General features: G+C 74.1%; 48 protein-coding genes and 1 pseudogene (1 of these 49 cut by a window edge). 20 read left to right on the plus strand and 29 right to left on the minus strand.

Annotated features, from left to right (window positions below; genetic code table 11):
- Nucleotides 1-168 precede the first annotated feature (168 nt).
- The gene (locus tag ACFVTF_RS12485; protein WP_387812719.1) at nucleotides 169-1,062 is read right to left on the minus strand and encodes an IclR family transcriptional regulator; all 894 of its coding nucleotides are present in this window, start codon (nucleotides 1,060-1,062) and stop codon (nucleotides 169-171) included.
- A gap of 438 nt (nucleotides 1,063-1,500) precedes the next feature.
- Here ACFVTF_RS12485 and ACFVTF_RS12490 point away from each other — a divergent pair, with 438 nt between their 5' ends.
- From ACFVTF_RS12490 to ACFVTF_RS12510, 5 genes are all read left to right on the plus strand, one after another.
- Entirely contained in the window at nucleotides 1,501-2,811 is a 1,311-nt protein-coding gene (locus ACFVTF_RS12490) for an extracellular solute-binding protein (protein ID WP_387812722.1), read from the plus strand.
- Between the two features lie 94 nt (nucleotides 2,812-2,905).
- On the plus strand, nucleotides 2,906-3,886 hold the full coding sequence (locus ACFVTF_RS12495) for a carbohydrate ABC transporter permease (protein WP_063350256.1): 981 nt from the start codon (nucleotides 2,906-2,908) through the stop codon (nucleotides 3,884-3,886).
- A 5-nt stretch (nucleotides 3,887-3,891) separates the two neighbouring features.
- Complete coding sequence (locus ACFVTF_RS12500; protein WP_371522973.1) at nucleotides 3,892-4,806, plus strand: carbohydrate ABC transporter permease; 915 nt, start codon at nucleotides 3,892-3,894, stop codon at nucleotides 4,804-4,806.
- A 284-nt stretch (nucleotides 4,807-5,090) separates the two neighbouring features.
- Entirely contained in the window at nucleotides 5,091-7,484 is a 2,394-nt protein-coding gene (locus ACFVTF_RS12505; RefSeq protein ID WP_387812726.1) for an ATP-binding cassette domain-containing protein, read from the plus strand.
- A gap of 81 nt (nucleotides 7,485-7,565) precedes the next feature.
- Entirely contained in the window at nucleotides 7,566-8,153 is a 588-nt protein-coding gene (locus tag ACFVTF_RS12510) for a hypothetical protein (RefSeq protein ID WP_387812729.1), read from the plus strand.
- On the opposite strand, the gene ACFVTF_RS12515 is transcribed toward ACFVTF_RS12510, so the two are convergent.
- From ACFVTF_RS12515 to ACFVTF_RS12575, 13 genes and pseudogenes are all read right to left on the minus strand, one after another.
- Entirely contained in the window at nucleotides 8,150-9,787 is a 1,638-nt protein-coding gene (locus tag ACFVTF_RS12515; protein WP_387812732.1) for an amidohydrolase, read from the minus strand. The genes ACFVTF_RS12510 and ACFVTF_RS12515 overlap by 4 nt on opposite strands.
- A complete protein-coding gene (locus ACFVTF_RS12520) occupies nucleotides 9,784-10,638 on the minus strand; it encodes a PaaX family transcriptional regulator C-terminal domain-containing protein (protein WP_387812735.1) in 855 nt (284 codons plus the stop codon). The genes ACFVTF_RS12515 and ACFVTF_RS12520 overlap by 4 nt, the downstream gene beginning before the upstream one ends.
- A gap of 53 nt (nucleotides 10,639-10,691) precedes the next feature.
- Nucleotides 10,692-11,450, minus strand: a complete 759-nt coding sequence (locus ACFVTF_RS12525; RefSeq protein WP_387812738.1) for an Asp/Glu racemase — start codon at nucleotides 11,448-11,450, stop codon at nucleotides 10,692-10,694.
- 48 nt (nucleotides 11,451-11,498) lie between these two features.
- Nucleotides 11,499-12,401, minus strand: coding sequence for a fumarylacetoacetate hydrolase family protein (locus ACFVTF_RS12530; RefSeq protein ID WP_387812740.1), 903 nt, complete (start codon nucleotides 12,399-12,401; stop codon nucleotides 11,499-11,501).
- Nucleotides 12,402-12,456: 55 nt separating this feature from the next.
- Nucleotides 12,457-13,638: a cupin domain-containing protein gene (locus ACFVTF_RS12535; protein ID WP_387812742.1), complete on the minus strand. Its 1,182-nt coding sequence runs from the start codon at nucleotides 13,636-13,638 to the stop codon at nucleotides 12,457-12,459.
- A complete protein-coding gene (locus ACFVTF_RS12540) occupies nucleotides 13,635-14,606 on the minus strand; it encodes a carbon-nitrogen hydrolase family protein (protein ID WP_350879099.1) in 972 nt (323 codons plus the stop codon). The genes ACFVTF_RS12535 and ACFVTF_RS12540 overlap by 4 nt, the downstream gene beginning before the upstream one ends.
- A gap of 17 nt (nucleotides 14,607-14,623) precedes the next feature.
- On the minus strand, nucleotides 14,624-17,056 hold the full coding sequence (locus tag ACFVTF_RS12545; RefSeq protein WP_387812744.1) for an FAD-dependent monooxygenase: 2,433 nt from the start codon (nucleotides 17,054-17,056) through the stop codon (nucleotides 14,624-14,626).
- On the minus strand, nucleotides 17,053-17,454 hold the full coding sequence (locus tag ACFVTF_RS12550; protein ID WP_371522975.1) for an acyl-CoA thioesterase: 402 nt from the start codon (nucleotides 17,452-17,454) through the stop codon (nucleotides 17,053-17,055). Before ACFVTF_RS12550 ends, ACFVTF_RS12545 begins: the two co-directional genes overlap by 4 nt.
- A pseudogene (locus tag ACFVTF_RS12555) lies at nucleotides 17,455-19,080 on the minus strand (AMP-binding protein); the annotation flags it as partial.
- Between the two features lie 212 nt (nucleotides 19,081-19,292).
- The gene (locus ACFVTF_RS12560) at nucleotides 19,293-20,282 is read right to left on the minus strand and encodes a hypothetical protein (protein WP_387812747.1); all 990 of its coding nucleotides are present in this window, start codon (nucleotides 20,280-20,282) and stop codon (nucleotides 19,293-19,295) included.
- A gap of 274 nt (nucleotides 20,283-20,556) precedes the next feature.
- Nucleotides 20,557-21,570 (minus strand): alcohol dehydrogenase AdhP, encoded by a 1,014-nt coding sequence (gene adhP / locus ACFVTF_RS12565; protein ID WP_371521417.1) that lies wholly within the window; start codon nucleotides 21,568-21,570, stop codon nucleotides 20,557-20,559.
- Nucleotides 21,571-21,695: 125 nt separating this feature from the next.
- Nucleotides 21,696-22,199, minus strand: a complete 504-nt coding sequence (locus tag ACFVTF_RS12570; RefSeq protein WP_387812750.1) for a GNAT family N-acetyltransferase — start codon at nucleotides 22,197-22,199, stop codon at nucleotides 21,696-21,698.
- On the minus strand, nucleotides 22,196-23,521 hold the full coding sequence (locus ACFVTF_RS12575) for a DUF6271 family protein (protein WP_387812752.1): 1,326 nt from the start codon (nucleotides 23,519-23,521) through the stop codon (nucleotides 22,196-22,198). The genes ACFVTF_RS12570 and ACFVTF_RS12575 overlap by 4 nt, the downstream gene beginning before the upstream one ends.
- Before the next feature lie 373 nt (nucleotides 23,522-23,894).
- Between ACFVTF_RS12575 and ACFVTF_RS12580 the strand changes: the two genes are divergently transcribed.
- The gene (locus ACFVTF_RS12580; protein WP_387812755.1) at nucleotides 23,895-25,094 is read left to right on the plus strand and encodes a peptidoglycan-binding protein; all 1,200 of its coding nucleotides are present in this window, start codon (nucleotides 23,895-23,897) and stop codon (nucleotides 25,092-25,094) included.
- 89 nt (nucleotides 25,095-25,183) lie between these two features.
- On the plus strand, nucleotides 25,184-26,191 hold the full coding sequence (locus tag ACFVTF_RS12585) for an MsnO8 family LLM class oxidoreductase (protein WP_371521425.1): 1,008 nt from the start codon (nucleotides 25,184-25,186) through the stop codon (nucleotides 26,189-26,191).
- A 46-nt stretch (nucleotides 26,192-26,237) separates the two neighbouring features.
- Here ACFVTF_RS12585 and ACFVTF_RS12590 read toward each other — a convergent pair whose 3' ends face one another.
- On the minus strand, nucleotides 26,238-27,800 hold the full coding sequence (locus tag ACFVTF_RS12590; RefSeq protein WP_387812758.1) for an APC family permease: 1,563 nt from the start codon (nucleotides 27,798-27,800) through the stop codon (nucleotides 26,238-26,240).
- Between the two features lie 147 nt (nucleotides 27,801-27,947).
- Nucleotides 27,948-29,558 carry an amidohydrolase gene (locus ACFVTF_RS12595; protein ID WP_387812760.1) on the minus strand — a complete coding sequence of 537 codons (1,611 nt, stop codon included), beginning with the start codon at nucleotides 29,556-29,558 and terminating at the stop codon, nucleotides 27,948-27,950.
- Nucleotides 29,559-29,769: 211 nt separating this feature from the next.
- On the opposite strand from ACFVTF_RS12595, the gene ACFVTF_RS12600 reads away from it, so the two are divergent.
- The 5 genes from ACFVTF_RS12600 (at nucleotide 29,770) to ACFVTF_RS12620 (ending at nucleotide 33,541) form a co-directional block, all read left to right on the plus strand.
- Nucleotides 29,770-30,378, plus strand: coding sequence for a TetR/AcrR family transcriptional regulator C-terminal domain-containing protein (locus ACFVTF_RS12600; protein WP_387812762.1), 609 nt, complete (start codon nucleotides 29,770-29,772; stop codon nucleotides 30,376-30,378).
- 678 nt (nucleotides 30,379-31,056) lie between these two features.
- Nucleotides 31,057-31,440, plus strand: coding sequence for a hypothetical protein (locus ACFVTF_RS12605; protein ID WP_063350270.1), 384 nt, complete (start codon nucleotides 31,057-31,059; stop codon nucleotides 31,438-31,440).
- 88 nt (nucleotides 31,441-31,528) lie between these two features.
- Entirely contained in the window at nucleotides 31,529-32,596 is a 1,068-nt protein-coding gene (locus ACFVTF_RS12610) for a hypothetical protein (protein ID WP_387812766.1), read from the plus strand.
- An 82-nt stretch (nucleotides 32,597-32,678) separates the two neighbouring features.
- Nucleotides 32,679-33,074 carry a roadblock/LC7 domain-containing protein gene (locus tag ACFVTF_RS12615; RefSeq protein ID WP_350879110.1) on the plus strand — a complete coding sequence of 132 codons (396 nt, stop codon included), beginning with the start codon at nucleotides 32,679-32,681 and terminating at the stop codon, nucleotides 33,072-33,074.
- A gap of 92 nt (nucleotides 33,075-33,166) precedes the next feature.
- Nucleotides 33,167-33,541, plus strand: coding sequence for a hypothetical protein (locus ACFVTF_RS12620; protein WP_350879111.1), 375 nt, complete (start codon nucleotides 33,167-33,169; stop codon nucleotides 33,539-33,541).
- Between the two features lie 72 nt (nucleotides 33,542-33,613).
- Here ACFVTF_RS12620 and ACFVTF_RS12625 read toward each other — a convergent pair whose 3' ends face one another.
- The 7 genes from ACFVTF_RS12625 to ACFVTF_RS12655 all read right to left on the minus strand — a co-directional run bounded on the left by ACFVTF_RS12625 (nucleotide 33,614) and on the right by ACFVTF_RS12655 (nucleotide 40,895).
- Nucleotides 33,614-34,030: a DUF6188 family protein gene (locus ACFVTF_RS12625; protein WP_371521434.1), complete on the minus strand. Its 417-nt coding sequence runs from the start codon at nucleotides 34,028-34,030 to the stop codon at nucleotides 33,614-33,616.
- A gap of 123 nt (nucleotides 34,031-34,153) precedes the next feature.
- Nucleotides 34,154-35,281: an NUDIX domain-containing protein gene (locus ACFVTF_RS12630; RefSeq protein WP_387812770.1), complete on the minus strand. Its 1,128-nt coding sequence runs from the start codon at nucleotides 35,279-35,281 to the stop codon at nucleotides 34,154-34,156.
- Nucleotides 35,282-35,389: 108 nt separating this feature from the next.
- Nucleotides 35,390-36,271 (minus strand): SGNH/GDSL hydrolase family protein, encoded by an 882-nt coding sequence (locus tag ACFVTF_RS12635; RefSeq protein WP_387812773.1) that lies wholly within the window; start codon nucleotides 36,269-36,271, stop codon nucleotides 35,390-35,392.
- The gene (locus ACFVTF_RS12640) at nucleotides 36,246-37,457 is read right to left on the minus strand and encodes a glycosyltransferase (RefSeq protein ID WP_387812776.1); all 1,212 of its coding nucleotides are present in this window, start codon (nucleotides 37,455-37,457) and stop codon (nucleotides 36,246-36,248) included. Before ACFVTF_RS12640 ends, ACFVTF_RS12635 begins: the two co-directional genes overlap by 26 nt.
- Nucleotides 37,454-38,671 carry a glycosyltransferase family 4 protein gene (locus tag ACFVTF_RS12645; RefSeq protein ID WP_387812778.1) on the minus strand — a complete coding sequence of 406 codons (1,218 nt, stop codon included), beginning with the start codon at nucleotides 38,669-38,671 and terminating at the stop codon, nucleotides 37,454-37,456. The genes ACFVTF_RS12640 and ACFVTF_RS12645 overlap by 4 nt, the downstream gene beginning before the upstream one ends.
- A gap of 108 nt (nucleotides 38,672-38,779) precedes the next feature.
- Nucleotides 38,780-38,968, minus strand: a complete 189-nt coding sequence (locus tag ACFVTF_RS12650) for a DUF1508 domain-containing protein (protein WP_063350276.1) — start codon at nucleotides 38,966-38,968, stop codon at nucleotides 38,780-38,782.
- A 205-nt stretch (nucleotides 38,969-39,173) separates the two neighbouring features.
- A complete protein-coding gene (locus tag ACFVTF_RS12655) occupies nucleotides 39,174-40,895 on the minus strand; it encodes a protein kinase (protein WP_387812781.1) in 1,722 nt (573 codons plus the stop codon).
- Nucleotides 40,896-41,036: 141 nt separating this feature from the next.
- On the opposite strand from ACFVTF_RS12655, the gene ACFVTF_RS12660 reads away from it, so the two are divergent.
- Nucleotides 41,037-41,831 (plus strand): FHA domain-containing protein, encoded by a 795-nt coding sequence (locus ACFVTF_RS12660; protein WP_387812783.1) that lies wholly within the window; start codon nucleotides 41,037-41,039, stop codon nucleotides 41,829-41,831.
- Between the two features lie 8 nt (nucleotides 41,832-41,839).
- On the opposite strand, the gene ACFVTF_RS12665 is transcribed toward ACFVTF_RS12660, so the two are convergent.
- The 3 genes from ACFVTF_RS12665 to ACFVTF_RS12675 form a co-directional block, all read right to left on the minus strand.
- On the minus strand, nucleotides 41,840-42,073 hold the full coding sequence (locus ACFVTF_RS12665) for a hypothetical protein (protein WP_387812786.1): 234 nt from the start codon (nucleotides 42,071-42,073) through the stop codon (nucleotides 41,840-41,842).
- 32 nt (nucleotides 42,074-42,105) lie between these two features.
- The gene (locus tag ACFVTF_RS12670; protein WP_387812789.1) at nucleotides 42,106-44,679 is read right to left on the minus strand and encodes a hypothetical protein; all 2,574 of its coding nucleotides are present in this window, start codon (nucleotides 44,677-44,679) and stop codon (nucleotides 42,106-42,108) included.
- Between the two features lie 81 nt (nucleotides 44,680-44,760).
- Nucleotides 44,761-45,495 carry a Crp/Fnr family transcriptional regulator gene (locus ACFVTF_RS12675; protein WP_387812792.1) on the minus strand — a complete coding sequence of 245 codons (735 nt, stop codon included), beginning with the start codon at nucleotides 45,493-45,495 and terminating at the stop codon, nucleotides 44,761-44,763.
- A gap of 173 nt (nucleotides 45,496-45,668) precedes the next feature.
- On the opposite strand from ACFVTF_RS12675, the gene ACFVTF_RS12680 reads away from it, so the two are divergent.
- From ACFVTF_RS12680 to ACFVTF_RS12705, 6 genes are all read left to right on the plus strand, one after another.
- Nucleotides 45,669-46,412: a hypothetical protein gene (locus ACFVTF_RS12680; RefSeq protein ID WP_387812794.1), complete on the plus strand. Its 744-nt coding sequence runs from the start codon at nucleotides 45,669-45,671 to the stop codon at nucleotides 46,410-46,412.
- A gap of 7 nt (nucleotides 46,413-46,419) precedes the next feature.
- On the plus strand, nucleotides 46,420-46,836 hold the full coding sequence (locus tag ACFVTF_RS12685; protein WP_387812796.1) for a hypothetical protein: 417 nt from the start codon (nucleotides 46,420-46,422) through the stop codon (nucleotides 46,834-46,836).
- Entirely contained in the window at nucleotides 46,833-48,035 is a 1,203-nt protein-coding gene (locus ACFVTF_RS12690) for a protein phosphatase 2C domain-containing protein (protein WP_387812798.1), read from the plus strand. Before ACFVTF_RS12685 ends, ACFVTF_RS12690 begins: the two co-directional genes overlap by 4 nt.
- On the plus strand, nucleotides 48,032-49,174 hold the full coding sequence (locus ACFVTF_RS12695) for a hypothetical protein (RefSeq protein ID WP_387812801.1): 1,143 nt from the start codon (nucleotides 48,032-48,034) through the stop codon (nucleotides 49,172-49,174). The genes ACFVTF_RS12690 and ACFVTF_RS12695 overlap by 4 nt, the downstream gene beginning before the upstream one ends.
- A gap of 16 nt (nucleotides 49,175-49,190) precedes the next feature.
- A complete protein-coding gene (locus ACFVTF_RS12700) occupies nucleotides 49,191-49,841 on the plus strand; it encodes a VWA domain-containing protein (RefSeq protein WP_387812804.1) in 651 nt (216 codons plus the stop codon).
- Between the two features lie 1,424 nt (nucleotides 49,842-51,265).
- Nucleotides 51,266-53,098 carry an ABC transporter ATP-binding protein gene (locus ACFVTF_RS12705; RefSeq protein ID WP_387812806.1) on the plus strand — a complete coding sequence of 611 codons (1,833 nt, stop codon included), beginning with the start codon at nucleotides 51,266-51,268 and terminating at the stop codon, nucleotides 53,096-53,098.
- A 67-nt stretch (nucleotides 53,099-53,165) separates the two neighbouring features.
- On the opposite strand, the gene ACFVTF_RS12710 is transcribed toward ACFVTF_RS12705, so the two are convergent.
- The gene (locus ACFVTF_RS12710) at nucleotides 53,166-53,585 is read right to left on the minus strand and encodes a hypothetical protein (RefSeq protein ID WP_387812809.1); all 420 of its coding nucleotides are present in this window, start codon (nucleotides 53,583-53,585) and stop codon (nucleotides 53,166-53,168) included.
- 241 nt (nucleotides 53,586-53,826) lie between these two features.
- Nucleotides 53,827-55,209 (minus strand): amino acid permease, encoded by a 1,383-nt coding sequence (locus ACFVTF_RS12715; protein WP_387813189.1) that lies wholly within the window; start codon nucleotides 55,207-55,209, stop codon nucleotides 53,827-53,829.
- A 398-nt stretch (nucleotides 55,210-55,607) separates the two neighbouring features.
- On the opposite strand from ACFVTF_RS12715, the gene ACFVTF_RS12720 reads away from it, so the two are divergent.
- Nucleotides 55,608-55,832 carry a hypothetical protein gene (locus ACFVTF_RS12720; protein ID WP_387812812.1) on the plus strand — a complete coding sequence of 75 codons (225 nt, stop codon included), beginning with the start codon at nucleotides 55,608-55,610 and terminating at the stop codon, nucleotides 55,830-55,832.
- Between the two features lie 83 nt (nucleotides 55,833-55,915).
- Here ACFVTF_RS12720 and ACFVTF_RS12725 read toward each other — a convergent pair whose 3' ends face one another.
- Nucleotides 55,916-56,556, minus strand: the 3' portion of a protein-coding gene (locus ACFVTF_RS12725; RefSeq protein WP_371521470.1) for a deoxyribonuclease IV. It continues 310 nt past the right edge of the window; the window shows 641 of its 951 coding nt (coding positions 311-951); its start codon lies off the right edge, out of view — the gene reads right to left on this strand; the stop codon is at nucleotides 55,916-55,918.

Below are 56,556 nucleotides of genomic sequence, written 5' to 3' on the forward strand. Positions count from 1 at the left end.
GGGAGATGATTCCTCGTCAGGCGTCAGTGGTGCTACCAGAGCACGTCCTACTTTCAGTAGGAAGAGTCCGTGCGACCCGGGCCTGGCGCTCCAATAGTCGGATGAGGTCCGGCGCCTTTCAAAAGGTGCCGGACCTCATTCGCTTTTCCGGGCTGTTTCGGTGCGCGGTCAGGACGGCTGGCGGTCGGAACCGAGTTCGCGGGAGATCCGCAGTCCGGCCTGGGCGACGACGGGGCCGAGGGCGCGGACGCGGGCGGCGGTCATGCGGGAGGTCAGGCCGGAGACCGACAGGGCGGCGGTGACCTCGCCGGCGTGGTCGAAGATCGGTGCGGCGACGCAGCGGACCTCGGGTTCGTTCTCGCGGTCGTCGATGGAGTAGCCGCGGGCGCGGATCCGGGCGAGGTCGGCGCGCAGCCGGGTCTCATCGGAGATGGTCCAGGCGGTGACCGGGCGCAGGCCCGCGGCGACGACCTCGGTGACGGCCTCGTCGGGCAGCCAGGCGAGGATGGCCTTTCCGGTGGCGGTGCAGTAGGCGGGGGCCCGGCTGCCGACGCGGGAGGCCATGCGGACGTTGGTCTCGTCCTCGACCTTGTCCAGGTAGACGATTCCGGGGGCCTGCCAGACGGTCAGGTGGACGGTCTCGCCGGCCTCGCGCTGGAGCCGGCGAAGGTGTTCGGCGGCGACGCTGCGCAGGTCGAGGGTGGAGAGGTAGGCCTGGCCGAGTCGCAGTGAGCCGTGGCCGAGCCGGAACCAGCCGGTCTCGCGGTCGCGGTCGAGGAGGTGCTCGTCGAGCAGCGGGCCCGCGAGCCGCAGCACGGTGCTCTTGTTGAGGTCGAGCGCTTCGGCGAGTTGGGCGAGCGGGACGCCGCGCCCGTCGCTGTGGTCGCGGACGTGGCCGAGGACGGCGAGCGCGCGGCGCAGCGAGGACGACTGGTTGCGTTCGGTCGCGGGTTTGCGCCCGGCGGCCGCGCCCGTGGGGCGTTCGGCCGCCGCGCCGGTGGGTCTGTCGGCCGCCGTGCCCGCGGGTCGCTCGGTCTCCGCGTCGGGCCCCGTCTCCGTCATGGGTGGTCCGTCCCTGTCTCGTTCCGCTGTCGAGTGCTACTGCTGCGTGCTGCTGCCGTGTACTGCTGTCGCGTGCTGCGGCCGCGTTCTGCCGGTGTTCCCCCCGCTCGACGGCGGCGGTTGTCAGAAGGTACCCGTTCGCGTCCGCAACGCCGCTTCTTCGACACAACGTTGTGCAGTGCAAAACTTCCCGAACCCCCTCTTGTTGGCGCCGATCGCCCGCGCTTAACGTCCCTGCCATCGAGCAGGCGACGCCGCCCCACCCGAACGGTCCGCTCTGCCGCACCCCCGTACCGGCCTGCCCGGGACGCCCCCAACGCGTCCGGGCCGTCCTCCACCCACACCCACCATCGGCCCCGGTCAGGGCCTGCTTCGACGTACCCGTCCCCAGCGGCGCACGTCTCGGCGGCAACTGTCGGGAGGGGAGGTTCTCCACCCATGCGACTCATCAGACGGACTGCCGCGGCTGCCGTGCTCGCCGCCAGCTGCCTCGCCGCGACCGCCTGCGCGCCGGGCACCGCCGCGCCGGCCGGCGACAAGGCCGCCGACGACCGGACCGGCACCCTCCAGGTCTGGCTGTACAACGAGGCGGGCAACGCGGCCAAGGAGGCCGTGGTCGGCAAGGCGGTGAGCGAGTTCCAGGCCTCCCACCAGGGCGTCACCGTCAAGGTCAGCTACATCGACACCGACGCCTCCGCCCGCGCGGCCAAGATGAAGGGCGCCTTCAACGACCCGAGCAGCGCCCCGGACCTGGTCGAGTTCGGCAACACCGACCTCCCCGGCTACGTCGCGGCCGGCGGCCTCGCCGAGATCGGCGCCGACCTCGACAAGTGGCAGGACAAGGGCGACCTCGACCCGGCGATCGTCAAGACCGCCGTGGTGGACGGCAAGACGTACGGCCTGCCCTGGTGGGTCGCCGTGCGCGCGCTCTACTACCGCAGCGACCTGTTCACCGAGGCCGGGCTGACCCCGCCGACCTCGTACGCCGAACTGGTCACCGCCACCCAGAAGATCCACGCGGCGAACCCCGACACCTTCGGCATCGCCGTCGGCGGCAAGTACACCTTCGGGGCGCTGCCGTTCGTCTGGGACGCGGGCGGCGACATCGCCGCCAAGGACGGTTCCGCGTACAAGGCGGCCATCAACTCGCCCGCCTCGCAGGCCGGGATCAAGCGCTACACCGATCTCTTCGGCGCCGACGGCTGCCCCGCCCAGCAGTGCGCCGACCTCACCGGCGGCAAGACCGTCGACCTGTTCGCGGCCGGCAAGTCGGCGATGGCGATCCTGCCCAACTCCAGCCGCAGCAAGGTCGACGGGGGCCCGGTGAAGGGCAAGTACGGCGTGGTGCCGCTGCCCGGGGAGAAGGCCGGCTCGATCGCCCCGGCGTTCGCGGGCGGCAACAACCTCGGCGTGATGAGGGCGGCCAAGCACCGCACGCTCGCCCTCGAATTCGCCGAACTGCTGGCGGGCCCGGCGTACCAGGAGCAGATGTACGACGCGATGGGCAACCTGCCGACGCTCAAGTCCGTCAGCGGCAAGGTCGCCGCCAAGGACGCCTTCCTGAAGCCGTTCACCGACACCATCGCGGCCGGCACCAGGTTCGTCCCGCTCGACCAGGCGTGGGCGCAGATCGACGCCCAGGCGGTGATCCCGACCATGCTGCAGCAGGTGGTCACCGGCAAGGCGGACGTGGCGAAGGCCTCGGGCGACGCCGCGAACCAGATCACCTCGGCCTTCGCCGCGCACTGACGGCGGCCGCGCACCCACCTTCAACCCCTGGTCCCGTACCACCTCCTGGTCCCGCACCGACCTCCTGGTCCGCGGAAGAGAGCAGGTCCCGCACGTGTCCGCATCCACCACGACCGCCCCGACGGCGCCGCCTTCCCCGCGCGGGCGCCGTGGGGGCACGGCGCCGGCCGCACCCTCGGGCGGCCGGCGCCGCCGGCCCCCGCTGCTGCTGCTCCTGCCGGCCGCGGTCATCCTGATCCCGCTGGTCGCCTACCCGATCTACCAGCTGGGCCTGCTGTCCGTGCTGGACTTCGGGCAGGCCCAGGCCTCCGGGGGCGCCCCGACCTCCTTCGTCGGCTTCGGCAACTACTCGAAGATCCTGAGCGACGGCCAGTTCTGGTCGGTGCTGCTGCAGACGGTCGGCTTCGCCGCGTTCTGCGTGGTCGCCACCCTGGCCGTCGGCGCGACCCTCGCCGTCCTGCTGACCAAGGTCGGGCGGTGGCCCCGGCTGGTGCTGACCACCGCCGCGATGGCGGCCTGGGCGGCGCCGGCGATGACCGGTTCGACGGTGTGGAGCTTCCTGTTCGACACCAACCTCGGCCTGGTCAACCACACGCTGGTGAAGCTCGGGCTCACCGGCTTCCACGAGTTCAACTGGTTCTACGACAAGTGGACGGCGTTCCTGATCGTCGGCGCCGTCGTGGTGTGGCACTCCTTCCCCTTCGTGATGGTCACCCTCTACGCGGGGATCCGGGCGATCCCGGAGGAGATCATGGAGGCCGCCGCCCTGGACGGCGCCAACACCTGGACGACCTTCCGCCGGATCACCGCGCCGATGCTGCGGCCGATCCTGACCATCGTGGTGATCCAGTCGGTGATCTGGGACTTCAAGGTCTTCACCCAGATCTACGTGATGACCGAGGGCGGCGGCATCGCCGGCCAGAACCTGGTGCTCAACGTGTACGCGTACCAGAAGGCGTTCGCCTCCTCGCAGTACGGGCTCGGCGCGGCGATCGGCGTGATCATGCTGCTGATCCTGGTGATCCCGACGGTCCTCTACATCCGCACCCTGCGACGGACGGGGAACGAACTGTGAGCGTCCTGAACCCCGTCCGGGACTCCCGGACCGGCACCGGCGGAACCGGCACCCCCCGGAGCCGCACCACCCGCAACACCCGAGGCCGTTGGCGGTTCGCCGCCAACACCGGCGCGATCGTGCTGGCCGTGGTCACCGCCTTCCCGATCTTCTGGATGGTGCTGTCCGCGTTCAAGCCCAAGGGCGAGGTGCGGTCGCTGGACCCGAAGCCGTGGACGGCCCACCCCACGCTGGAGAGCTTCCGCCAGGTGCTCAGCGTGGACGGCTTCGGCCGGTACTTCGTGAACAGCCTGGTGATCGCGGTGTCGGTGGTGGTGCTCTCGGCCGTCGTGGTGTTCCTGGCGGCGGTGGCCGTGACCAGGTTCCGGTTCAGGTTCCGCACCACCATCATGGTGATGTTCCTGATCGCCCAGATGATCCCGGTCGAGGCGCTCACCATCCCGCTGTTCTTCATGTTCCGCGACGCCGGCCGGTTCGCGCCGGGCATCGGGCTGAACACCCTCGCCTCGCTGATCCTGGTGCAGCTGGCGTTCTCGCTGCCGTTCGGCATCTGGATGATGCGCGGCTTCGTCGCGGCCGTCCCGGTGTCGATCGAGGAGGCCGCGCAGATCGACGGCGCCAGCCGCACCCGCATCCTGTGGCGGATCCTGCTGCCGCTGGTGGCACCGGGCCTCGCCGCGACCAGCGTGTTCTCCTTCATCGCCGCGTGGAACGACTTCGTCTTCGCGAAGACCTTCATCATCAGCGCCACCCAGAACCAGACCCTGCCGTCCGCGCTGCTGGTCTTCTTCAAGCCGGACGAGAACGACTGGGGCGGCATCATGGCGGCGTCGACGCTGATGACGGTGCCGGTGCTGATCTTCTTCATCGCGGTCCAGCGCAAGCTGGTGTCCGGGCTGGCGGGCGCGGTGAAGGACTGACGCCGACCGGGGCGGTGAGGACTGCCGACCGGCGCGGTGAAGGACTGATGCCGACCGGGGCGGTCGGGCGGGCTCCCCCCGTCCGGCCGCCCCGGCGGTCGTGCCACGCCGTGCGGCCGGTACCGGACGCCGGGCCGCAGGCCCACCGGCCGGGCCGTCCCGGGGACGGCGGTTAGGCTTCCGCCATGTCTGGCCGGCACCGGTGGACGGGGCTCCGCTCCCCGGTGCGGCGGCCGGCGATCAGCCACCGCGACGGCGGTTCCGCCGCACAGATGGGGAAGACGATGAGCAAGCCCACGAGGACGGCCGCGCAGCCGCCGGCGGTACCCGGTGCCGACAGCCACGACCTGATCCGCGTGCACGGCGCGCGCGAGAACAACCTCAAGGACGTCAGCGTCGAGCTCCCGAAGCGGCGGCTGACGGTGTTCACCGGCGTCTCCGGCTCCGGCAAGAGCTCCCTGGTGTTCGACACGATCGCCGCCGAGTCGCAGCGGCTGATCAACGAGACCTACAGCGCCTTCGTCCAGGGCTTCATGCCGACCCAGGCACGGCCCGAGGTCGACGTGCTGGAGGGGCTGACCACCGCGATCATCGTCGACCAGCAGCGGATGGGCGCGGACCCCCGCTCCACGGTCGGCACCGCCACCGACGCCAACGCGATGCTGCGGATCCTCTTCAGCCGGCTCGGGCAGCCCCACATCGGCTCGCCCAAGGCGTTCTCCTTCAACGTCCCCTCGATCAGCGGGGCGGGCGCCGTCACCGTCGAACGCGGCGGGAAGACCGTCAAGGAGCGGCGCAGCTTCAGCATCACCGGCGGCATGTGCCCGCCTTGCGAGGGCCGCGGCAGCGTCTCCGACATCGACCTCACCCAGCTCTTCGACGACACCAAGTCGATCTCCGAGGGCGCGATCACCATCCCCGGCTGGAAGACCGACAGCTGGTGGACGGTGGGGATCTACGCGAACTCGGGCTTCCTCGACCCGGACAAGCCGATCCGCAGGTACACCAAGAAGGAGATGCAGGACTTCCTCCACCGCGAGCCGACCAAGGTCAAGGTCAACGGGGTCAACCTCACCTACGAGGGGCTGATCCCGAAGATCCAGAAGTCGATGCTCAGCAAGGACCGGGACGCGCTGCAGCCGCACATCCGGGCGTTCGTCGACCGGGCGGTCACCTTCACCGCGTGCCCCGACTGCGGGGGCACCCGGCTCAGCGAGGCGGCCCGGTCGTCGCTGATCGGCGGGACCAGCATCGCCGACGCCTGCGCGATGCAGATCAGCGACCTGGCCGCCTGGGTCCGCGACCTCGACGAGCCGGCCGTGGCGCCGCTGCTCGGGACCCTGCGGCACACCCTCGACTCGTTCGTGGAGATCGGGCTGGGCTACCTCTCGCTCGACCGGCCCTCCGGCACGCTGTCCGGCGGCGAGGCGCAGCGGGTCAAGATGATCCGGCACCTCGGCTCGGCGCTCACCGACGTCACGTACGTCTTCGACGAGCCCACCACCGGCCTGCACCCGCACGACATCCAGCGGATGAACGAACTCCTGCTGCGGCTGCGGGACAAGGGCAACACGGTGCTGGTCGTGGAGCACAAGCCGGAGACCATCGCGATCGCCGACCACGTCGTCGACCTCGGCCCCGGCGCCGGGACGGCGGGCGGCTCGGTCTGCTTCGAGGGCACCGTCGAGGGGCTGCGGTCCAGCGGCACCGTCACCGGCCGCCACTTCGACGACCGGGCCGCCGTCCGAAAGGCGGTGCGCGAGCCGAACGGCACCCTGGAGATCCGCGGCGCGACGGCGAACAACCTGCGCGACGTCGACGTCGACATCCCGCTCGGGGTGCTGACCGTGATCACCGGCGTGGCCGGCTCCGGGAAGAGCTCGCTGGTGCACGGCTCGATCCCCAAGGGCGCGGGCGTGGTGTCCGTCGACCAGGGCGCCATCCGAGGCTCCCGGCGCAGCAACCCGGCGACGTACACCGGGCTGCTGGAGCCGATCCGCAAGGCCTTCGCGAAGGCCAACGGCGTCAAGCCGGCCCTGTTCAGCGCCAACTCCGAGGGCGCCTGCCCCAACTGCAACGGCGCCGGGGTGGTCTTCACCGATCTGGCGATGATGGCCGGCGTGGCCAGCACCTGCGAGGAGTGCGAGGGCAAGCGCTACCAGGCCTCGGTGCTGGAGTACCACCTCGGCGGCCGCGACATCAGCGAGGTGCTCGCGATGCCGGTGACCGAGGCGGAGGAGTTCTTCGGCACCGGCGAGGCCCGCATCCCGGCCGCGCACCGCATCCTCGCCAACCTCGCCGACGTCGGGCTCGGCTACCTCAGCCTCGGCCAGCCGCTCACCACGCTGTCCGGCGGCGAGCGGCAGCGGCTCAAGCTGGCCACCCACATGGCCGAGAAGGGCGGCGTCTACGTCCTCGACGAGCCGACCACCGGCCTGCACCTCGCCGACGTCGAGCAGTTGCTCGGGCTGCTCGACCGGCTGGTGGACTCCGGCAAGTCGGTCATCGTCATCGAGCACCACCAGGCCGTGATGGCGCACGCCGACTGGATCATCGACCTCGGTCCGGGCGCCGGCCACGACGGCGGCCGGATCGTCTTCGAGGGCACGCCCGCCGACCTGATCGCCGCCCGCTCCACCCTCACCGGCGAGCACCTCGCGGCCTACGTCGGGGGCTGACGGCCCCGGCGGTCGAACTGTTCGGCGGTCGAACGCTTCGGCGGCAGGGTGGTGCCACGCCCCGGGCACTACCCTGCTGCCATGGCGATCCACGGCTTCGGGGCCACCGAGTTCCAGCTCGTGCTGCTGCGCCGGATGGCCGACTTCAACCCGGAACTGGTCGAGCAGGCCGTGCGGCGGCTCGGCGCGACCCGGGCCACCATGCGGGAGGCGAACAAGCGCTGGCAGGCGATGGTCCGCTCGCCCCGGTTCCCGCGCGGCGCCGACCGCTGCGCCGCCGTCCTCGGCCCGCCGCAGGCGGTGGTGCCGCGCCGGATCGGGGACCTCGCCTGCACCGCGCGGCAGTGGGCGCTGCCGCTCTGGCCGGAGCTGCGTTTCGAGAGCCTGCTCGGTCCGGCGCAGGCCGGGCGGCCGCTGCTGAACGAGTGGCTGGTGCGCGGCCCGGACGCCCCGGCGCCCGGGCTGCGCACCCTCGCCGACCTCGCGCCGTGGAGCTGCGTGGTCGCCGACCTGGGCGCCGCGTTCCCGCCCGCCCGGCCGCGCGAGGGCAGCGCGCCGACCCGCTTCCAGCTGGACTTCACCGCCCCGGACGCCGACGGGAGGGCGCGCCCGTGCACCGCCGACTTCACCTGGGGGCTGCTCCAGGAGGTCCGGCCGGACGGTCCTTAGGGCTGGGCCTGGGCCTGGGCCGGGTGGACGGTCCGCCCGCCGACGACCGTGCGCTCGGGCCGCAGCTCGCACAGCACGTCGACCGGGCAGCTCAGCGGGTCGACCGGCCACACCGTCAGATCGGCGAGCGCCCCCGGCCGCAGGCTGCCGCGTTCGGCGCTCTCGCCCATCAGCCGGGCCGCGTGGACGGTGTGCAGCGCGACCGCCTCGGCCCGGTCGACGGCGTGCTCGGGCCCCACCACCCCGGCGGTGGTCCGGCGGGTCGTCATGCCCCACACCGACACCATCGCGCCGTACGGGCCGACCGGGAAGTCCGAGCCGGCGGCCAGCAGCGCGCCCTCGTCGAGCCATTCGCGCAGCGGGAAGATCCCGGCGGTCCGCTCCTCGCCCCAGGCCCGCTGCTGGGCGAGCGCCCCGTCGTGCAGCAGCGGGTGCTGCACGGTGACGGGGATGCCGAGCGCGATCGCCCGGGCCCGCTGGTCGGCCCGGGCCAGCCCGCCGTGCTCGACCACCAGCGTGCCGGGCGGCAGGTCGGGGCGCCGGCCGAGCACCTCCTCGAAGACGTCCAGCAGGGTGCGCAGGCCGCGGTCGCCCCAGGCGTGCACGCCGACCCGCCAGCCGCGCCCGACCACCCGGTCGACGGCCGCGACCAGCTCCTTCGGCTCCCAGAGCAGCCGGCCGTGGTAGCAGGGCCGGTCCTGGTACGGCTCCTCCAGCGCGCCGGCCTCGAAGCCGCCGTCGATGCCGAACTTCACCCCCCACAGCCGCAGCAGGTCGTCGTCCTCGCCGGCGGCGCGCCAGGCGTCCATCCGGTCCAGCAGCTCGTCGACCTGCTCGGGGGTGCGGGCGGCGAAGCCGGAGACCAGCGCCCGGACCCGGACGGCGAGCGCGCCGACGGCCCGGGTGGCGAGCAGCACGTCGAGGTCCTCGACCGGGACGAGGCAGTCGCGGACGGTGCCGATGCCGGTGGCGGCGTAGTCGGCGGAGGCGGCGCGCAGGCCGGCCACCCGTTCGGCGAGCGCGGGGCGCGGCAGCACCCGCTCGACCAGTTCGACCGCCTTGTTGACCAGCCGCCCGGTGAGCCGCCCCCGGTCGTCGCGTTCGAGCAGGCCGCCGGGCGGGTCGGGGGTGTCGTCGGTGATGCCGGCGAGGCGCAGCGCGGCCGAGTTGAGCACCATGTTGTAGGCGCCGCGGCGGACCAGGACGGGGTGGTCGACGGTGGCCTCGTCCAGTTCCGCGGTGGTGGGCAGCCGCTGCTCGGCGAGCAGCACCTCCTGCCAGTTGACGGTGGTGTGGATCCACTGGCCGGGCGGGGTGCGGGCGGCGCGTTCGCGGATCAGGCCGAGGAAGGCGGCGAGGTCGCGGGCCCGGTGGACGGGGACGCCGTGGACGCTGTGGCCGGCCAGGATCAGGTGGGTGTGGGTGTCGTCGAAGGCGGGCAGCACCGTCGCGGCGGGGGCGTCCAGGACCTCGGTGGCCGGTCCGATCAGGTCGTCCAGGCCGTGCGGGTCGGGGGACAGGGCGGTGATCCGTGCCCCGGTGACGGCGATCGCCCGCTGCGGCGGCCGGCCGGGGACGAGGGTGTGGACGGCGGCGGCGCGGACGAGGAGGTCGGCGGGGGCGGGGTCGGTCATCGCGGCTCCTGGTGGGGTGGGGCGTCGGCCGGCAGGCCGGTGACCTTCTCGACGTGCCGCAGGCTGGGCTCGGCGAGCAGCGCGTGCAGCTCGGTGAAGACGGCCCGCGCGGCGACGGCGTTCCAGTCGGCGGGCAGCAGCGGCTCGGGCAGGCCCGGGTCCAGGTAGGGCAGCCGGCGCCACTGGGTGAGCATCGGGACGTAGTCGCGGAACGCCTCGACCGGGTCGACCCGCGGCCGGCCGCGCAGTTCGGCGGCGACCGGGCGCCAGGCGTCGTCGAAGGCCGCGTACTGCGCCTCGATCGCCGGGAAGTCCCACCAGCCGGCCACCGCGGTGCGCAGTTCGGCGAAGCCCGCGTACTCGGCGGACAGGAACAGGTGCACGTAGGCGCTCAGCCCGAGGCGCTCCAGCAGCCGCCGGGCGTCCGGCAGCAGCCGGGCGGGCGCCAGCCAGACGCCGGGGGCGGCGTTGCCGAAGCCGAGCCAGCTCAGTCGGGAGCGCAGCTGGTGGCGGTGGGCGCGCTCCGACTCGGGCACCGAGAAGACCGCGACCACCCAGCCGTCGGCGAGTTCGGCGGGCTCCAGGCTGTGGAAGATCCGGCGGTCGCCCTCCTCGAACACCGGGTCCATCGCCGGGGCGAGCCGGTAGCCGGTGCCGTCGCGGCGCTCCTGGAACAGGGTGCCGGCCTTCTTCAGCCGGGAGATGGCCGAGCGCACGGCCGGGCCGTCGACGTCGAGTTCGGCCATCAGCGCGATCAGGTCGGCGATCGAGATCCAGCCGCCGAGGCGGCGCACGAACTCGCCGTACACGGTGTGGATGAGGGAGCTGGGCCGGGTCGTGCTCTCCGACATGGTGCGCCTCCTCCCCGGCAGCTCGTGGTGATCATAGCGGTGGGGGCCCGGCGTCAGGCGTCCGCGTAGGCGCCGGAGAGCAGGTGCCCGGCGCCGGGGGCGACGGCCGGCAGGCCGAGGGCGCGCAGCAGTTGGTGGGTGGTGCAGATCGCCGCCGAGACGACCGGCTTGCCGAGCTGCTGTTCGGCTTCCTCGACGGCGGACAGCGAGGGCAGCTGCACGCAGGCCGAGAGCACCACGGCGTCGGCCTCGGCGTGGGCGAGGCGCCGGGCGATGGCGGGGAGCCGTGCCGGGTCGTGGGCGGCCACGTCGAGGTTGTCGGGGATCTCCAGGGCCGCGTAGTCGAGCACCTCGATGCCCTCGTGGGCCAGGTAGTCGACCACGGTCCTGGCCAGCGGCCGCAGGTACGGGGTGACGAGGGCGACCTTCTCGGCGCCGAGCGTGTGCAGGCCGGTCACCAGGGCGCCCGCGCTGGTGACCACGGGGGCGGGGGCGCCGTTCTCGGCGGTGCGCCGGTGCAGGCGCTGTTCGGCCTCGCGGTGGTAGCCGGGGCCGGTGGCCATCACGGCGACCAGGCAGGCGTAGCCGAGCACGTCGACCCGGGCGTCGGAGAGTTCGGCCGCGCAGCGGTCGGACTCGGCGTCCATGGCGCGCAGTTGCTCGGGGGTGACCCTGGTCATCCGCATCCGGCTGGAGTGGAAGGTGAACCGCTCGGGCGCGACCGCCTCGCGGGCCCGCAGCAGGGCGGGGACCTCGGTCTCCATGGTGACGTTGGAGCTGGGGACGATCTGGCCGATCCGGTAGGTGGTCATGGGGTGCTGGGGCTCCTCTCGGGAGCTGGCCGGGGTTGGGTGCTCCGCTCAGCGGGCGTCGACCACCGGGTTGGCGAGGGTGCCGATCCGCTCGATGGTGGCCTCGACCAGGTCGCCGGGCTGGAGGAACTGCGGCGGCACCAGGCCGGCGCCGACGCCGGACGGGGAGCCGGTGGCGATCACGTCGCCCGGTTCGAGGGTGACGCCGGAGGAGATGTCGGCGATCAGGCGGGCGATGCCGAACAGCATGTGGCGGGTGTTGGAGTCCTGCCGCAGCTCGCCGTTGACCCTGAGCGAGAGGTCGAGGTCCTGCGGGTCGGGGATCTCGTCGGCGGTGACCACGACCGGGCCGAACGGCGCGTAGCTGTCCTGCCCCTTGGAGAAGAACCACTGCCCGGAGCGGCGCTGGTCGCGGGCGCTGACGTCGTTGACGATGCTGTAGCCGAAGACGTGCCGCCAGGCGTCCCGCTCGGCCACCCGGAAGGCCGGTTCGCCGATCACCACGGCGAGTTCGCACTCCCAGTCGAGCTGCTTGGTGAGGTCGGCGTTGTGCCGGATGGGCTGGCCCGGGCCGGTGACGGCGGTCGAGGGTTTGCTGAACAGCACGGGCCGGTCGGGCAGTTCGCGCTCGGTGTCCAGGGTGCGGTGCGATTCGGCGACGTGCTCCACGTAGTTGAGGCCGACGCCGACGATCTTGCCGGGCCGCAGGGGCGCGCGCAGCGACACCTCGGCGAGCGGGCGGACGGCGGGGTGGCCGGGGCCGGCGTGGGCCAGCAGCGCGCGGGCGGTGGTCAGCGCGGCCTCGCCGGCCCGGACCAGGCCGAGCAGGTCGTCGGGCAGCCGGGTGCCGGCGGCGGTGGCGAGGGCGGTCAGGTCGGCGACCCGGTCGCCGAGCCGGGCGCCGAGGCGCGGGGTCTCGTCGCCGTCCGCGCAGTAGGTCAACAGGTGCATGGTCGGGGCTCCTTGGGGGTGCCGGGCGGTGGTGGGCCGGGGCTTTTCCTGCGGGTCAGGCCGGGCCCTGGTGCCCGTCGTGTGCCGGGTGGGCCTCCTCGCGGTAGAGGCCGAGCGAGTGCATCACCGGGAAGTCGTTGAAGGAGAACAGGCAGGCGTCCTCGCCGGGGTCGAGGTTCGCGTGCTCGTGCCAGGCCCAGGACGGGACGACGAAGACGTCGCCCTGCTGCCACGCGAAGCGCCGTCCGGCGATCACCGAGACACCCCGCCCCTTGGCCGCCGTGTAGACCACCGAGCCGGTGTGGCGGTGGGCGCGGGTGGCCTGGCCGGGGCGCAGCAGTTGCAGGTGGGCGGCCATGGTCGGCATCACCGGGCCGCCGGTGACCGGGTTGGTGTACTCCATGATGACGCCGTCGTACGGCGATCCCCCGGTGGCGCGGGCGAGTTGGCACAGCGCGTGGTAGCTGGGCTCCCAGGGCCAGCCGAGCAGGGGGGAGTAGGGCCTGCTCCAGGTCTCGACGCCGTACGGGAGGAGGTTGCCGCCGTAGCTCAGCAGGGAGGAGTTCACCACCGGGCCGGGCCGCTGGTACAGCTCCGGGTGGACCTCGTAGAAGTTCGCGTCGAGCATGTTGACCAGCGGGATGTCCAGGCCGTCCTGCCAGATCACCGGGGCGTCGTCGGACTCGTTCCCGTGCTCGTGCCAGGAGTTGTTGGGCGTGATGGCGAAGTCGCGCGGGCCGACCCTGAGCTTCTGGCCGTCCACGACCGTCCAGGCGCCGGTGCCCTCGTGGACGAAGCGCAGGGCGGCGGCCTGGTGGCGGTGCGCGGTCATCGCCTCGCCGGGGCCCATGATCTGGAGGCCGGTGTACAGCAGACCGACGGCGGCGCTCAGTTCGCGGCGCCCGGGGTTGACCAGCATCACCACCCGGCGGCCGGCGTCGTCGGCCTTGACCAGCGGCAGTGCCTTGCGGACCAGCGGGCGCAGGTCGGCGTAGCGCCAGAGCACCGGCACCGACCTGGGCTGCGGGTACCAGGGCTCGATCTCGTTCGCCACCGTCCACAGGGCGCCGGCCTCGTGCTCGGCCAGTTCCTCGTAGTAGGCGGTGAGTTCGGGGCTGTCGGTGACCCTGGCGCGGCCGATCCGGTCGTCGTCGTGGTCGGCCGCGCGCCCCTGGTCGGCGCTGCCGTGGGGGTCGGTGGTGCCGTGGCGGTCGGTCGTGCCGTCGTGGCTGGTCATGCCTGCTCCTCCGGGAACACCAGCGGCCGCAGCGGGCGGTTGTCCACGTGCAGCCGGAAGACGTCGAAGCGGTTGTAGTGGCCGACGATGTCGTGCATCTGCTTGGGCTGGATGCACCGGCCGAGGTCGATCTCGGCGTAGACGATGCCCTCCTCGTCCACCAGCGGCTCGCCCACCGGGCGTCCGTCGGGGCCGAAGACGCCGGACAACGCGCTGCGCGGGCGGGCGAGTTGCTTGCGCACCTGGTGGTCGTCGCCGGCGATCAGGTCCACCATCTCGGGCGAGATGGTGGAGCAGGAGACCACGGTGAACAGCTTGCCCTCGAAGCAGTGCGCGGCGGCGCGCAGCGCGATCGCCTCCGCCATGTCGTAGTCCTCGGGGGCCACCGGCAGGGCGATGTAGCTGGCGGCGTGGACGAGTTCGCCCTGGGCCAGCAGGGTGAAGCGGGCCAGGGTGTTGGTGTTCTCGCCGCAGGCGAGCGCGCCGAGCGGGCCGACGGCCGTGCGGTGCACCCGCAGGGAGCTGCCGTCGCCGGGCGTCCAGGTCAGCTTCTCGGCCCAGGTCGGCACCAACTTGCGGTGCACGTCGAGGAGTTCTCCGTCCGCTCCGATGATCAGCAGGGTGTTGTAGAGCACCCCGAGGCTGTGCCGGCCGCGTTCGTTGACGCCGATCACCAGCACCACGCCGGCCTGCCGGGCGGCGGCGCGCAGCGTGTCGACGTACGGGCCGGGGACGTCGACGGCGGCGCGGTAGAGGCGCTCGTACCAGGGCGAGCCCTGCACCGGGTTCATCGTCCAGTTCCAGTACGGGTAGCCGGGGACGAAGACCTCGGGGAAGACCACCAGGGCGGCGCCGTGGCCGGCCGCCTCGTGGATCAGGGCGACGGCCTTGTCGACGGTGGCGGCCGGGTCCAGGTAGACGGGGGCGGCCTGGACGGCCGCGGCGGTGAAGCGGGGCAGGTCCGGCATGGTTCCTCCTCGGCTGCTCAGTGCGGTTCGGGGGCGGGCGGGGGCCAGCGGCGGTGCACCGGCGCGGCGGGCTCGGTCAGCAGGTGCAGGCGCGGTGCGACCCGGTCGGCGTTCGGGCCCGGTGGTCTGCGGCTGCCCGCCGACCAGGGGCCGGGCCAGTGCGCGCCCGGCCCGGTGTAGCCCTGCTCGGCGGCGGCGTGCAGCGTCCAGAGCGGGTCGTACAGCTGGGCCCGCCCGATCGCGACCAGGTCGGCCCGCCCGGCCAGCAGGACGGAGTTGGCGTCGTCGTGCCCGGAGATCGCGCCGACCGCGATGGTCGGCAGGCCGGTGGCAGCACGGATCAGCTCGGCGAACGGGGTCTGGTAGCCGCGTCCGTACGGCGGCCGCTGGTGGGCGACCACCTCGCCGGTGGACACGTCCACCGCGTCCGCCCCGCCGTCGGCCAGCGCGCGGCCGATCGTGACGGCCTCCGGTGCGGTGGTGCCGCCGGGCGCCCAGTCGCAGGCCGAGATCCGCACCAGCAGCGGCCGCCCGGCCGGCCAGGCCGCGCGGACGGCCGCCAGCACCTCCAGCGGCAGCCGCAGCCGGTGCGCGAGCCGGCCGCCGTAGCGGTCGGTGCGGTGGTTGGTGAGCGGTGAGAGGAAGCCGGAGAGCAGGTGGCCGTGGCCGAACTGCAGCTCCAGCGCGTCGAAGCCGGCCCGTGCCGCGCGTTCCGCCGCCTCGGCGAAGTCCGCGACCACAGTGGCGAGTTGGGCGGCGGTGGCCGCGTGCGGGGCGGGGCTGTCCGGGCCCCAGGGGAGCGGGGAGGCGGCGAGCAGCGGCCAGCCGTCGGCGAGCGGGCGCCCGATCCCGTCCGGGCCGGGCGCGGCGGTGGCGCCCCGGCGGCCGGCGTGGGTCAGCTGGAGGCCGACCGCGGTGTCGCTCACCGCGCGGACGGCGTCGACGAGTTCGCGCCAGGCCGCCTCCTGGCGGTCGTTCCACAGCCCCGGGCAGCGGTCGGTGGCCCGGCCCCCGGGGCTGACGGCGGCCATCCCGGCGAGGACCAGCCCGGCGCCGCCGAGCGCGTGCCCGGTCAGCTGGGCCCGGTCGAAGCCGCTGGGCAGGGTGTCGGCGGAGGTGAAGGTGGCGAGCGGGGGCACCACGACGCGGTTGCGCAGCTCCAGGGTGCCGAGCTTGAGCGGGCGGAACATCGGCGGCACGCCGGGCGGGCCGCCGGCGGCGGCGTCCACCGCGTCGACGAAGCCGGGGTCGCGCGCCCGCAGGTTGCCGTAGGTGACCCGGCGGCTGCGGGTGAGCAGGTTGAACGCGAACCGGTCGGCGCCCTGCCCGGTGCGCCGCTCCACCGTCTCGAACCACTCCAGGCTCGCCTGCGCGGCCCGCTGGGTGGACTCCACCACCGGGCGCCGCTCCGCCTCGTAGGCGGCCAACGCCTGCTCCAGCGACGGTTGTTCGTGCAGGCTCGCGGCGAGCGCGAGGGCGTCCTCCAGTGCGAGCTTGGTGCCCGAGCCGATCGAGAAGTGCGCGGAGTGCGCCGCGTCGCCGAGCAGCACCACGTTGCGGTGGCGCCAGCGGGCGTTGCGCACGGTGGTGAAGCGGATCCAGCGGGAGGCGTTCGGGATCAGCCGGTGGCCGTCCAGGTGGCCGGCGAGCAGGTCCGCGCAGCGGCGCACGCTGGCCTCGTCGCTCTCGCCGCGGGACGGCTCCCGGGCGGCGAGGGCGGCGAGGGCGTCGAACCCGGCGCGGCGCCAGGCGTCTTCGGCGATCTCCACGATGAAGGTGGAACGGGTCGCGCTGTACGGGTAGGCGTGCACCTGGAGGGTGCCGAAGTCGAACCGCTCGACGATGAAGGTGAAGGCCTCGAAGACCTTGTCGGTGGCGAGCCAGATGTAGCGGCAGTGCCGCTCGTCCAGGTCGGGCCGGAAGGTGTCGGCGTAGGCCGCGCGGGTGCCCGAGTGGATGCCGTCGGCGGCGACCACCAGGTCGTACTCGGCGGCGAGCCGATCGGCCGCCGGGGCGGGGGTGCGGTAGCGCACGTCCACCGCGAGCTGCTCGCAGCGCCGTTGCAGGATCGCGCGCAGCCGGTTGCGGTCGAGTGCCGCGAAGCCGTGCCCGCCGCAGGTGCGGACCTCGCCCGCGTAGCGCACGTCGATGTCGCTCCAGCGGGCGAACTCGGCGCCGATCGCGGCGAAGACCTCCGGGTCGGCCTGGGCGATGCCGTCCAGCGTCTCGTCGGAGAACACCACGCCGAAGCCGAACTCGTCCTCCCGGCCGTCGCGTTCGAAGACGGTGATCTCCCGGTGCGGTGCCAGCCGTTTGGCGAGCGCGGCGAAGTAGAGCCCGCCCGGACCGGCGCCGATCACCGCGATGCGGCGGGCGGTGGTGGTGCGGGCCGGGGTGGCGCGGGCCGGGGTGGTGCGGGCGGCGGTGGTGGCGCGGGCCGGGGTGGTCACCGCACCACCTCCGGCTGCTGCGGTCCGGCCTCGGCCAGCGCGCGGCGCACCGGCGCGGGCCACGGCTCGGCGCCCTTGGCGCTCGGCGCGGCGTGCACCACCGACATCCGCCCGGACGCGGCCAGGCCCTGCGGGCCGTGCACCTCGAAGGCGTAGTGCAGCGAGGAGCCGCCGACCCGGACCACCCGCAGCTCGGTGCGGACCAGGTCGCCGAACCAGAGCCGCTCGCGGTAGTCGGCCTCGAAGTGCACCCGGGGGATCCGCCCGAACAGCTCGGCCAGGCCCAGCCGGCGCAGCAGCGCCGCCTCCGCGGCCTCGGCCCAGCGCTGGACGGCCGAGAAGTGGTAGTGCCCGGCCGCGTCGGTGTCGGACCACTCGACCCGGCGCTCGATCGCCACGCTGGCCGGGGCGGTCGCGGCCCGCCGGCGCAGCTCGGCGCGGTGCAGCTTGCCGGTGGCGGTGCGCGGCAGCCGGGCGACGAACTCGACCGCGCGCGGGTACTTGTACGGGGCGACGGTCCGTTTGACGTGCTCCTGGAGGCTCCGGACCTGCTCCGGCCCGGCGGGCGCGCCCTCGCGCAGCACCACGTAGGCCTTCACCACCGTGCCGCGCCGTTCATCCGGCGCCCCGACCACCGCGCAGTCGGCGACGTCGGGGTGGGCGGAGAGGGCCTGCTCGACCTCGGGGCCGGCGATGTTGTAGCCGGCCGAGACGATCATGTCGTCGTTGCGCGCCTGGTACCAGAAGTAGCCGTCCCGGTCGCGGACGTAGGTGTCGCCGGTGAGGTTCCAGCCGTCGCGGACGTAGTCGCGCTGGCGCTCGTCGTCCAGGTAGCGGCAGCCGGTCGGGCCCTTGACGGCGAGCAGCCCGGGCACGCCGTCCGGCACCGGCCGGCCCTGCTCGTCCAGGACGGCGGCCCGGTAGCCGGGGACGGGGCGGCCGGTCGAGCCGGGGCGGATGTCGCCGTCGGCGGCGGAGATGAACACGTGCAGCAGCTCGGTGGCGCCGATGCCGTCGATCAGCCGCTGCCCGGTGGCCGCGTGGAAGGCCTCCCAGAGGGCGGCGGGCAGGTGCTCGCCGGCCGAGACGCAGCGCCGTACGCCGGACAGGCGGTCGGCGAGCCCGGCGGCCAGGATCGCCCGGTAGGCGGTCGGCGCGGTGAACAGCACGCCGACCCGGTGCCGGTGGACCTGCTCGGCGAGCTGCTCGGGGGTGGCCTGCTCCAGCAGGAGGCTGGCGGCGCCGGCGCGCAGCGGGAAGACCACCAGGCCGCCGAGTCCGAAGGTGAAGGCGAGCGGCGGGGTGCCGGCGAACAGGTCGTCGGGGGTGGGGCGCAGGAGGTGGCGGGAGAAGGTGTCGGCGTTGGCGAGCACGTCGCGGTGGAAGTGCAGGGTGGCCTTGGGCCGTCCGGTGGTTCCGGAGGTGAAGGCGATCAGCGCGACGTCGTCGGCGGCGGTGGGTACGGCGGTGAAGCCGCCGCTCTTGGCGGCGCAGCGGGCGGTCAGGTCCTGGGGGCCGGGCCCGCCGAAGGCGAGCACCCGCAGGCCGGGCGTCTCGGCCCGGGCGAGGTCGTCCAGGTAGCGGTGGTCGCACAGGGCGATGGCGGGCCGGGCGATCCGGTGCAGTCCGGTCAGTTCGGCGGCCCGCAGCAGCGGCATGGTGCTGACGGCGACGCCGCCGGCCTTCAGGACGCCGAGCCAGCAGGCGACCAGCCAGGGGGTGTTGGGGCCGCGGAGCAGCACCCGGTTGCCGGTGGCCAGGCCGAGGTCCTCGGTCAGCAGCCGGGCCACCCGGTCGGCGTGGTCGCGCAGTTCGCCGTAGGTCCACTGGCCGGTCGGGGTGAGCAGGCAGCGGCGGTCGGGGCCGTACCGGGCGATCGTTGCGTCAAGCAGCGCCTGGGCGCAGTTCAGCCGGTCCGGGTAGGACAACTCCGGTATGTCGAAGAGGAGTTCGGGCCACTGGTCGAAGGGTGGGAGATGGTCGCGGCAGAACGTGTCCACGTGCGCGGAGGGGGATAGCTCCATGGGCGGGCACCTCATCGTGCGAGCGGGGAGTGAGGCCAGTATGGCGTGTTGGTGACGCCAGTCAAGAGAGCGATACACGCATTCGGGGGAGCGGACCCCTCACGGCCCCACCCGCGGCCTCCCCGTGGCCCCACCGGTGTCCCCGCGCAACGGCAGCCGCACCCGGCGACCGGCTCGGTCGGGGTGCGGCGGGTTCGGGCGGGGCGGCCGGGTCAGGCGGTGGCCCCCTGGGCGGCGGCGTCGGGCTCGCGGCCGTCCTGGGCCTGCTGGGCGCGTTCGGCCAGCAGGCGGGCGAACAGGACCAGCACCGGAGTGGCGGCGTCGGAGCCCGGGCCCGAATCGCGGACGTACAGCAGCGTGGTGCCGACCCGCACCAGGGCCTCCGCCCCTTCCGCGCCGTGCGTCCGGGCGGCCCGCTGGTCGCCGATCGGGGGGAGGGGGACGGCGGCGGCCGCGTCGGCGCCGCCGACGTGGGCGAGCATCGTGTCGAAGGCCCGGCCGGCGGCGTCGGCGGAGGCGAAGGTGACCACGGTGAACTGTGCGCTGTGCGTGGTCACGGCGCGGAACGTCACGGTGGCATACGCGAGTTGCTGGTCGCAGGCGTCCGGGAGCAGGCAGGGCACGTCCTCGCCCGGGCCCGCTCCCGACAGCGGGCCGCTCTCCACCTGCCAGCCGCCCGGCATGGCCCGCGGGTCCGGCAGCACGCCCTGCACCTGGGCCGGGTCGCGCAGTGTCCGCCCGGCGTGGGCCAGGTCGGGGCCGCCCGGCCGCAGCAGCGGGCGCGAGCCCAGGTTGATCCCGACGGCGACCAGGGCGGCGACCACGATCAGCGCCAGCGTGACGAGGACGGGGGCGGCGCCGATCCGGGCGGCCCGGGCCCGGGCCCCGGCGACGGCCGGATCGACCCGGAGGTGGACGGTCGGCGGGTCGGCGGGCCGGCCGAGCTCGGTGGTGGCCAGGTACCGGGCGAACGCCGGGTCCGTGGTGAGCAGTTCGCCGACGGCGGCGGTCAGCCCGGCCCGCGCCCGGGCGTCCCCCGGGTTCGCCTCGACCGCGTCCACGGCCCGGGCGCCCTCCGGCGTCGCCCGCAGCCGCACCCGCACCAGATCCGCGACCGCCCGCCCCGGGCCGCCCGCCACCCCCTCGGCCGCCCGCACCAGCACGCCCACCACCACGGGCACCAACTCCTGGCCGTCCCCCACGGCAGCTCCCCCCGCCCCACGAGTCGTTGCCCCCACGATCCCGGACCGGGCGGCGCCGCGCGCCCCACCGGACGGAACGGAGACGGAACTGCAACCGGGCCCGGACGCGGGCGGGGCGGGCGTGACCCGCGGGGCCACTGGTGCCCGAACGGGCCGGTCCAGGGGGGCGAACCGGCGGGCGCACCCGTTCGGCCCGGGCCGTGCTCAGCTCGGGTCGCCCGACGCAGGCCGTTCGACGCAGGCCGTTCGACGCAGGCCGTTCGGCGCAGGCCGCTCAGCGCAGGTCGAAGACCAGCCGGGCGGAGACCTTGCCGCCCAGCACCTCGTCGAAGCAGGCGTTCACCTCCTCCAGACGGCGGGGCTCAAGGATGACGCGGGTGCGGCCGAGCGCGTGCAGGCGGAAGACCTCGGCGAGGTCCTGGCGGGTGCCGACGATCGAGCCGATCACCCTGGTGCCGTTCAACACGGTCTCGAACACCGGCAGTTCGAGCTTCCCGCCGGCCGGGAGCGCCACCAGCACGAGCGTGCCGCCGCGCCGCAGGGCCCCGTAAGCGGCCTGGAAGGAGGCGTTGCTGACGGCGAGGGCGATGGCCGCGTGGGCGCCGCCGAGCCGCTGGACCTCCGCGGCGACGTCCTGGGTGCGGGCGTCGAGGACGTGGTCGGCGCCGAGTTCGCGGGCCAGGGCGAGCTTGTCGTCGGTGACGTCGACCGCGATGGTCTCGGCGCCGAAGATCCGCGCGTACTGGAGCGCGAGGTGGCCGAGCCCGCCGATGCCGGAGACCAGGACCCGGGTGCCCGGGCGGGCGCCGGAGACCTTGAGCGCCTTGTAGGTGGTGACGCCCGCGCAGGACAGCGGCGCGGCGTCGAGCGGGTCGAGGCCGTCGGGGACGGGCACCACGTAGTCGCCGTGCGCCAGCGCGTACTCGGCGTAGGCGCCGTCCACCGAGTAGCCGCTGTTGTGCTGCTGGAGGCAGAGCGTCTCCCAGCCGGAGACGCACTGGTCGCAGCGCCCGCAGGCGTCGGCCAGCCAGGGGATGGCGACCCGTTCGCCGACCCGGACGTCGCGCACCTCCCCGCCGATCGCCTCGACGATCCCCACGCCCTCGTGGCCGGGCACGAACGGCGGGCTCGGCTTGACCGGCCAGTCGCCGTGGGCGGCGTGGATGTCGGTGTGGCAGAGGCCGGACGCCTCGATCCTGACCCGGACCTGGTGCGGCGCGGGCTCGGGGACGGGGCGGTCCTCGATGACCAGCGGCGCGGTGAAGTCGTGGACGACGGCGGCCTTCATGCGCTCTCCCTCGGTCGGTGGTGATGCTGCTGGCGGCTGGGCGCAGCCGCCAGCAGCATCACCCGACGGGGTGAGTGCCGCAGCCCGGACTACTCCGGACGAGTGAACGAGCGGACGAGCGGAGGTCAGCCGGCCGCCACCGGCATCGACATGTAGACGGCGCGCTTGCCGTAGCAGGACGGCACCGTCACCTCGCGGTGGGCGCGGTAGCCGAGCAGCCGCAGCAGGATGTCGGTGCCGCGGACCGCGACCATGGAGATCCGCTCGAAGCCCTGCTCGGACGCCTGCTCCCGGAAGTACCGGATGAACCCCAGCGCGACCTCCCGGCCGCGCAGGTCCTCGGCGATCACCAGGTCGTGCACGTGCAGGTTGTCCGACGCGAACACCGCCTCCTCCGGCCGGTCGAGGTCCGGGCAGCGCAGCGGCGGGTACGGCAGGCTCAGCAGGTAGCCGCGGACGGTGCCGTCCTGCTCCAGCACGAAGCAGGTCTGCGGCGAGGCGAGGGCGCGGGACTGCAGCGCCTCCCGGCCCTCCGACAGGCCGTCGGCCGCGTAGGCGTCGTGCTCCAGGGCGACCACGGCGTCCCAGTCGTCCTCGGCCAGGAGCCGGATCCGGAGGTCGTCGCTCACCCGGCCGCGACCTCCGAGGCGGTGCCGAGCCCCTCCGCGCGGGAGGCGGCCACCAGCGACGCCCACGCTCCGATCAGCACCGCCCAGCGCTCGGCGTCCTCCTGCGCCTCGTCCAGGAGCTGCTGGCGCTGCTCGGCCACCGCGTCCGCGAGCTCGGCGTACTTGCCGCCCAGCTTGCGGTAGGAGCGGTCCAGGACGTCCAGGCAGTACTCGTTCCCGGCCCGGTCCCAGTCGACGCTGCCCCGTACCAGGCCGAGGATCGGCTCGACCTTCAGCCCGTGCCGCTCGTCCAGCAGCCCGCGGCCGAGGTCGATCATCCCGCCGTACACCGGGTACAGGTACAGCATCGACAGCAGGAACTTCACGAACCGCATCTGGTACGAGATGAAGCCGGCGCCGATGCGGCGTTCGGGCGTGTAGTAGTTGACGATGTGTCGGTTGTGGACGACGCCGGGCAGCCGGGAGTGGACCATGGCGTGCAGCAGGGCGTAGTCGCTGCCGATGGTCTTCACCGAGGGCAGCAGCGGCAGCACCTCGTAGGCCCGGTGGTCCAGCGCGATGTTGCACATGTAGACGTCCCAGATGTCGGGCACGCCGAGGACGGACTCGTCGGTGGTGAACGGCTCGGAGCCGGCGCCCTTGAACGAGACGTCCACCATCGCGTCCCGGTCCTCCTCCGGCCACACCGGCGGGGTCCACAGGCGCACCACGTCGCGGTAGATGTCCGGGTCCAGCTCGTGGATCTCGCTGATGTCCACGTTGAGTTCGCCGATGAAGGAGCCGCTGACCAGCATCACCGGCTTGTCGGCGTCGGCCGGGTCGAGCTCGGAGCGGGTCACGTCGGCCGCCGCCTCGCCGGCCGGTCGGCCGATCGAGAGCAGCTCGTGGTGGATCGGGAAGATCTTCCGACCTTCGACGACCTGGAAGTCGGCGTCGTCGTTGCGCAGGTGCGCCGAGGTGCAGCCCAGGGCGGCCGCGCCCAGGAAGAGCCGGTTGACGCAGGAGCCGTACGCGACGGTCGGCGGGAGCATCATGTCGAGCAGCAGTTCCGGGTCGGCGGCGCCGGAGCGCTCGGTCACCCGGCGCAGGAACTCCCGCTGCCGCGCGTTGCCGAGGTGGTGGACGACCACGCCGGGGGTGGGCTCCAGGGCGGCCACGGCGCCCGCGTTCTCCGCGAACTGGGCGGCGTCGGTGGTGTCGAGGATGAGGAGGTGCACCTCGACGTCGAAGTTCGCGACGGCGTAGGCCGCTTCCTCGGCGAGTTCCACGATGGTGTCGGGGCAGGATCGCATGGTGGGCAGGGCGAGGCAGACTCGTTGCATAACGGGGGATTCTCCGTCGGTTCGTCAGAATCGTGGCGGTGATGACGGTATGAGTGCTTTTCGCGCACCACCGTGGACTAGACCAGTTCCGAAGTCAACGATTGACAGAGCGGCTGCGGCGGGGTGGAATGCGCCCCGCCCGACGGCTTTCCGGAGCCTCGCGGGCGTCCTTCCGGGCAGGGTGGAGCACGGGTCCGGCGGCACGCGGCGCGGGCCTCCGGGTCCGTACGCGAGGACGAATTCCCGTCACAGACCCGAACGGACGGGCGAGCGCTGGTGGTTCATTGCCGTGCATTGCGCCGTTGGGGTCAATCCGGAGGGCGAACCTGCCGATACCCGCAATGACGTCCGTTCGCCGCCTGGAGGAGACCGCATGTCCGACCTGTGGCTGCCCGGTGCCGAGATCCACGACCTCGGCGACCACGCGCCGACCGACCAGCAGTACCCCCCGAGAGCCATCGCCCACATCACCTGGGACCGCAACGCGACCGCCGCCGCGCCGCAGGACTGGTGCACCTACGAGGACCTGGTGAGCTACTTCACCGGCAGCGGCGCCGGCGACGCGCCGCACCTGGTCTGGGACCCGTTCAGCGGCCGGATCGCCCAACTGTTCCCGGCCGACTCCCGCTCGAAGAGCCTGCTCAGCCCGACGACGAGCCCGACCCGCACCAACCGGGCCGGGCGCGTGGTGATCCAGATCGAGGCGGTGTTCTTCCCCTACTGCGCCTACCAGGGCACCGTGTACGCGCGGCTGGTCGACACCCCGTGCGCGGGCTGGGACCGGATCCACGCCTGGATCGCCTCCTGGGGCGTGCCCGACGTATGGCCGATGGGCCGACCGGTCGACTTCACCAGCCACCGCGACGAGCAGGTGTGGGAGGCCAGCGGCGGCTGGTACGCGCACGCCCACGTCCCGTTCAACGACCACACCGACCCCGGCTCCTGGCCCGACTTCGCGGCCGGCCCCGGCACCCCGATCCCCTCGCCCCCGCAGCACCCCCCGGCGCCCCCGGCGGACCAGACCCCGGCCCGGTACCAGACCACCATCAACGGCCTCCCGTACGGCTACGGCGCCCAGGGCTACCAGGTCACCGTGGTCGGCCGGGGGCTCGTCGCCCAGGGCTTCGGCTCCCACTACCGCTCCGGCCCCGGGCCGAACTGGAGCGACGCGGACACCGAGAACTACGCGGACTACCAGCGGAGTCTGGGCTACTCCGGCCAGGCGGCGGACGGCGTGCCGGGGGAGAGCTCGCTGCGGCGGCTGCTCGGCTACCTGCCCGGTCCCCGGACGGTGTCGCTCGCGCACGTCGTGGCGGCGGCCCGCACCGACCCCGGCGCCGAACAGGGGCACCGGACGTACGGCGCCGAGGTGGCGATCGTCGAGCAGGCCCTGGCGGACGAGGGGCTGCTCGAACAGCGGTGGGTGGACGGCTCGTTCGGCAGCCTGACGGTCACCGCCTACGCCGGGTGGCAGCGCCGGTGCGGGTACACCGACTCCGCCGCCGACGGGATCCCCGGGCAGGACTCGCTGCACCGGCTGGGCGCGGCGCAGGGCTTCTCCGTGACGGACTGACCGGGACCGTCCGCGGCGCCGGGGCCCGTCCGCGCCCGGGGCACGGCGGCGGGGGAATGCCCGGCTCGGCGGCGGGCGTTGTCCACCGCGTGACCAGCGCTGCGCCCATGACCAGGCTCTCCGTCCTCGACCGCTCCCGGACCAGACGGGGCGAGGAGCCGGCGCAGGCGCTGCGGGACACGGTGGCCTTCGCCCGCGAGGCCGAGCGGCTCGGGTACCACCGCTTCTGGGTCTCCGAGCACCACGGCGTGCCCGGGGTGGCGGGATCGGCGCCGACGGTGCTCGCCGCGGCGGTGGCGGCGGCCACCACCCGGATCCGGGTCGGTACGGGCGGGGTGATGCTGCCCAACCACCAGCCCATGGTGGTGGCCGAGCAGTTCGGGGTGCTCGCCTCGCTCTTCCCCGGCCGGATCGACATGGGGCTCGGCCGCTCGGTCGGGTTCACCGACGGCGTGCGGCGGGCGCTGGGCCGGGAGAAGGACTCCGCGGACGACTTCGGCGCCCAGCTGGCCGAACTGCTCGGCTACTTCGACGGCTCGCAGCAGGCCCACCCCGGCGTCCACGCCCGCCCGGCCGAGGGCCTGCGGGTGCCGGCCTTCGTCCTGGCCACCGGTGCGGGCGCCGACCTGGCGGCCGACGCCGGGCTGCCGCTGGTCATCGCCGCCGTCCGGGGAGAGGAACGGATGCTCGCGGCGATCGACCGCTACCGCAGCCGGTTCCGCCCCTCGGCACAGGCCGCCGAGCCGTACGTGGTGGTCTCGGGCACGGTCGCCGTCGCCGGGAGCGCCGACCGGGCGCGGGAACTGCTCGTTCCGGAGGCGTGGTCCGGCGCGTACTCCCGCACCCACGGCGAGTTCCCGCCGCTGGCCCCCGCCGCCGAGATCCTGGCCCGGCCGATGAGCCCGCGCGAGCAGGCCGCCTACGAGCAGTCGCTGAAGGGCCACATCGCGGGCACCCCGGAGCGGGCCGCCGCCGAGCTCGCCGCCCTGGTGGCGCGCAGCGGCGCGGACGAGTTCCTGGTCACCACCAGCACCTACGACCGCGCCGCCCTCCTCGACTCCTACCGGCTGCTCGCCGAGGCGGTCGGCCAGGCCTGAGGCCGCCGGCCGGGTCCGGGGCAGGTGGGCCGGCGCCGTCGCCCGCTCAGCCCGCGTCGACCTCCGACGTCCCGAGCCGGGCGTACACCTCGGGCCGCCGCGCCCGCAGCCGCAGCGCGATGGCGACGCCCGTCAGGAACACCACCGGCACGATCGCCACCAACGGCCAGTTGACCTCCGGCCCGGCATTGGTGAACAGGTCCAGCCGCCACACCACCAGCGCCGTCGCCCCGCACAGCAGCACGGTGGCGGCGACCGGCGCCACGACCGTCCGGAACGCCCCGGCGCTCGCGGCCGCCTCGCGATTGCGGCGGAAGAAGGCGTACACGGACAGCCCGGCGAGCGCCTGCAGCACCAGGATGCCGACCACGCCGGGGGAGTTCACCCAGAGGAAGAACTGGTTGTACGGGTCGGCCCCGATCAGCGCCGCCACCACGACGGCCACCGCCGCCAGCACCGACTGCGCGATGCCGCCGATCCACGGGGAGCCGTGGCGCGGGTGGACCCGGCCGAGCGCGGCCGGGGCGGCCTGCTCGGTGGCGAGGGCGTAGCCGTAGCGGGTGATGGTGTTGTGGAAGGCGAGCAGCGCGGCGAGCAGGCTGGTCACGATCAGCACCCGCTGGAGGTCGGTGGCCCAGGCACCGACGTAGTCGGTCATCGCGGTGAAGAACATCCCGGCCGGGTCGGCGGTGGCGGTCGCGACGGCCTCGGTGGCGCCGAAGGCCTGCACGATCATCCAGGTGATGAAGGTGTAGAAGAGGCCGAGGAAGGCGATCGCCGCGTAGGTGGCGCGCGGCACCGTCCGCCGTGGTTCGCGGGCCTCCTCGCGGTAGATGGCGGTGGCCTCGAAGCCGATGAACGCGGCGAAGGAGAGCCCGAGCACCCCGCCCATGCCCCCGGAGAACACGTTGTGCGGGGCGAACGAGGACAGGTCGAGCCCGTGCGCGCCGCCGCGCACCAGCACCGCCACGGCGAGCACGAGCAGGATGCCGGTCTCGGCGATCAGCAGCGCGCCGAGCACCTTGGCGCCGAGGTCTATCGAGCGGTAGCCGAGGAGCCAGACCACCGCGACGCCGAGCAGCGCCCAGACCGGCCAGGGCAGGTCCAGGCCGAGCAGGTCGGCGGCGGTGGTGTGGGCGAAGAAGCCGAAGGCGCCGTACATGCCGATCTGGATGGCGTTGTACGAGAGCACCGCGAGCAGCGCGGCGCCGAGCCCGGCGGGGCGGCCGAGGCCGCGGGTGACGTAGGCGTAGAACGCGCCGGCGTTGCGGATGTGCGCGGTCATGGTGGTGAAGCCGACCGCGAAGAGGGCCAGGATGACGCCGGTGGCCAGGTAGGCGACGGGCGTGCCGATGCCGCCGAAGGCGATCGCGAACGGTGCCACGCCGGCCATCACGGTCAGCGGTGCGGCGGCGGCCACGACGAAGAAGACGATGTCGCCGGTGCCGAGCACGCCGCCTTCCAGGCGGGCGGGCCCGGTGTCGGGGCCGGTGGAGCCGGCGGCTGCGGTGCCGGGCCCGGTGCTGCTGGGCCCGGCGCGGCCGGTGTCGGGGCCGGTGCGGGGGGAGCCGGGTGCGGTCGGGGAGGCCGCGTCGGAGGGCAGGGTCATGGGGGAGCTCTCCTGGGGTCGTACGGACGAGGGTAGAGCGGTCGGCCGCCGATCGGGTGCGGGCGGTCGACGGGGGGCGGACGCCGTGGGGGCGTTCCGGCGGGCGGGTAGGGGGATTCCGCCCTGGGGGCAGTGCGTGCGTCGGCCTCAGTGGGTGCGTCGGCCACCGAGCCAGGTCCCGGCCACCGGGACGGCGGCCAGCTCGTCGGCCGGCACCGCGTAGGGGTCGGCCGCCAGGTGCACCAGGTCGGCCCGCATCCCGGGCCGCAGCACGCCCCACTCCGCCTCCTCGAAGGCCTGGTGCGCGACACCCGCCGAGTAGGCGGCGAGGGCCTCGGTGAGCCCGATCCGCTCCTCGGGCAGCCAGCCGCCGGCCGGCAGGCCGTCCGGGGTCTGCCGGGTGACGGCGGTGGCGAGACCGGCCAGCGGCTCGTAACGGGTGACCGGCCAGTCGCTGCCGAAGGAGACCCGGGCGCCACCGCGCAGCAGCGCGGCGATCTGGTACTGCCGGGCGCCGCGCTCGGGGCCGAGCCGGGGGAGGGTGAGCTCGGTCATCAGCGGGTCGGTCTGGGCCCACAGCGGTTCGAAGTTGGCGATCACGCCGAGTTCGGCGAAGCGGGGCAGGTCGGCCGGGTCGACCAGCTGGACGTGGGCGATCACCGGGCGGCGGGCGCGCAGGCCGTTGCGGCGGGTGGCGGCCTCGACGGCGTCCAGGGCGATCCGGACGCCGTGGTCGCCGATGGCGTGGATGTGCGGCTGGAAGCCAAGCGCGTCGACGGCGGTGACGGCGTCGGCCAGTTCGGCGCCGGTCCAGTTGGCGACGCCGTGGGAGTGCGGGCAGTCGCTGTAGGGCGCCAGCAGGGCGGCCGTTCCGGACTCGACGACGCCGTCGGCGAAGAACTTGACCGCCCGGGCGGTGAGTCGGCCGCGCCCGGCGGCCTCGACCCGCTCCCGGTCGGCGGCCAGGGCGGGGAGCCGTGCACGCCAGCCGTCCGGTTCGAGCAGCAGGGCGAGCCCGGCCCGGACGGGCAGATCGTGCTCGGCGACGGCGGCGAGCCAGGTGTCGACCTGCGCGGGCTCGATCCAGGCGTCCTGGAGCCAGGTGAGCCCGGCGGCGGCGAGTGCGGCGGTGGTCTCGCGCAGGGCGGCGACCTGCTCGGCGAGCGGGAGCGGCGGGACGAGCGCGAGGACGGGGTTGAGGGCGCCGAACTCGCGCAGGGTGCCGAGCGGGGAGCCGTCCGGGCGGCGGACGATCTCGCCGCCCACGGGGTCGGGCGTGTCCGGCCCGTACCCGGCGCGGCGCAGCGCCTCGCTGTTGGCCCAGCCGGTGTGGTGGTCCATGGTGCGCAGCAGGACGGGCCGGTCGGGGACGGCGGCGTCGAGCAGCCGGGCGTCGAACAGGCCGCCCTCGGCGAGCCACGGATCGACGGCGTCCCCGGTGATCCACTCGGCCTCGGGGTGGCGGGCGGCCCAGCTGCGGACGGCCTCGACGACCTCGTCCAGGCTGGTGCAGTCGCGCACCGGCACGCCGCGCAGCCCGATGGCGCCGAGCAGCGGGTGGAGGTGGCCGTCGCCGAAGGAGGGCAGCAGGGCGCCGCCGGCCAGGTCGACGGTCTCGGTGCGGTCGTCGCGCAGGGCGAGTGCCGCGTCGCCGAGGGCGGTGATCCGCCCGGCGGTGACGGCGAGGGCGTGGGTGGCGGGGTGCGCGGGGTCTCCGGTGTGGATCCGGCCGCCGGTGAAGATCGTGTCGGCACGCATGGGGGAGCGTCCTCTCCGGGTCGCGGCAGGTGACGAGGGCGACCTGCCTAAACCGAATGGGGTTCGGTTACCGTAGGCGCGGCACCGGCGGGTGCGGAAGAGTTTTATTGAAAGCCATTCAGTAACGCTTGGATAACGATGATCTTGAGGGTTCTCCGGAGGGCTCCCTGAAGGGCTCCCCGAAGAACTCCCCGAAAGACGAGGAACCGGCATGGCCAGGCCGCGCACACCCCTGCTGGACCGGCAGCGCATCGTCGACACCGCGCTGCGGCTGGTCGACGAGGCGGGCGACCTCACCATCCCCGGCCTCGCCGGCGCCCTCAAGGTCAGCCCCTCCGCGCTCTACCACCACGTCACCGGCCGGGCCGAGATCGTCGCCCTGATGCGTGCCGAACTCGTCCGCACCATCGGCGAGCAGTCGATGTGGGACCAGCCCTGGGACGCGGCGCTGCGCACCTGGGCGCACGCCTACCGGGACGCCTTCGCCGAACACCCCGGCATCGTCCGCCTGCTCGCCACCGCCCCGCTCGCCGAACCGTTCATGCACGCGCTGTACGAGCGCGCCGTCGCCACCCTGGAGGGCGCGGGCTTCGCCGCACGGGACGTGATGGGTGTGATCACCGCCCTGGAGAGCTTCATCCTCGGCTCCGCGCTCGACCTGGTCGCCCCGGACGTCATGGTCGACGCCGTCGACCGGGACGCCACCCCGCGTCTGGCCGACGCCCTCGACGCCGTCCCCGCCGGCCGTGAACGCGCCGACCGGGCCTTCGAGCTGGGCCTCACCGCCCTGATCGCGGGTTACCGGGCGCTGCTGCCCTGACCGCCCTCCGTGCCGGGGTCGGGGCGGTCGCGTCGGGGCCGGGGTCGCCGTGTCGGGGCCGCCGTGTCGGGGTCGGGTCGCCGCTGTACCGCCGGGTCCGGTCCCGTTCCTCCATCCGGTTTCTGAGCAGGCGTGATGACCTGCTAATGTTCTTCTCGTCGGGAGGGAAACAACCTCCCGAACAGGCGTCAGCGGTGCTACCAGAGCACGTCCTACTTTCAGTAGGAAGAGTCCGTGCGACCCGGGCCTGGCGCTCCACCCGAAGGGGCTCGTTCCGTCCAGCGGAACGGGCCCCTTCGTCATGTCCGGGGGCTCCGGCGGCAGTCGGGCGGCGACCCGATGGTGTAGACCTGTTCGCCCGGCCCTTCTACCGCATGCCGGCGGTCGAAACCCTGCCGTGCGGCCGGTTCTCGGCCAAGCTCCCCTGCCAGGTGGTCGGCCGGTGGCGGTGGGCTGCGGTCCACGACCACCCCCGGGCCAGCGGGTTCGTCCGGCGCCGGTGGCTGGCGCCCTGTCACACCTTGGCCGGAAGTGGACGCTACTGATGTGAATATGCCATTGGAATGTTCGTCATATGGAATCCGGCAGTAGCCTTCCGTGTCGAGCCCGCCACTGCTGGTGGCGGCCCGGCCGTGCCGTGCTGCGCCCGGCTGCCCAGACCCCCTCGAAGGAGCCGGTGTGCCGGGTATCGACGAATGCCTCGCCGGAGCGATGTCGATCTCCGGGGCACGCTCCGCGAGCCTGGTCGACTGGAGCAGCGGACTCGCGCTCGGCAGCCTCGGCGAGTGCCCGACCGGCGACCACGAGACCGCGGCAGCCGAGACAACCGACTTGGTACGGGCGGCCGTTGAGAGCCAGACCTTCACCGGGGCGGAGGACCGGCGGTCCCCGTTGCAGGACGTCATCGTCACCGCCGGCCGCAGCTACCACCTCATCTGCTTCATCGACACCGTCTTCGACAGCCGCCTCGTCCTCCACCTCTGGCTCGACCGCGCCCAGGGCAACCTCGCCGCCGCCCGCTACCGCCTCCAGGCGCTCGCCGAGGAACTGGTGCTGGGGTGAGCGGGACGCCCGCCGCGGCCATCGGGTTTCGGCCAGCACGCCGGACGGGTCGCCCCCGCCGCCCGCGCTCCACCGGCCGGTGGCCCGGATGACCGCCGCGCCCGCCGCCGTCCGCCGGCCCGCCCCGCCGCAGACCCCCGGTGAGGCCCTCGGCCTGCTCGCCGCCCGCCGCGCCACCGGCGCCCTGTGCGGCCCGCTCGGCAGCCTGCACCTCGTCGACGGCCAGGTGGCCCACGCCGACTCCCCGCGCGCGCCCGGCCTGGCCGAACTGCTCACCGGCTGCGGCCGGATCACCCCCGGGCAGTGGGCGGAGCTGCTCCGGCTCCACGGCCCGCGCGCCCGGGTCGGCGAGGCCCTGGTCGAACGGCGGCTGCTCACCCGGGGCGAGCTCGAACTCGGCCACCTGGGAACGCTCTTCGACGCCGCGTTCTTCGTCCTCGCCGACCGGAGCGGCGGCGTCTGGCGGTTCGAGCCCGACGCCCGGCACTGGCTGGGCCCGGTGGCCACGGTCGACCCCGGCCGGCTGCGCCGCGAGGTCGAGCGCCGGGGCCGGCTGCTGGAACGGATCTGGCCCTGGCCGCAGCTCGACACCGCGCCGGTCCGCCCGGTGGTGCCGCTCCCGCGGCCGTCGAACCGCCCGCCCGGCCGCCGGCGCGAACTGCTGGACCACGCCGACGGCCGAAGAACCCCGGCGGACCTGGCGCGGCTGCTCGGCCGGTCCGGCTTCGGCGTCACGGCGGACGTCCGCCGCCTGGCCGCCGCCGGGCTGCTCGCCGCCCCGCGGCACGCCGCACCGGCGGCCGCGTCGGCGGTGGCACCGGGAGTGGCGCCGGCGGTGGTACCGAGCGCTGCGACGCCCGTGGCACCCGCGACGCCCTTGGCACCTGGGGCACTTGGGGCGCCGAGGCCTGCGGCGCCCGTCGCGGAAGCCGAAGCGCCGGCCCCCGACGCGCCGGCCCCCGCCCGCCCGCCGGGAGGCCTGCACCGCCGGGTCCCCGGCGCCACCCTCACCGGTGCCACGCCGCCCGGCCCCGTGGCCCCCACCCGCTCCGATCACCCGCCCACCACGGCCGCGGACCACCCGCCGCTGGCCGTCCCCGACCCGGACATCGCGCTGCTGACCCGGGTCCGAACCCTTCTGGAGGCCCGACTTTGAACCACTCTCCACCCGCGACCCCGCCGTCCCGGCCATGAGGCGGGCGCTCAAGCAGCGTGTCGGAAGGAGACAACTGATCGCCTTGGAGACCGAACTGCTCGCCGAGCTCCGCGCCGTCAAGCAGCGCGTCCCGCACCTCGCGGGTGGCCTGGTGGCCAGCGTGGACGGCCTGTTGGTCGCGCACGACACCCACGGGGCGGAACCCTCCGGCCTGGCCGCGATGACGGCGGCCTCGCTGTCGCTGGCCCAGCGGCTCGCCGACACCACCGGCCAGGGCGAGTTCCGCGAGTCGCTGGTGCGCGGCGAGCACGGCTACGTCGCCACCTACGCGGCCGGGGGCAGCTGCGTGCTGGCCCTGCTGGCGCACCCGGACGTCAACGTCGGCCGGCTGCACCTGGAGGCCCGCCGCTCGGCCCAGCGGATCGCCGGGCTGCTCAGCGACAGCCTCCTGCCCAAGGACCCCCGCGACCCGGCCTGACCGGTCAAGCTCCCGGCCCGACCGCAGCTACGACCCCAGCACCTCAGCACCCCACCACTCCAGCACCCAACCACCGAAAGGGAGTTACCCAGATGACCGACGCAGCCGGCGCGCTCAAGCAGGCCATGACCAGCATCGAGGGCGCCATCGGCGCGGCACTCGTGGACTACAACAGCGGCATGGCGCTCGCCACCCTCGACGGCCCCGGCGGGCTGGACCTCAACGTGGCCGCGGCGGGGAACACGGACGTGGTCCGCGCCAAGATGCGCACCATGGACATGCTCGGCCTACAGGACGGGATCGAGGACATCCTGATCACCCTCAGCAGCCAGTACCACCTGATCCGGCCGCTCGCCGGCCGCACCGGCAAGGGCCTCTTCCTCTACCTGGCGCTGGACAAGGCGCGGGCCAACCTGGCGATGGCCCGCCACCAGCTCACCAGGATCGAGGCCGAACTGGAGGTCTGACAGGTCGGTCGGCTCGGACAGGCCGGACGGGCCGGAGAGTCCGACCGGACGACGCGTCGGCCCGGCGTCGGCTCAGGCCGCGCCGGGCGCCGTCCACCGGACCTCGCCGCCCGGCAGCCCCGCGCACACCGCCCCCTCCGCGGTCTCCACGCTCCACGGCGCGAGCTGCGCGTGCGGCGGGACGGACAGCGCGCCGCCCTCCGCGAAGGCCAGCTCCAGGCCGCCGGCGAGGGTGATCTCGGCGGTGTCGACGGTCCGGCCGACGAGCGCGAGCAGGGTGCCGGTCGGGCGGATGGTCAGCGCCGGAAAGTAGTGCTCGACCTCCGCCGGGGCGGTGAAGGAGGGCGCGGCGAGGCGGAACTCGTGCGCCACCCGGACGGTCACCGGCCCGTCGAGGGTGAGGTCCAGCCGGTCGCCGCCGCTGACCGACGCCACTCGCCGGCCGGCCAGCGCCTCCGTGATCCCGTGCTGCGTGATCCCGTTCTGCATGGCCCCAGTGTGACCCACCCGACCCGGCCCTGTCCGCCCTGCCCAACAGCCCCGCCCGACCGGCCCGCCTGACTCGCCTTCCTGAACCCGCTCGACCCGTCCGCCCGCCCGGCCCGCCCGCCGCTACCCGGCGGCGCGTCCGCGCACCAGCTCGGCCGGCCCGCCCGCCCGCTCCCGCGCGGCCAGCGCGGCGGCCGTCCGGGCCCAGGACGGGCCGGTCAGCAGCGCCCGTGCCTCGGCGGGGCCGCAGAGCCGCCACTCCACCAGCTCCTCCTCCGGCAGCGCGATCGAACCGAGCATCCGCTCCGTCACCGTGCCCCCGTCGAACACGGACACCAGCACGGCGGTGTCCCGCCCGGTCGCCGGGTCGGCCTCCGGGTCGGCGGCTGTCCCGGGCTGCCAGTCCAGCGCCAGCAGCCGCCCCGGTTCGACCTCCCAGCCGAGTTCCTCGCGGATCTCGCGCCGGACGGCCGCCCGGGGCAGTTCCCGGTCCGCCTCGATCCCGCCACCCGGCAGGGTCCAGCGCGGCACCCGGCCGCGCGGCCCGTCCCACGGCCGCAGCCGGACCAGCAGGACCCGCCCGTCGTCGTCGGTGAACAGGGCCCGCGCCTTGGCCCGGATCCGCGGGCGGGTGGCGATGTAGGTGGCCCGGTCCATCGGCGGCTCGTACCCGGGCCCCGCCGCCGGCCCGCCGGGGGCGGGGCCCAGGGCGGGCACCCCGGCCAGCCCGGTGTACGCGGGCGGCGGTTCGTCCGCCGGCAGGTGGTCGAGGGTGTGCCCCACGGGCCTGCTGTCCTCCAGCTCCAGCGGACCGGCCGACCGCGGCGCCCGCAGGCAGGCCGTGACCCGGCGGGACAGCAGGGGCGGCAGCGCGTGGCCCGCCTGTTCCGGGGTCAGCCACACCCAGCCGCCGACCTCCGCCGCGTCCGGCCGGATCGCCGCGGCCTGTTCGGCGGTGAGCGGCTGCGCCCAGTACAGGTACGCGGCGATCGGCGGCCGGAAGTGGTCGAGCGTCCAGTCGACGCAGGCCAGCGGCCCCAGCCGGGGCGTGAACCCGAGTTCCTCCACCACCTCGCGCAGCGCGGTCTCCCGCGGCGAGCGGTCCTGCGGCTCCCACCCGCCGCCCGGGATCGCCACCGGATGCTTCCGGTCGTACGGCAACCGCACCACCAGCACCCGCCCCCGCTCGTCCGGGAACAGCACCCCCGCCGCCGCCAGCAACTCCCGCCCGCTCCCGGATGACGCGTCCACCGCTGCTCCCTCCGTCAGGCCCGGTTCGAAGGCCGTGTCCCCCCGACGACTCGGCGGACCTCTTTCATGGTTCCCCCCACGAGCCGCCCTAGCCGGGCCCTCGCCGCCTCACCCCAGTGACGCGAGGGCCTGCGCCGCCGCGCGGGCCATCTGCTCGTCGTGCCGTCCGCTGGACCCGCGCAGCCGGGCGAGGCCTTCGGCCGCCGCCAGGGCGAGCAGCCCGGGCAGCAGGTCGGTGCTGCGGGCGGCGACCCAGCGGGTGCCCTGGGTGGCCATCCACCACAGGTCGGCGGCCCGGCCGGGCGGGGGCTCGGCGGGGGTGTCGACGGGCGGCGGGCCGAGGGGGTGGCCGGCGGCGGCGAGCAGCTGGTGGAACCCGCGGGCGATCAGGTGGTGGCCCTCGGCGCTGGGGTGCAGCCGGTCGACGCTGAGCAGCCGCCGTTGCGCGCACCACGGCAGCTCGGCGATGTGCAGGTGCACCGCCCGGTGCCGGGCGGTGAGGGCGTGCACGACGGTGTTGACGGCCTGCATCCGCCGCGCCAGCGGTCGGGCCAGCGGCGCGGGCAGGCGGAGCAGGGTGCCCGGATCGGGCAGGCAGGCGGTCAGCAGGACGGCGCCGTGGCTGGAGAGTTCACCCAGGGTGGCGTCCAGTTCCAGGGTGGTGCGCCGGATGTCGAAGCCCGCCCGCAGGGTGTCGTTGCCGCCGACCACCACGGCCGCGAACCGCGGCCGCAGCGCCAGCGCGGCGGGGAGTTGACGGTTCGTCAGGTCGGCGGTCAGGGCGCCGCTGCACGCCAGGTTGGTGAATTCGACGCCGCCCTCGGGTGCCAGCGAGCGGGCCAGGACGGCAGCCCAGCCGCGCCAACCTTCGCCGACCGGGTCCCCGACCCCTTCGGTCAGCGAGTCCCCGAGCGCGACGAACCGCAGCGGCCCGCCGGTGGCCGGCCGGTCGTCCGCGGACCGGTCACGCCCGGTGCCGAGCACGCTCATCCCAACCCTCCTCCACCGCACCGGGGTTCCGCACGTCGGGGCTCCGCACGCCGTGGGCCGCGAGGAACGCGGCCACCGCGGCCGGCCAGCCGTACCGCTCGGCCCGGGCCCGGGCGCCGGCCCGCCGCGCCTGCTCCGGGCGCGCCAGCAACTCCCGTACCGCCGCGGCGAATCCGGCGCCGGTGTCGGCGGCGGCCACCCCGGCCAGGCCGATCAGCCCGGGCAGCGCGGAGGAGCGGCTGACCGCCACCGGCGTCCCGCAGGCCAGCGCCTCCAGCGCGGCGAGCCCGAAGGTCTCCACCGGCCCGGGCGCGAGCACCACGTCCGCGCAGCCCAGCAGCCGGGCCACTTCCTCCCGTCGGCCCAGGTGCCCGAGGAAGCGCACCGGCAGCCGCAGCCGCTCCGCCCGGGCCGCCAGCCGGTCCCGCAGCGGTCCGGTCCCGGCCACCACCAGGACGGCCGGCAGCCCCCGGGCCCGCAGTGCGGCCAGCGCCTCGACCGCCCGCTCGGGCCGCTTCTCGGCCGAGAGCCGGGAGCAGAGCACCAGCAGCACGTCGTCCGGCCCGCAGTACCGCGCCCGCTCCCGGGCCCGCGCGGCCGGCGGCAGCGGGCGCATCGCGTCCAGGTCCACGCCGAGCGGGGCCCGGGCCAGGTTGGGCACGCCGATCCGCCGGAACTCCGCCGCCGCCCAGTCGGTGGTGCAGAGCACCGCGTCGTACGTACGGGCCGTCGCCGCGTTGAGCCGGTCGGCGGCCGCGTCGGCGAGCGGGCGGGGCAGCCCCCAGGTGCGCAGCACCCCGACGGCGCTCTCGTGCGACACCATCACCGAGCGGACGCCGTGCCGCCGGGCCCAACTGCCGGTCCAGCGCAGCGTGGTGCGGTCGGACACCTCCAGCCGGTCGGGCTTCAGCCGGGTCAGTTCGGCGGCCACCGCCCGCCGGTCGGTGAGCACCCGGTAGCCGCCGCTGGCCGGCAGCACCGGCCCGGGCAGGGTGACCACCAGGCCCTGCTCGCCCTCCTCCTCGCTGCGCCGCTCCCCGGGCACGATCAGCACCGGCCGGTGCCCGGCGGCCAGGTAGCCGGCACCGAGGTGGCGCAGCGCGGTGCGCAGGCCCCCGGAGACCGGGGTGACGAAGTTCGCGAGCCGCACGATGGTCAGCGGCTCGCGGTCGGCGGTGTCCGTCATGCCGGCAGCTCCTCCACGACGGCGACCGGCTCGACGGCCGCCGGGGGAGCGGCAGGGGGAGCCACCGGTGCGCCGTGGTGCTCGGCGAGGACCTCCGCGTAGTGCCGCAGCAGCAGGTCGCCGACCGCCTCCCAGGTCCGAGCGGTCACCTCGGCCCGTCCGGCGCGCCCGTACGCGGCCCGCCGCCCGGGGTCGGCGGCCAGTTCCGCCACCGCCCGGGCCACCGCGGCGCCGTCCCGGGGCGGCACCAGCAGGCCCGTCCGGTGGTGCGCGACCAGGTCCAGCGGGCCGCCGGCGGCCGGGCCGATCACCGGCACGCCGCTCGCCATCGCCTCCTGGATGGTCTGGCAGAAGGTCTCCAGCGGGCCGGTGTGCACGAACACGTCCAGGGTCGCGAAACAGCGGGCCAGTTCCTCGCCGGTCCGGCGGCCGAGGAACACCGCGCCGGGCATCGAGGCCCGCAGCCCGGGCCCGCACGGCCCGTCCCCGATCACCACCACCCGCACCCCGGGCAGGGCCGACGCGGCGGCCAGCAGGTCGACCCGCTTCTCGGGCGCCAGCCGCCCGACGTACCCGACCAGCACCTCCCCGCCCGGGGCGAGCGCCCGGTGCAGCGCCTCGTCCCGGTGCCGGGGGTGGAACCGCACCGAGTCCACCCCGCGCGGCCACAGCTGCACCCGGGGCACCCCGTGCGCGGTGAGGTCCTGGGCTGCGGGGGTGGACGGCGCCAGCGTCCGGGCCGCGGCCCGGTGCACGGCCCGGATCCGCCGCCAGGCGGCCGCCTCCCCGAGGCCCCGCCCGGCCCGGTAGGCGTGCGCGTACCCGGCGAGGTCGGTCTGGTAGACGGCCACGGCGGGGACACCGAGGCGGGTCGCGACCTGCACCCCGCGCGCGCCGAGCACGAACGGGCTGGCCAGGTGCACGATGTCCGGCCGGTGCCCGGCGACGGCGGCCGCCAGCTGCCGGCTCGGCAGCGCGATCCGCACCTGCGGGTACCCGGGCAGCGGCACCGAGGGAATGCGCACCACCGGCAGCTCCACCGCTTCGGAGCCCCCGAAGGTGTGCGGCGGGCATGCGGCGCCCCGCGCGGGCGCGGGGGTGACGACGAGTGGCTGGTGGCCCCGGCGGACCAGATGCTCGGCCGTCCGCAGCACGCTGTGGGCGACTCCGTTGACCTCGGGCGGAAAGGATTCGGTGACGATGACGACGCGCATGCCAGTGTTCTTTCCGCGCCCGGCGTGCACCCGGCCAAAGGGATCTGTCATAGAAGCGAACGCGGGTCGGCGATTTGCATCGCCGACCCGCGCCCGCACCGCGCCGCCTCAGTGCGACCCGGCCGCCTCCTTGAGCTCCGCGTACGGCGCGAGCTTGCGGAGCGACTCGATGCTCCTGAGGCACTCGTCCTTGCTCTCGTGCGGGTCCCCGGTGACGATGACCGTCCCGTTGCTCGCCTTGAGCCGGAAGCGGTGCATCCCGCTCTCGTCCTTGTACAGCTCGAATTTCCCGGCCATGCCAGTAACAGCCTTCCGTTCAGGTGACCCCCTCGCACCGCACCGTAGGGCCAGCCCGGTTGCCCCGCCCGCCGGCCGGGGCATCCGAGTCATCCGGCCCCGCCCACCTGGCCCGTTCGGGTCAGGTGGTGCTCGCGGGCGAGCGGGTGGGCCTGCGGGCGGCTGGGCGTGGTGGCCCGGGAATGCTCCTGGCGGCGGCCTCGTTTCACCGGCGGACCGGGGTGGTGCCGTTCATGCCGAAGCGGGCGGAGCACTGCTCGCCGGATCGGTTGTTCGCGTTCCAGACGCAGATCCACATCGTGTAGCCGATGTCTGGGACGAAGCTCGTCTTCGCGGCGCCCACAGAGGCGCGGAAGGTGTACGTGATGCCGTCGCTGCGGGCGAGCTCGGCGACGCAGGTCTGGGCCAGGGAGGTGTTGAGCACGCCCGCGAGCGAGCCGGAGCCGTTGTCGTCCAGCCAGGCGGAACAGGCGGCGTCGGGGCCGAGCCAACTGGTGTCCGCCTCGGAGCCCTTGACCTGTGCCGGGTCGTCGCTGCCGTTGATGCCGCGGATCGATGACGAGGTGGGGCTGGGGGCGGCCGCTGGGGGTTCGGCGGTGGCCGTGCCCGGTGGGGTGGCCGTTTCGCCAGGCGGGGTGGTCGGGGGCTGGGGAGCGGGTTTGGCGGCAGCGAAGGTTGAGGGTCGCAGGCTCGGGGAGGGTGCCCGCGTGGTGCCGGCCGGGGCGGTCGAAGGCGGGGGAGAGGGTTCGGCGGTGGCGGTGGCGGTGGCGGAGATCGAGGCGCTCGGGCTCGCGGAGGGCCCGGGCGTCGTCCCGGCCAAGGGCTCGACGGCGACCTGCACGCCGTTGGACTCCTGCGCGTCGTGGTGCTGCGGGGAGGTGGACGGGCTGAGGGCGAACACCGCGACCGCGCCGAGGGCGGTCACCGCGGCGATCGGCAGCAGGAGCAGGTGCTTGCGCGGGCGGCGAGGTGATGCCAGGGGTGCGGGCCCGATGTCAGGCTTCGGGTCCGTGCTCGTATCCGGTGGCGGGACGGTCTCCAGCTTGCCGACCGGCGTTTCGGCGAAGGCACGTCGAGCGTCGATGCGTGACATGACCTCGGGCGGCCAGGACGGGGGAGGGCCGAGCCGGTGCGTGCGCGTCGCCAGGACGATCTCGTCGGCGGTGGGGCGTGCTCCGGGGTCGGCGGCGAGACAGGGCCCGAGGAGGGCGGCGAGGTCGGCGTCCACGGCGCGCAGCGGCCCCACGTCGGGGACGGCGCCGGGCGTGCGACCCGAGGCGGCGTAGAGCAGGAGCGCTGCGAGCGAGTAGACGTCCGCAGGCGTTGCCACGTCCTCGTCCCCGGTCTGCTGTTCCGGTGCCGAGAAGCCCTGCGTTCCGTAGCTGCCGCCGCTCCTGGTGAGCCTCGCCTGGTCCGCGGCGCGCGCGATGCCGAAGTCGATCAGCTTCACGCCGTCGCGCACCAGCATGACGTTGGCGGGCTTGATGTCGCGGTGCGCGATCTCGGACGCGTGTACGGCCCGCAGCTGAGCGGCTGTCTCGGCCAGCAGCAGCCACAGCGCCTCGGCGGGAAGCGGGCCGTGCAGCCGGACCGCCTCGTCCACCGTGAGCCCGGGGACGTACTCGGCGGCGAACCACGGGCGTTCCGGAGTGGCGTCGCTCGCCAGCACCCGCGGCCCGACTCCGAGCGGCACACGGTAGAGGATGCCGACCTCGCGTTCGAAGCGCTCGCCGGGGACCAGCCGCGGCCGGACGAGTTTGACAGCGGCGTAGCCCCTGTCCGAGACACCGAGGTAGACCTCGCCCATGCCGCCGGTGCCGAGCAGGCCGATGATGCTGAAGCTGCCGATCTCCTGCGGATCGCCCGGGCCGAGTGGTTCGGCGACCATGCCGTCGATCGCGGCAGCTCGCCGGCTGATCTCGCTCACGGCGGGCAGGCTATCGAGCAAGTCCAGTCCGGGCAAGCGGAGTTGTCGGTTCCGCGGGCTGGACACGCCGCATGCCCGCAGGAGGAATGGTCCTCCAGGTGCGCTCGTACACTGGCGCGAGCCGAGGCGGAGGTAAGCGAGATGGCGTACGAGAACTTCCCACCCCAGATGCTGCCGCCGGGCAGTCCTTCCGGCAGGGTGCCCCCGGCGCCACCCGGGACGATCTTCGTGCTCGGACCGGAGGGCGGGTACGCCGTGCCGCCGCGCCGGTACACCTTGCTGTTCGGCCGGGACCGCGAGGACGTGCACGTACCGGTCGGTGTCGACGACCCGACCGTCAGCCGTCGGCACGGCGTCTTCACCTGCGCCGGCACGGACGGCGACTGGTGGCTGGTCAACACCGGCAGTCTGCCGATCGAACTGCCCGACGGCGTGCTGATGCTCACCAGCCACAAGCGGATCATCGGGCCCGGGTACACCCCGCTGGTGATCAACTCGTCCAAGCGGCGGTCCCACCTGGTGGAGGTCCGCGTCGTGGACGGGGACGACCTGCACCCCCGTTCCACGAGCAACGCCGATACCGCGGCCCCCGAGACGGTCTACCTGCTCTCCCTCCAGGAGCGGCTGGTGCTCACCGCGCTCGCCCGGCGCTACCTGGAGGGCCAGGACGCCTTCCCGCTCCCGTCGGCCTGGGAGGAGACCGCCCGGCTGGTCAACGCCTCGCCCCACGCGACCAAGCTCTGGACCCACAAGTCGGTCGCCAACACGGTCGAGGACGTGCGTGAACGGCTGCGCCGGCGGGGCGTGCGCGGACTGACGCGCGACGAGGTCGGCGAGCCGGTCGGCTCGACGCTCAGCGTCAACCTGGTCAGGGAACTGCTGAAGACGGCGACGCTGAACGCCCAGGACCTGGAATTGCTGGCCGATCGGGGCTGACGCCTTGCTCAGGCCTCCGGCTCGGGCGCGGCTTCGGCGTTGTGGTTGTAGGTGACGTGCATGGTGCCGTGTTCCACGGCGAAGACGGCCGCCTGGTCCTCGGCCGAGTTCTGCTGGCGCGGTTGGGGCTGCGGCTGCTCGGGGTGATGCTTCGTGTTCGTCACGTGGTTGTTGTCGCCCACGATGAAGGTGCCGGAGACGTCTCCGGCGTGGATGGTGCCGGGGGTGGATTCCGTAGACATGGTCGGCCTTTCCTGGTCGGTCTTGGGGCGGATTACCAGGCGGTGCAGTGGATCACCAGACTCTGCCAGGCCGAGTTGAATGCCGAAGCCTGGCCGGCCGTGTTGTAGCCGGTGGTGAGGTCGTTCCGAGCCGCGCGGAACTGGTTCTCCTCCTGCTGGCTGGCGGTCAGAAGGCCCTTGAGGTCGGATACCACGGATCCGTCCCGCGCTTGCGATAGGGCTCCCCGCAACGTGGACTCGCTGGCGCGCAGGTCTTTGAGGATGATGTCGATACGGGATTTCACCGTGCTGCCGTCGGGAACGGCGGAGGTCCGTCGTGAGTTGTAGGCGGCTACGGCGTTGTTGTACGAGTCGAAGGCGCTGTGAACGGCGGTCAGGTCGGCATTGTGCTGCTGGGTCTCTTTTCCCAATTCCGTTACCACCGTTGCGCACACGGGATCGACGGGGTCCGGCGTGACGACGGGGGCAGGGACCGGCGGCTTGGGGGTGTAGACCTTCGGAGACGGGGCCGGCGGGGCGGGAGTGTAGACCGGCGGGGCGGGGGTGTAGACCCTCGGAGGCGGGGCCGGCGAGTAGGTGGGCTGGGCCGGCTTGGCCAGGTTCGACTGGTTCTGGGTGTAGACCATGGCGCCCACGCCGAGTACGGCTGAGGCGCCGACCACGCAGGCGACGGCGAGGGCTGCTCCGCCCTTGGCGGCCGCTGCGCCGGCGGTGGTGACCGCGTGGCCCGTGCTGGACGTGGTGGTGGCGCTCACGGTGTGCGTGTGCTGGGCGGCGGAGTGGTGCGTTCCCGAGAGGTCGATTCGGTGCGGCGCCGCCTGCGAGGGGGAGTGTGCGCCGGCCACATGGCCCCCGGCCGGGGGCTGCGGGGCGGACTGGGACAGGTCGATCACGTGCGGTGTACCCGGCGGGTGCACGGGCGCCGGGGCGCCGGAGGCGGGGACGGGGTGGGTGACGGCCGGTGGTTGGACGACGGGGTGGGTGACGGCCGGTGGTTGGACGACAGGGTGGGTGACCGTTGGCGGTTGGACGACGGGCTGGACGACCGGGTGGGTGACCGTCGGGGGGCTGACCACCGGGTGCGTGATCAGCGGGGACTGGCCGATGGCGTGTGCCGTGGTGGCCGGGTCGATCGGCGGCACGGCGGTGATCGCCGTCGTGGCGGCCTGGTGGGCCACCGAGTGCGCTTGCAGGGCGGCGAGTTCCTGCCAGAGCACCCCTGCCTCCAGCACCAGGGCCGTCGTCAGTGCCGCCCGGCCGAGCGCCTTGCGGCGGGTGCGCGCCTCCCCCAGGAAGAAGTCCTCGCCCGCGCGGTCTCCCGCGCTCTTCGCGGCGGACCAGCCGGTTCCGAGGAGGCTGCCCCACGCGTCGAACTGCCGGGAGAGCGCCAGTTTCGGCGAGGCGGCCCGGGCCAGCGCCACGCCGAGCTGCGCCTGTCCGCTCCGCTCCGCTCCCAGCACCGCGACGTCCAGGGCCTGGAAGTGGGCCGCGACCTCGTCCGGGGTGGTCTGCCGTGACTCGACCCAGGCGGTGAGCGCCCGGCAGAGCGGCGCGGCGGGGTACTGCGTCATCCGGCTCTTGAGCACGCACTCGGCGACGTCCGGCGGACACCCGTAGCCGGTTTCCGAGGCGACCAGCAGGCCGTGCCGCACCAGTCCGCCGGCGAGTGCGTTGCTGTCCGTGCGGCCGAGCAGGGCGTCGAGCTGCCGGGCGGCCAACTCGGCGCCCGACAGCGAGCCGAGCAGGTACAGCAGGTCGCGCTCCTCCGGCCGGAGCCTGTTGAGCAGCGCGGGAAGGAGCGCGGGCAGATCGGCGATGCCCGGCAGGCCCTTGCCGGTCGCGGCCGACAGGGCGATGCGCCGCAGGCGGAGCGGGTTGCCGTGCACGGCGTCGCACAGTGCCGTCACGGTCCGCGCTTCGTCGGGCCGCAGCGCGCGGGCCAGGACCGTCTGCACCAGCACCACCCCTGCCGGGGCCGTCAGTCCGTCGAGTCGGATCGGGTGGACGCCGGTGACCGACGACCGGCGCTGCGAGGTGAAGACGAACGTGGAGTGCTCGGCCAGGTCGAAGAGCCGGTGCAGGTCCTTCTCGTCGAGTCCCGCGTCGTCCAGGTAGATCCGCAGCCGCAGGGTCTTCAGGTGCTCCTTCAGCACCTCCAGCGACGGTTTGTAGTTCGGTGCGTCGAAGCTGATGTCGAAGATCGCCTGCGCGAGGTCGTCGGCCGTCCGTCCGCCGGCTTCGATGTAGGCCGCGCCCTCGGGCCCGCGCGGCAGGGTGCGGGCGAGGTGGCGCAGCAGCGCGCTCTTGCCGACCCCGGAGGCGCCCCAGATCTGTACCAACTGGCGTGCCCCGATGGCCTGTTGCAGTGCCTGGAGCTCCCGCTCCCGGCCGATCAGCGGATCGGCGGCGGAACGCGGCAGGTGGGAGATCGGCTGACGCTTGACCGGGTTCGGCGGAGGCCCCGCGTTCACGGTGATGGCCGAACCGTGTCCGGTGGTGATGTTCAGGTTGGTGACGGTGTTCCGGTTGCCGACGATCATCGTTCCGGACACGTCGCCCGCCCGGATCCGCGTGGAACCGTCCGGAGCACCGTTGTTCTCTGGCATCTGTCTCTCCGGTCCTCTCCGACGCTCGGGTTCCGGCACTCGGTCATGCTGGCGCCGGCCCGTCGTCGGAACCCGGCGCTTTTAGCTGTTTGGTGAGATCGCCCGCGCTTCGGCCGGTTCGGTGGCGGCGGCGATCCGGGCGAGGTGGTCCAGGTCGAGGATCGTGATCCTGCGGTAGCCCGTGACGACCGCGCCCGACTCCCGCAGGGCCCGCAGGGCCTTGTGGATCGACGACTCCGCGGCGCCGACCAGCGTGGCCATCTCCGGCTGCGACAGCGGGAGATGGGCTTCGTTGCGGCCGGGGCGCCCGTAGGTGACGGCGAGGTGGTGCAGGATCCTGGCCAGCCGCCCGAGCACGTCGCAGCCGGTGAAGTCGACGATCCGGCTGGTCGCCGTGCGCAGCTTGGCCACCACGCTCGCGTTGAGTGCGAGCCCGATGGCGGGGTGCTGCTTCGTGCACGCCAGCAGTTCGGCGGGCAGGATGTAGCGGGCCAGTACCCGGCCGCAGGCGGTCACGGTGCCGATGCGCGGCTGACCGTCGATCCCGGCGAACTCGCCGACGAGGTCGCCGGCCATCCGCACGGCCAGCAGCGCGTCCCGGCTGTCCTGTGCGTGCGCGGTGACCTTCACCGTGCCGCCGATCAGGAGCAGCGAGAAGTCCGAGGTGTCGGCCTCGCGGATGGTGATCTGACCGGCCGGGTAGGCCACGCCGTGGCCGAGCCCCAGCAGGACTCGGCGGTCGGCCTCGCCGACTCGGCCGAGCAGTCCGGTCGTCGGCCAGTAGGCCCCGGCCCCGCGCATCCGTGTGTTGCTCATCGGTCACTCCTCCTCCTCGTCCGGCCGAAGCCGGACAAGCCGTATTAGTAGCCGGTTTACCCGAGGACCCCTCCTCTACGTTCTGGTTAACCATCGTGTCGGCACCGGGAGTTCGGTGCCGACGGCAGATCGATCTTCGAACTGCCGGCCCTCGTCGTGATCGCGGAGGGAATGTGAATCCGAGGTACGAGTACCGAGCTCTGCTGGCGTGCGACATCGCGGGTTCCGCGGGCCGCGGTCAGCAGCGGCTGCAGGAGATCCGCGGTGTGCTGCGGTCCGCGCTGTTCGGCGCCCTCGGCGTCGCGGAGCTGGACCGGCGGGACTTCGCGTACGCGGACACCGGCGACGGCTGCCGGCTCGTCGCCCCGCTCGGGTTGCCCAAGGCGGGACTGCTGGTCCCGCTGCTGCCGGAGCTGGGCTCGCGGATCCGCGAGCACAACCGGCACGCCGGCCCGGACGCCCGGCTGCGGGTACGGGTCGCCGCGCACGCGGGGGAGGTCCGGCTCGATCCGGACGGCACCGTCTCCGGCACCCCGTTCGAGGCGCTCGCCCGGCTGCTCGACTCGCCCCCGCTGCGGCAGGCGGCCCTGGACGGTCCGGACGGCACCCCGGTGGCCGCGGTGCTGTCGCAGCACTACTACGAGGAGACGGTCGGTCACGGCTACGAGGGGCTCGAAGCCGGTGCCTTCACCGTGGCCGAGGTCCGGGTCAAGGAGTACGCCGCACGGGCCTGGCTCTGGTACCCGGGCAGCCCGGTCGGGCCGCACGGCGGTCCCGGCCCGGAGTCCGGCTCCCGCGAGCGGCCCGCGGAAGCCGAGCCGCCGTCCGTCGGGCAACTCGTCCGAGCCACGGGGAACGGCACGGTCTTCGCCGTCGGCCACGGTGGCCAGTACGTCCACTACAACGAACGGGGCTGAAGCGCCGATGAACCAGGAACTCGCCGAGCTGGCCGCGAGCGGAGCCACCGCGCTGGTGTCCGCGATGGGCACCGATCTGTGGAACGAGGCGAGGCGACTGATGAGCGGCGTCATCGCCCGGGCCCACGGCAGCCGCCGCAGGGAACTGTCCGCCGCGCTGGAGCGGGGGTCGACCGCCACGAGGGGAGCGGTCGACGCCGCGGCCGTGGACTTCTGGACCGAGGCCCTGTTCCGGTTGCTCGACCGGGACCCGGCTCTGGCCCAGGACGTGACAGCTCTGGCGACGCTGCGGACCGGGCAACGGCCGGACGTCGTGGTCCAGGTCAACTCCGCCACCGGCTCCGGTGAGGTGTTCGCGGTGCAGCACGGTGACCAGCACTTCGCCTCCGGGCCGAGGTCCCGCGACCGTGAGGAGCGGCCGTGAGCGGGGGTGACGGCCGGCAGGTCGGCCTGACGGACGGCTGGGTGCGGGCGGGGCTGCTCGCAGCCGTCGTCATCGGGGCCTGCGCCGAGGTCGGCATGCCGCACCGGTACTACGGCTGGCTGGTGGACGCGTTCGCCCTCGCGGCGGTGGGTGTCGTCGGCGCGGCGGCCGCGCTGGGGTCCGAGGCCGCCGCGGCGCCCGCCCGACAGCGGGACCGGCCCGACCGGGGGCCCCGGCCCGACGCGACGGCGCCGGTCTGCCGCTTCGTCGCGGCACCGGCGGTGTCGGCGGCCCAGCCCGGCAGGCCCCGGCCGTTCCTGCGCGAGCGGCCGACCGACCTGAGCGTGCCCCGCTTCGGTGAAGGCGCGCGGGCACAGGGCTACCCCTGGCTGCTGCCGGAGCGCACGGTGCAGAACGGCATCGCCGCCGACGAGGCCACGGTCGGTGCCCTCACCATCCGTGCCGCCTCCGTCGTCGGGCCCGGCCACCGCTGCGGCCGGCCCGCCGAGCCACGACAGGACTCCTACCGGATCGGGCGGAGCCCGGACAGCCGGTACGCGATCGTGGCCGTGGCCGACGGCCTGTCCAGCGCGGCCTGGTCCGACATCGGGGCCACCGCGGCCTCCAGCCAGGCGGTCACCCTGCTGCGCGAGCAGATCGAGGCGGTCGGCTTCGACCGGCTCGACGTCAAGGCCCTGTACGGGCGGGTCGCGGAATCGATCGCCGCGCACGCGGCCGGACGCGGCGTCGGCACCTCGCACCTGGCGACCGTGCTGATCACCGCGGTGATCGCCGAGCCGGACGCGAACGGCGTGGCGCGGGCATGGGTCGGGTGGCTCGGTGACAGTTCGGCCTGGACACTCGACCCGCGCGTCCCGCTGTGGCAGTTCGCCGCCGGCGAAGCCAAGGACCGCGCGGCCGTGGTGGTCTCGAACGAGGTCGCCGGCCGACTGCCGGACACGCCGCACCTGGCCGTGGACGGTTACGTCACCCTGCCGGCCGGCGCCGCCCTCGCCCTGGTCACGGACGGGATCGGCGACGCGTGGGCGGACCGGGCGGGCAACGTCAACGAGTACTTCGCGAACGCCTGGCGCTCGCCGGTCCCGGCCACCCGGTTCACCGCCGACGTCGGCTTCGACGCACCGCAGTGCCTCGACGACCGCACCGCCGTCGTGGTGTGGAACGGCAGCGGGACATGACCGACTCCGATCCCGTCGCCGGCGGCGCCCCGGTGGTGGACCCGCGGGGCTGGGCGTTGCCGAGGACCGTGGGCCTCGGCGATCTCGGACCGCTCGCCGAGCCGATCTCCGAACACAACGGCCAGGCCGTCGCCGTACGGCCGCTGACGGGCCATCCGGGCTGGCTGGCCAAGCTCTACCGGCCCGGCCCGCACCAGGAGGACGGCCACCGGATCGACCTGCTGATCTCGGCCCCGGACACGCTGCCGGAGGCGGAGCGGGCGACCCTGTACGCCGGGACGTGCTGGCCCGCGGCCCGGATCCGCGAGCCCGGCAACCCGGCCGTCGGGTGCGTGATCCCGATGGCGCCCGAGCAGTACCGTTCCGAGCTGCGGCGCGGCAAGATCAGCGAGCGCCGGTTCCTGGAGATCGACTGGCTGGCGAAGTCCGACGAGTCGATCCGGGGCATCGGCCTGCCCTGCCCCGGCTTCGAGGGCCGACTGGCTGCCTGCCGCCGACTGACGGAGCTCGCCGCGATCCTGGAGGGCCTGGGCCTGGTCTACTCGGACTGGTCGTTCTCCAACGCCTTCTGGAGCCCGGAGGGGCGTTCCGTCTACCTGATCGACGTCGACGGCTGCCAGCCGAAGAAGATGCCCGACATCCACCAGCCGAACTGGGCCGACCCGCTCACGCCGCCGGGCTCCGACGCGGACCAGTACACCGACCGCTACCGGCTCGCCCTGCTCGTCGCCAAGTGCCTGACCGGCCGGCGCGACGCGAGCACCTTCCACGGCGTCGCCGCGTCCCACTGGCTGAACCAGCCCGCTGCCTCCGAGGTCCTGCTGGACATGCTGCTCGCGACCGACCGGGAGCGACGGCCCGCGGCCGCCCAGTTGAACCAGGCGCTGAACAACGGGCCCTACCTCAGGGCCGTGCCGCGTCCGACACGCAAGCCGCTGCCCCAACTGCCCCCGACGCAGCCGACGGTGGTGCTTCCGCAGCCCGCGCCGCGCACGGTCCCGGAGCCCCCCGGTGTCACCGTCACCAGCATCAGCACGGCCGAGGAGAAGAAGAAGGCCGCGTCCGGCTCGTCCACCAAGTGGATCTGGGTGCTCGCCCTCGTCGTGATCCTGGCCGTCCTCATCGCCTCCACCCACTAGCTCAGAGGTGCACACCATGTCACTCTGCCTGCCCACCTACGTGGTGATCGACGCCTCCTCGTCGATGAAGCCGCACGAGGCGGTGCTCAACGCGACCCTCTCGCGTCTGCACTACAACCTGGCGACGAATCCGCGCGTCTCGGAGTTCGCCAGGGTCAGCGTGGTCGCCTTCTCCACCGACGTGCACGTGGTCATCCCGATGTCGGACATGGAGCAGGTCCCGAGCATGCCCGAAGTGATCTGCGGCGGAGGCACCGAGTACGGCAAGGCCTTCGACCAGTTGCGGCAGAGCATCGAACAGGACGTGAGCAGCCTGCGGGCGCAGCAGTACAGCGTGCTGCGGCCGGCGGTCTTCTTCCTGACCGACGGCGCTCCGACCGACGCGAGGTGGCAGGACGCCTTCCGCGCGTTGGTGGACCGGAACTGGCCGCGCCATCCGCACGTGATCGCCTACGGCTTCGGCGCCGCCAGGCGCGACGTGCTGAAGGAGGTGGCGACCAAGGCGCTGTTCATCGCCGACGGTTCGGACACCGAGTCGGCGCTGAGCGGAGCGATCACCGGTCTGCTCAACACCCTGATCGCCTCCTCCCAGACCGGTCAGATGCACATCGCCACCGACGTCAAAGGCTTCGAGTACGTGCAGGTCGCCCAGGAATACGTGGACTGAGCGTGGACACCGACCCGCGTACCACGGCGCCCCGGGCGCTGCGGGCCTCCGCCGGGCTGTCCGTGCTGGCCGCGGTGCTGCTCGCCTGCGGCGGCGTGGTCGAGGTGGCGGGCCATTTCGGCGGCTCCTCGACGAACGAGGGCGGAGGCGGCTCGTACCCGGCGACGCCGGTGCCGGTACAACCGGCCCCGGCCCAGACCCCGGCCCAGGCCCCGGCCCCTGAGGCCTCCTCGCCCGCTGCGGTGCCGTCGCCGAGTTGCCCGCTCTCGGCCTCAGCCACCCAGCTGCCCGAGCCGACGACCACCCCCACCACACCGGCGTCTCCTTCGGAGCAGCCTTCGGGGAAAGGGGCATCCCGGACGAAGACTCCCGTGACGAGGACTCCTGTGACGAGGGCTCCTGCGGAGCGGAGTACTGCTCCGTAGCCGCGATACCGGCGGGGGAGCGGGGGGTGAGGGTGCCGCTGACGGTGGCGCCGTCACCCGAACGCAGTCGCTCCGGGTTCTCGTGGGGCCCCGGAGTCGCCCGGAAGGCGGCTCCGGGGCGCCTCCTCAAGGCGGATCCGCCGTGGCGCAGGCGGTGTCGGGGCCTCGTTCCGGCCGTTTCCATGGGGCTCGACGCGGGGGTTTCCGTCGCACCGGGCGGGGGTGCGCACCTCCGCTCCGTCGGTCGGCTGCGCCATCCGGGTAGGCGTCGGCGGGCGGGGTCGGCGGCCCGGACGGGGGTGCTCGGGGAGGGGGCGCGAGGGTCGGGGGCTCGCGCCGACGCGGTCGTCGCGGGGGCCGGCGGCGGACCGGTGGGCGGTGGTGTCCGGTGCGCGGGAGCGGCTGTTTCGAGATGCCGGACAAAAGGTATTTGACGGCGGATCAGTCGCGGAGCCGGTCGGGCGGCTCCGCGTCCGATCCAGCTCGTCGGGGGGTCGGTCGGGAGGGTCGGATCCGGCCGCAGGGGCGCGGTTCGGGCGGCCGCGTCGGGGTGCCCTTCGCATGCCGAGGACCGGTCACGGTTGCGGTCCAGAAGCTGCGAGCGGGGGCGTCAGGCGGATACTGGAGATGTGAGAACGGCTCTGGCAGGCACATCCCTGACGTGCCCGCCGCTTAGGGCTGTCTCACGGCAACGGCAGTCTCTGTCGTGCTCCCCGGGTCCGCGCCGTCGGCGTCGGCCGTGGACGTGCGGCGTGCCAATGCAAGGGAAGAAATGGAGTCGTGATGAGTTACTTCAACCGCAGGGACCGCGGTCGCGGACGTGAACGTGACCGTCGCCGCCGTCGCCACGGCCGCCGTCGTCGGTTTGGCTTCTGGTGACAGATAAGGGCGGTCCGGGCTGTGCTTAACAGCCCGGCATGACACCCATCCCTGGGGCCGGCGGTATCACCGCCGGCCCCTCATCCTGAGTGGGGTTCCTCCATGCACGGTGCGACGCCCATGGGGGGTCCGGAGGACCGGGCAGCCGACCGGGCCATCGACCAGGGGCCGGTGGCGGACTCGCCCGCCATCTCGCTGCGCGAGCTGTTCCGGCGGTTCTGGCCGTGGGTCCGACCGGACGTGCGCTGGCTGCCGCTGAGCGCGGTGCTGCTCGTTCTCGGCGCCTTCGGCGAGGTCGTCTCGGTCTGGATGTTCAAGGACCTGATCGACGAGGTCCTGGTGCCCCGGCACTTCGCCGATTTCTGGCCGCTCGGCGGCACGATGCTCGCCGCGGCCGCGGTGGCGGCGCTGTTCACCTTCGCGGGCACCTACACCGGCACCTGGATCGCGGAGCGGTACCTGCTCCGGCTCCGTACCGGCACACTGGCCCATCTGCACACCCTGCCGCCCGACACCCTGGAGACCCGCTGGCGCGGCGACCTGGTGGCCCGGATGACCGCCGACATCGCGACGATCGAGCAGATGGTCGCGACCGGTCTGGTCGAGGGCGCGGTGGCCTCGGTCAGCCTGGTGCTGTTCGCCGGCGCGGCGTTCTACCTGAGCTGGCCCCTCACCCTGGCGGCGCTGATCGTCGCGCCGCTGTTCATCCTCACCACCGGTTTCTTCGGGCGCCGCATCCGCATCCGGGAGCGGCAGGTCCAGCGCCGCGCCGGCGGCGTCACCGCGCTGCTGGAGGAGACGCTGCGCAACGTGGTGGTCACCCGCACCTGCGGCCAGGAGGAGCGCGAGGTCGAGCGGGTGCACCGCGAGGGGAAGGCCCTGCTGGACGCCGAGCTCTCCGCCGCCCGGATGTCCGACCTCTACCAGCCCCTCCTCAACGTCCTCCAGATGCTCGCCGGGCTGGTCGTGGTGGGCGTCGGCGCCCTCCAGGTGATCCGCGGCGAACTGAGCCTGGGTGGTCTGCTGGCCTTCGCCGCCTTCATGGCACAACTGTTCGAGCCGATCCAGCAGCTCGCCGGGCTCGTCCCGCTCGCGGGCGCGGCCTGCGCCTCGGGCGAGCGCCTGCTGGAGATCCACGACCTGTCCAGTCCGGTCCGGGAGAGCCCCGCCGCGCGGGACGCCGGTACGGTCCGCGGCCGGGTCTCCTTCGAGGGCGTCCACGTCGCCTACGCCGGCAGCCACGACGCCCCGGTGCTGTCCGACGTCAGCTTCGACGTCAGCCCAGGCAAGGTCCTGGCCGTCATCGGCCCGAGCGGCAGCGGCAAGTCCACGCTCGCCAAGCTCCTGGTCCGCTTCCTGGACCCGCAGGCCGGTACCGTCCGCCTCGACGGCACCGACATCCAGGACCTGACCATCGCCTCGCTGCGGGCGGCGATCAGCTTCCTGCCCCAGCAGGCGCAGCTCTTCCACGCGACCATCCGGGACAACATCGCCTACGGCAGGCCCGACGCCCCGCAGGGCGACATCGAACGCGCGGCCCGCAGCGCGGGCGCCCACGGCTTCATCACCGCGCTGCCGCAGGGGTACGGCACGGTCATCGGCGACGAGGGCTTCCAGCTCTCCGGCGGGCAGGCCCAGCGGGTCGCCATCGCCCGGGCCTTCGTGCGCGGCGCGCCGGTCCTCGTCCTGGACGAACCCACCACCGGCCTGGACCCGAAGACCGTCCAGCAGCTGATCCCCCCGCTGCGCCGCCTGATGGCGGGCCGCACCACGATCCTGATCACCCACGACCCGGCCTTCCTCCCGCTGGCCGACCACGTCCTCACCCTCCAGCCGCAGGACGCCCCGCGGCCCCGCGCCCGTTTCGCGGAACCGGCCACCGGGCGCCCGGAGGTCGTCGCGGTGAACGTGTCCGAGGCGCTTCCGGGGGAGCGGGGCCACGGGCCCGGGTGACCTTCGCCCCCCACTCGAACGGCCGGGATCCGCAGGCTGCGGACCCCGGCCGTTCGAGTGCGTGCGGTCAGGAGACGACGACGGTGGTCCGCAGGTAGTAGACGAACGGCGGGCAGGCCGAGCCGCGGTCCGGGAAGGCGCACCGCCAGATCCAGGTGATGTCGCTCGTCCCGGCGGTGGCCGCGTTGAAGGTCGCGTGCGCGGTGTTGTCGGGGGTGGTGCTGCCCGAGGTCTGCGGCAGCACCGAGGGCACGGTCGCCGCCGGGACGGACGACAGCCAGGTGACGGTGTGGTCGCGGAAGGGCGGCAGGTCGATCTGGACCACGTCACCCGCGTGGACCTGCACGGTCTGGCCGTTGGCGGCGGGGCCGAGGACCACGACGTCGGCCAGGGCCGGCCGCGCCGGGGCCGCTGCGGCGGTGGTGACGGTGCCGGCGGTCAGGGCGAGGACGGCGGCGGGGGCTGTCAACAGCCTCAGGATCTTCATGGCACTCCCGGTACTCGAAGGTTCACGGAAACGGAGGTTCGCGTGGAACGGCGGTGCAGGGTGCGGAGGTTCCGGCCTCCCGTCTATCCGGCGCGGGCGGTCCGGCCGATGGCGCGGACCCGCCCGGGAGGGAAACCTCCGGCCAAGGATGTCCACATCCGCCGCTTCGGGCAAGGAGTGTGACGATCCGTCAGATGTGCGTGACCCCGGGTCGCCGTGACCCCGGTCCGGGCCCGGGCCGTCAGTCCCGGCGGCGGGCCGCCATCCAGACGTAGACCAGGATCCCGGCGAACAGGAACAGCACGCCCTGGTAGACGGCCGCGTAACCGGCGCCGGCCACCAGCCACAGGGAGAAGCCGAAGGCGCCCAGGCCCAGCACCGCGTCCCGGGCGAGCCGGCCCCCGGAGACCTTGTCGGACATGCCGCGCACCAGCCAGTACAGCTGCGCGGCGGTGGAGAGCAGGTACGGGACGGTCGCGGTGAAGGTGGTGACCAGCACCAGGATGTCGAACGCGCCCTTGGCGCCGGTGGCGAAGTTGAGGATGGTCAGCACCGAGGCCAGCGCGACGCTGGTCACGACGCCGAACACCGGGACGCCGCGCCGCTCCTTGGCGAAGGCGGCCGGGAACAGCCCGTCCTTGGCGGCCGCGTACGGCGCCTGGGCGGCCAGCAGCGTCCAGCCGTTGAGCGCGCCGGTCATCGAGACGAGCGCGGCGACGGCGATCGCCGTGCCGCCCCACGTGCCGCCGAACATGGCGTCCACGGCGTCCGAGAACGGCGCGGTGGAGTGGATCAGCCGGTCGTGGGCGACGGTGCCGAAGACCGCGAGCGTGCCCAGCAGGTAGACCACCGCCGCACCGGCCGTGCCGAGCACGCTGGCCCGCCCGACGTTGCGCTCCGGATCGCGGACCTGGCCGGCGCTCATCGCGGCCGACTCCACGCCCAGGTAGCTGAAGAGCAGGATGGCCGCGGCCGCCGTCATCCCGCCGGCCCAGCCGTGCCCGGTGGCGTCGAAGGGGCCCAGGTTGCGCGCGTCGAAGAAGCCCAGGCCGCCCACCGCGACCAGCAGCAGCGGGATGAACTTGAGGACGGTGGAGACGAGTTGGACGGCACCGACGTAGCGGGTGCCGGCCAGGTTCGCCAGCGCGGGCAGCCACTGGAAGGCCATCGCGGCGGCGATGCTGAGCCCGATGGAGTGGCCGACGGGCAGCAGCACGTCGAGGTAGCCGACGGCGGCGACCGCGAGCGCGGCGTTGCTGACCCAGGTGGTGATCCAGTACGACCAGGCCGACAGGAACCCGGCGAAGTCCCCGAAGGCCTCCCGGGCGTAGACGTACGGCCCGCCGGTGCGCGGGTTGCGGCGCGCGAGCTGCCCGAAGACGAGCGCGAGTGCGATCGCGCCCACGGTCAGGACGACGAAGGAGACCAGGCTGACCGTCCCGTAGGGGGCCACGGCGGCGGGGATCATGAAGATGCCGCCGCCGATGATGTTGCCCATCACCAGGGCGGTGGCGGTCGGCAGGCCGAAGCGGCCGCCCTTGCGGGGCGTCGGGGTGACCGCTTCCGGGGTCTCCGGCGGGCTCGGTCGGGTCGCCTGCCGGGGTGCGGCCGGGCTGGTCTGCATGAGGGTGGTGCGCCTTTCGTGGTCCTGCGCGTGCTCGGTGGAGCCACCGTTCATGCTCGAACCGGGCGGCACTCTGTACCAAATCGATGGGATTTGTTCAGTAGGCCTGGCATGTCACCGCAAGACTTGCGGTCCCGTGCCGGTCGGACGGGCACTCGTCCTGTGTGCTCCGGCCCGGTCGTTCGGTGTGCGGCCGGGTGTCCGAGGGTGTTCACCCGGGGGAGGGATGTCGTCACCCGAATGCCTCAGCCGGGTTGCGGCGCGCCGCGGCGCGTGCGCGTTCGTGTGCAAACGTTGGCCCGGCGCTTCCCCGGTGGGGCGCCGTCCGCCTGTCCGGTGGCCGCACCGGCCGTTCCGGGAGGCGGATCGAGGACCAGAATCGAACCAGAGGACATCAGATGTCGCTTCGTGGGAAGATCCGCAAGTTCGCCGTGATCGCCGCCGTGGCGGGCGCCGCTGCCTTCGCGGCGCCGGTGCCGGCGATGGCGGCCTGGCACGGGTCGCACTCGACGACCGGGGAGAGCCTGGAGTCGGGTTCGGCCGGCGTCGGCCTGTTCGGCCCGCACGCCAACTGGCTGAACGTCCACGAGCACACCGAGGACGACTGCTTCGGCGACTGCTGACCGACCGATGAGCCCGGGGGCCGCTGTGGGCCCCCGGGCTCATCGCTGCCCGCGCGGCGGGCCGAGCAGGTCAGGCGGGCAGGTCAGGCGGGCAGGGTGGGGGCGGCGGCCCGCTCGCGCAGTTCCTTCAGTACGGCGATGTCCATCGCGTGCCCGGTGCCGTCCCCGCCGTGCTTGCGGTCCGGGGTCTCCACCAGCAGCGGGACACCGGCCGTCTCCGGGTGCTCGAACAGCTCGCGGAACGGTTCCGCGCCGATCATCCCGGCGCCGATGTTGGCGTGCCGGTCCTTGCGCGCGCCGACGACGTCCTCGGAGTCGTTGGCGTGGATCAGCCGCAGCCGGCCCGGCCCGGCCGCCGACGCCAGGGCGTCCAGCGCGGCCGTCACCCCGCCCGGTACGGCCAGGTCGTGCCCGGCGGCGAAGGCGTGGCAGGTGTCCAGGCAAACGCCGACCTTCGGATGCCGGTCCAGCGCCTCGACGTACTCGGCGAGCTCCTCCAGCCGGGAGCAGAGCGAGCTGCCCTGGCCCGCCGTCGGCTCCAGCAGCAGCCAGGGCGCGTCCTCGCCGAGGGCGTCCAGTTCGTCCAGCAGCGGCCGCACGTCGGCCCGGACCTGTGCCATCGCCTCGGCCCGCCGGGAGCCGCCGCCGGGCGCCGTGCCGACCGCCGAGCCGGTGTGCAGGACGACGCCCAGCGCGCCGATCGCGTGGCCGCGGCGCAGCGAGT

Source organism: Kitasatospora sp. NPDC057940 (assembly GCF_042887425.1).
Taxonomy (GTDB): Bacteria; Actinomycetota; Actinomycetes; order Streptomycetales; family Streptomycetaceae; genus Kitasatospora.

Coding starts and splice junctions, on each gene's coding strand:
- ACFVTF_RS12485 (WP_387812719.1), bottom strand. CDS start 1,062: ATGACGGAGACGGGGCCCGACGCGGAGACCGAGCGACCCGCGGGCACG.
- ACFVTF_RS12490 (WP_387812722.1), top strand. CDS start 1,501: ATGCGACTCATCAGACGGACTGCCGCGGCTGCCGTGCTCGCCGCCAGC.
- ACFVTF_RS12505 (WP_387812726.1), top strand. CDS start 5,091: ATGAGCAAGCCCACGAGGACGGCCGCGCAGCCGCCGGCGGTACCCGGT.
- ACFVTF_RS12510 (WP_387812729.1), top strand. CDS start 7,566: ATGGCGATCCACGGCTTCGGGGCCACCGAGTTCCAGCTCGTGCTGCTG.
- ACFVTF_RS12515 (WP_387812732.1), bottom strand. CDS start 9,787: ATGACCGACCCCGCCCCCGCCGACCTCCTCGTCCGCGCCGCCGCCGTC.
- ACFVTF_RS12520 (WP_387812735.1), bottom strand. CDS start 10,638: ATGTCGGAGAGCACGACCCGGCCCAGCTCCCTCATCCACACCGTGTAC.
- ACFVTF_RS12525 (WP_387812738.1), bottom strand. CDS start 11,450: ATGACCACCTACCGGATCGGCCAGATCGTCCCCAGCTCCAACGTCACC.
- ACFVTF_RS12530 (WP_387812740.1), bottom strand. CDS start 12,401: ATGCACCTGTTGACCTACTGCGCGGACGGCGACGAGACCCCGCGCCTC.
- ACFVTF_RS12535 (WP_387812742.1), bottom strand. CDS start 13,638: ATGACCAGCCACGACGGCACGACCGACCGCCACGGCACCACCGACCCC.
- ACFVTF_RS12540 (WP_350879099.1), bottom strand. CDS start 14,606: ATGCCGGACCTGCCCCGCTTCACCGCCGCGGCCGTCCAGGCCGCCCCC.
- adhP (WP_371521417.1), bottom strand. CDS start 21,570: ATGAAGGCCGCCGTCGTCCACGACTTCACCGCGCCGCTGGTCATCGAG.
- ACFVTF_RS12575 (WP_387812752.1), bottom strand. CDS start 23,521: ATGCAACGAGTCTGCCTCGCCCTGCCCACCATGCGATCCTGCCCCGAC.
- ACFVTF_RS12580 (WP_387812755.1), top strand. CDS start 23,895: ATGTCCGACCTGTGGCTGCCCGGTGCCGAGATCCACGACCTCGGCGAC.
- ACFVTF_RS12590 (WP_387812758.1), bottom strand. CDS start 27,800: ATGACCCTGCCCTCCGACGCGGCCTCCCCGACCGCACCCGGCTCCCCC.
- ACFVTF_RS12595 (WP_387812760.1), bottom strand. CDS start 29,558: ATGCGTGCCGACACGATCTTCACCGGCGGCCGGATCCACACCGGAGAC.
- ACFVTF_RS12600 (WP_387812762.1), top strand. CDS start 29,770: ATGGCCAGGCCGCGCACACCCCTGCTGGACCGGCAGCGCATCGTCGAC.
- ACFVTF_RS12610 (WP_387812766.1), top strand. CDS start 31,529: ATGACCGCCGCGCCCGCCGCCGTCCGCCGGCCCGCCCCGCCGCAGACC.
- ACFVTF_RS12620 (WP_350879111.1), top strand. CDS start 33,167: ATGACCGACGCAGCCGGCGCGCTCAAGCAGGCCATGACCAGCATCGAG.
- ACFVTF_RS12625 (WP_371521434.1), bottom strand. CDS start 34,030: ATGCAGAACGGGATCACGCAGCACGGGATCACGGAGGCGCTGGCCGGC.
- ACFVTF_RS12635 (WP_387812773.1), bottom strand. CDS start 36,271: ATGAGCGTGCTCGGCACCGGGCGTGACCGGTCCGCGGACGACCGGCCG.
- ACFVTF_RS12640 (WP_387812776.1), bottom strand. CDS start 37,457: ATGACGGACACCGCCGACCGCGAGCCGCTGACCATCGTGCGGCTCGCG.
- ACFVTF_RS12645 (WP_387812778.1), bottom strand. CDS start 38,671: ATGCGCGTCGTCATCGTCACCGAATCCTTTCCGCCCGAGGTCAACGGA.
- ACFVTF_RS12650 (WP_063350276.1), bottom strand. CDS start 38,968: ATGGCCGGGAAATTCGAGCTGTACAAGGACGAGAGCGGGATGCACCGC.
- ACFVTF_RS12660 (WP_387812783.1), top strand. CDS start 41,037: ATGGCGTACGAGAACTTCCCACCCCAGATGCTGCCGCCGGGCAGTCCT.
- ACFVTF_RS12665 (WP_387812786.1), bottom strand. CDS start 42,073: ATGTCTACGGAATCCACCCCCGGCACCATCCACGCCGGAGACGTCTCC.
- ACFVTF_RS12670 (WP_387812789.1), bottom strand. CDS start 44,679: ATGCCAGAGAACAACGGTGCTCCGGACGGTTCCACGCGGATCCGGGCG.
- ACFVTF_RS12675 (WP_387812792.1), bottom strand. CDS start 45,495: ATGAGCAACACACGGATGCGCGGGGCCGGGGCCTACTGGCCGACGACC.
- ACFVTF_RS12685 (WP_387812796.1), top strand. CDS start 46,420: ATGAACCAGGAACTCGCCGAGCTGGCCGCGAGCGGAGCCACCGCGCTG.
- ACFVTF_RS12695 (WP_387812801.1), top strand. CDS start 48,032: ATGACCGACTCCGATCCCGTCGCCGGCGGCGCCCCGGTGGTGGACCCG.
- ACFVTF_RS12700 (WP_387812804.1), top strand. CDS start 49,191: ATGTCACTCTGCCTGCCCACCTACGTGGTGATCGACGCCTCCTCGTCG.
- ACFVTF_RS12705 (WP_387812806.1), top strand. CDS start 51,266: ATGGGGGGTCCGGAGGACCGGGCAGCCGACCGGGCCATCGACCAGGGG.
- ACFVTF_RS12710 (WP_387812809.1), bottom strand. CDS start 53,585: ATGAAGATCCTGAGGCTGTTGACAGCCCCCGCCGCCGTCCTCGCCCTG.
- ACFVTF_RS12715 (WP_387813189.1), bottom strand. CDS start 55,209: ATGCAGACCAGCCCGGCCGCACCCCGGCAGGCGACCCGACCGAGCCCG.
- ACFVTF_RS12720 (WP_387812812.1), top strand. CDS start 55,608: ATGTCGCTTCGTGGGAAGATCCGCAAGTTCGCCGTGATCGCCGCCGTG.